Here is a 57,101-nt window from a genome sequence, read left to right as displayed (position 1 = left end):
GCGGCGACAGCGGCGGGGATCGGGAGGCGCCGGCCGCGCCCAGCTACTACCTGTCCCTGGGCGACTCGCTGACCGTGGGCGTGCAGCCCGACGAGAACGGCGAGCCCCGGGAGACCTCCGAGGGCTACACCGACGTCCTCTACCGCACCCTGTACGACTCCGACTCCACGCTGCGGCACGAGCGGATGGGGTGCGGGGGCGAGGACACCACCACGTTCCTGGAGGGCGGGCTCCCCCGGTGCGAGGAGCGCTACGACGGCGCCTCCCAGCTGGAGGCGGCCGAGGCCTTCCTGGCCGAGCACGAGGGCGCGGTGGAGCTGGTGACCCTCACCATCGGCGGGAACAACTTCACCCGGTGCGTGACGGGGGCGGCCGGCGGCGGGGCCGGGATCGACGAGGGGTGCGTGGCCGACGGCCTGGACCGGCTCGGAGCGGAGGTCCCGGTGATCGCCGAGCGGCTGCGCGAGGCCGCCGGACCCGACACCCAGATCGTCGGCATGACCTACTACAACCCCTTCCTGGCGCTCCTGCTGCTGGAGGGCGGCCCCGCCGAGGAGGCCGCCGGGGAGGGCTCCGGGGGGACCGGCGCCGAGCCGACCGGCGGCGCCGCCCTGGCGGCGCGGTCGGCGGAGGTCCTCACCCAGCTCAACGAGTCGCTCGTGGCCGCCTACTCCGCGGCGGGGATCGACGTGGCCGACGTGGACGCCGTCTTCGAGCCGGCCAACGACCAGGTCCCCGCCGACAGCGGGACGGGGACGCCGGTGAACGTGCAGAGGGTCTGCGCCCTGACGTGGATGTGCGACCTCACCCGGGGGCCGGACATCCACACCAACGCGGCCGGGGCGCGGGAGATCGCCGGGGTCTTCGCCGACCAGGTGCGCTGACCGGAGGGCGGCGGTCCCGCGGGTCCCGGCTCACCCCTCCGCGACGGGGAGCGCCTCCTCGATGAGCGCGGTGATCGCGGGGTCGTCGGGCTCCGTGGACGTGCGGAAGCGGTGGGTGGTGCCGTCGGGCAGGACGAGGAACTTCTCGAAGTTCCACCGCACCCGCCCGGCCCTGCCCCCGGCGTCGGGGACGGTGGTGAGCTCCGCGTAGAGGGGGTGGCGGCTCCCGCCGTTGACTTTGACCCTGCCCGTCATGGGAAAGGTCACCCCCCAGGTCAGGGAGCAGTACTCGGCGATCCTCTCCTCGCTGCCGAACTCCTGGAGGAACTGGTTGGTGGGCACGCCCAGGACGGTGAGGCCCCGGTCGCCGTACCGCTTCTGGAGCCGCTCCAACCGCTCGTACTGCGGCGTGTAGCCGCAGCGCGAGGCGACGTTGACCACCAGCCGCACCCTGCCGGACCACTCGCCGAAGGTGGTCTCCCGCCCGTCGATCATCGTCAGGGGAACACTGTCCAGGTCCAGGACGGTCATCTCTGCACTTCCTGCCTTCTCGGGATGCCGGCGCGCGGCGTGTCACGACGTATTCGGAGCCCGGACCGCCGCGGCCGGAGTCCTCCCCCGGGAACAGGATCCGACACCCCGGCCCCGCTCCCCCGCCGGGCTCCGCCCGGCCCGCCCCCGTTTCCCCCGCCCGCGAACGGGCAGGGCTGGGAGCGTTGCCCGGACGCCCTCCCGTACCCCCGCGGAGGGGCGCCGGCGCACGGCACCGGTATCCGGATCCGGCGGGAGGGGACAGATGAGGTTGCGGTGGGCGGCCGCGGTGGCGGCGACCGCGCTGGCCGCGGGCTGCGCGGGGGAGGGCGGAGAGGCACAGGGTTCCGGGGACGCCCCGGACTCCGGACGTGAGTACTACCTGTCGCTGGGCGACTCGCTGACCGTGGGCGTGCAGCCCGACGAGGACGGCGAGCCCCGGGAGACCTCCCAGGGGTACACCGACTTCCTGTACGAGAGCCTGCGCGAGGACCGCCCCGGGCTGCGGCACGAGCGGATGGGGTGCGGCGGCGAGGACACCACCACGTTCCTGGAGGGCGGCCTGGCGGACTGCGAGGAGCGCTACGGCGGCGCCTCCCAGCTGGAGGCGGCCGAATCCTTCCTCGCCGAGAACGACGTCGGCCTGGTGACCCTCACCATCGGCGCGAACAACTTCACCCGCTGCGTCAAGGGCGTGAACTCCCCCGAGGGCAGGGCGCCCACCTCCCAGGACGTCGACATCGACTCCGCGTGCGTGGCCGAGGGCCTGCGGCGGCTGAGGGAGGAGACCCCGGTGATCGCCGAGCGGCTGCGCGAGGCCGCCGGACCCGGCACCCAGATCGTCGGCATGACCTACTACAACCCCTACCTGGCCTTCCTGCTCCTGGACGAGGACGCCGGGCGGCAGGCGGCGGCCTCCGCGGAGGAGGCCGAGGAGGTCTTCCCCGAGTCCGAGGCCCGGGGCGGGCTCGCCGAGGAGGCGGTGGAGATCCTGACCGAGGTCAACGCGACGCTCACCAAGGCCTACGAGGCCGAGGGGATCGAGGTGGCCGACGTGGACACCGTCTTCGAGCCGGCCAACGGGGAGGTCCCCGAGGGCAGCGACACGGGAATGCCCGTCAACCTCCAGCGGATCTGCGACCTCACGTGGATGTGCGACGGCGACCGGGGGCCGGACATCCACCCCAACGAGGAGGGCGCGCGCCGGATCGCCGGCGTCTTCGCCGAGCGGGTGCGCTGACCGGACCGGGGGCGGGCCGCGCCCGCCCCCGGGGATCAGTCCCCGGCGATCTCGGCCTGCTCCAGCCAGACCTCCTCCAAGCCCTCGCGCTCGGCGGCGAGGGCCTTGGCCTCGGCGTCGAGTTCGGCGAGCCTGGCGTAGTCGTCCGCGGCGGCGGCCATGAGCTCGTGCAGTTCCGTCTCGCGCCTGGTGATACGGTCCATGCGCCGCTCGACCCGCTGCATCTCCTTCTGGGCGGCACGCCGCTCGGCCGCCGAGACGGCGGGCCGTTCCTCCGGCGCCGCCTCGGCAGCGGCCGCCTCGGAGGCGCCCAGCGGCACGGTGGCCTCGCCCAGGCTCCGCACGCGGCGCTCCAGGTACTCGTCCACGCCGCCGGGCAGGAACGCCAGGCTTCCGTCACCCATCAGGGCGAGCACGCGGTCGGTGATGCGCTCCAGGAAGTAGCGGTCGTGGCTGACCAGGACCAGGGACCCGGGCCAGCCGTCGAGGAGGTCCTCCAGCTCGGTGAGGGTCTCGATGTCCAGGTCGTTGGTGGGCTCGTCCAGCAGCAGCACGTTGGGCTCGTCCATGAGCAGGCGCAGCAGCTGGAGGCGTCGGCGCTCGCCGCCGGACAGGTCGCCGATCGGGGTCCACTGGCGCTCGCCTCGGAAGCCGAACCGCTCCAGCATCTGGCTGGCGGTGTAGTCGCGCTTGCCGATGGTGACGTGCTCGCGCACGTCCATGACCGCCTGGAGGGGGCGGGCGGTGGGGTCCAGCTCGGCGATGTTCTGGGACAGGTGGGCGAGTCTGACCGTCCGGCCGGTGCGCACGCTGCCCTCGTCGGGCTCGCGCTCGTGGGCGAGGACCTTGAGCAGGGTGGACTTGCCCGCGCCGTTCACGCCGACCAGGCCGACCCGGTCGCCGGGGCCCAGCTGCCAGGTGAGGTGGTCGAGCAGGACCCGGTCGGGGACGGAGACCGTCACGTTCTTGAGGTCGATGACGGTCTTGCCGAGCCGCGAGCTGGCGAACTTGACGAGTTCGACGGTGTCCCGGGGCGGCGGCTCGTCGGCGATGAGCTGGTTGGCCGCCTCGATCCGGAACTTGGGCTTGGAGGTGCGGGCCGGGGCGCCGCGGCGCAGCCAGGCCAGCTCCTTGCGCATGAGGTTCTGGCGGCGCTCCTCGGCCGCGGCGGCCTGGCGCTCGCGCTCGGCCTTGGCCAGGACGTAGGCGGCGTAACCGCCCTCGTAGCGCTCGACGGCACCGCGCCCGACCTCCCAGGTGCGGGTGGTGACGGCGTCCAGGAACCAGCGGTCGTGGGTGACGACCACGAGCGCCTCGGAGCGGGCGCGCAGGTGCTCGGCGAGCCAGGCGATGCCCTCGATGTCCAGGTGGTTGGTGGGCTCGTCCAGGACGATCAGGTCGTGGTCGCCGATCAGCAGCCGGGCCAGGCCGGAGCGGCGGCGCTCCCCGCCGGAGAGGCCGCTCATGGGGCTGTCCAGGTCCCAGCCGCCGAGCAGGCCGCGCAGGACGTCGCGGATGCGGGCGTCGCCCGCCCACTCGTGCTCGGCGCGGTCGCCCAGGACGAACTCCCCGACGCTGGTGTCGGGGAAGGTGTCGCGCTGGTGCAGGAAGCCGACGCGCAGCCCGCGGTTGTGCACGACCCGGCCGGAGTCGGGCTCGGTGATGCCGGAGAGCACGGAGATCAGAGTCGACTTGCCGCCGCCGTTGCGGCCGACGACGCCGATGCGTTCGCCCTCCTCGACGCCGAGCGACACCTTGTCGAGGAGCACGAGCGGCCCGTAGGCCAGGGACACGTCCTGAAGATTCACCAGATTCATCGTCATCCATTGTCGCCGCAGTGCCGTGGTGCGCGAACCGTTCCCGGCCTCAGGACCGCGGCAGCCCGCCGACGGTCCGGGCGTACCGCTCGGCCTCCTCGTCGGTGCGGGCGTACATGACGGGGCTGTCCGCGCCCTTGGGGAAGATCTTCCAGATGGCGCCGTGCCCGTGCTCACCGGGCACCAGACGGACGAAACGGACGTCGGGATGGCGCGCCGCGAGGTTCCGCTGAGTGGTCATGGGGGTCACCGTAGCCGTCCGTGTCCGGACGCACACGCGGTTCGGGGCCATCGGGGCCCGCCGGAGCGCGCCGCTCCCGGGGCCGGGCTCCGAGCAGCGGCGAAAGGAAACGGACAGGGCCGCTACAGGGCGCCGGGGCAGCATCTGTCCGGCACCGGACGGTGGCCGGCACACGCCTGCCGGTCCTCCCGGGCCTCCCCGTCCCCTCCCCGAAGGGAAACCCCTTGTACAACGCCATCAGACGCTCCGCGGCTGCTCTGCTGCTGTCAACGGCCGCGTGGTGCGCGGCCGTCTCCCCGGCCTCGGCCCACACCTCCTCCGACCTGGGGTCGATCGCCTTCTCCTCCGACGGGTGCGGGTGGACCAGCGGCGGCCACAGCGTCCTGGACTCCCAGCCCGTCCGCACCTCCGGCGGAACCACGGTCGGCAGGGTCTACCTCCTGTGGAACGGCGCCAACGGCCACAACTGCGTGGTCACGCTCAAGGGGTCGGGAACCCACGGCTCCCCCCACTACACCCAGGCCATCCTCGACGTCCAGGGCAGGGGCACCTACACCGACGCGGACCACTACTCCCACTTCGCGGCCGTGTCCGCCTACGCCCGCGACCGCTGCGTGTCCTTCGTCGGCAGCATCCAGCACCCGACCGGCGGGTTCGCCGGAGGCGGCCGCGAGGCCTACGGGTTCTGCGGCGGATGACCTCCTCCGACCGTCTCCCCCGCCCTTCCACCGAACAGGAAAACCCCGTGAAGACCGCCCCCGCGCACAAGATCAGACAAGCCGCCCTGACCCTGGTCCTGGCCCTGGCGGCCCTGACCGCCACCGTCTCCCCCGCGTCGGCCCACACCTCCTCCGACCTGGGGTCGATCGCCGCCGCGTCGGGGGGCTGCGGCTGGTCCAGCGGCGGCTACAGCGTCCTCGACAGCCGCGCCGTCCGGCTCTTCGGCAGCGGGGGGTACAACAGCACCCAGGTCGGCACGGTGTACCTGCTGTGGAGCGGTACCTACGGCGAGAACTGCGTGGTCACGCTCAAGGGCTCCTCCAGCCACGGGACCTCGACGCAGACGGAGGCGATCCTCTACGTCCAGACCTCCGGCGGTGAGACCGCCTACTGGGACAAGGACGAGTACGCCCACTACGCGGCCGTCTCGCGCTACACGAGCGGCAGGTGCGTCGCCTTCTACGGCAACGTGCGGACCCGGGACGGCGAGTGGGGCCACGGGGGCCGCGACGCGTGGGGCAACTGCGGCTGACCCCCTCCGGAGGCCGCCCTCGGCGGCCTCCGGGCCCGCGGCCCCGGCGCCCGCGCCTCCCCGGCCGGACGCGCACCGGGGCCGCCCGCCAGAAAGACTTGTCATGATGGGCGGCTCTTGCCCGATTCTGCGGTTTTCGCGGCGCTATGAGGCTACTGTTGTGCCCCGTCCGCGACACCCCCGCTTCCGAGCCCTTCCCGGGGCTCGCATCGCAGGACGCCGATGCGATCCCGAAAGGGGAGCCATGCGCTCCACGCGCGCCCTCCTGGCCTCCGTGTTCCTCGCCGCCCTGCTCGTTCCGGCCCCCGCCCAGGCGGCCTCCACCACCGGGGCCCTGATGGTCACCCACGTGCGGCCCAACGCCTCCGGCGCCGACGTCAAGGACAACAGGCAGGTCAACCTCAACGGCGAGTACTTCATCATCCGCAACGTCACCACCAGGACCGTCAACACCCAGGGCTACGTCCCCGACATCACGTCCAACACCTACGGACGGGCCCTGCCCGCCTACAACCTCCCGGCGGGGGCCGTCGCCTACGTGCACACCGGGAGCGGCACCAACCGCCGGGACAGCCAGGGCAGGCACCACGTCTACCGGGGCTACGGCCGACACGTCCTGCCCAACGACGGCGGCGCCCGCAACCCGGACCTGCGGCTGAAGAAGCCCGGCAGCCCGGACGACAACACCTCCACGGGCAGCATCAGCGTCTGCAACTGGGGGAAGGCCGCCGACGGCACGACCTACCGCTGCTGAGCCGCGCGGGCGCCGCCGGGGCGTCCCGGCGGCGCCCACCGGGGGGAGGCCCGGGGCCGCACCACGCGAGGTCCCGGGCGCGTCCTCCCCTACACCAGGAAGAAGTCCCTGGCGGCCTTGGCGATTCCCTCGGTGTCCAGTCCGTGCGCCCGCGCGTGGTCGGCCGGAGTCCCGTAGGCCCGCACCTCCCGGTCCCGGGCCACGCCCAGCCCCAGCTGCCGGTGGCGGCGGTCGGCCAGCGCCGCGGCCACCTCGTGCGCGGAGGTCCCCCGCAGGTACGGCTCCACCACGAGCACGTCCGCGTTGCCCGCCGCACCGACCAGGGCGCTCAGCCCCTCGCGGTCGAAGGGCCGCACGGAGGCGGTGTAGGCCACGGTCACGTCCAGGTCGGAGGTGGCCTCCAGCACCCGGTCCAGCATCGGCCCCACGGCCAGCACCACCCCGGCCGAGCGCGGCGAGCCCGTCCGCAGCACGCTGAGGCGCCCGGTGACGGGCAGCGCGACCCGGTTCGCGGTCTCCGACAGCCGCACGTACACGAGGTCGTCCCCGGCGATCGCGGTCCGCAGCGCCTCGCGCGCCTCGTCGGGGTGGCCGGGCACGTACACCGCGCACCCCGGCAGGGTGTCCAGCAGCGCCACGTCCCCGGGCGCCTGGTGGGTGCGCCCCTCCGCGGCGGCGTCGTAGGAGCCCCCGATGCTCACCAGGACCGCCCCCACGCCCTGGTGGGCCAGGTCCAGCTTGACCTGCTCGAAGGGCCGCTCCACCAGGAACGGCGCGTAGGTGTGCACGACGGGCCGCATCCCGGTCAGGGCCAGCCCCCCGGCTACCCCGATCACGGCCTGCTCGCGGATGCCCACGTCGATCACCCGGCCCGGGTGGCGGGCCGCGGCGGCGCGGAACATCCCCGCGGAGATGACGGCCAGCACGACGGCGACCCGCGGGTCCTCGTCCATGGCCTGGCTGACGGTGGCGGCGAAGGTCTCACGCATGGTGCTCTCCTAGGAGCGGACGCGGGCGACGACGGCCAGCGGCCGCCCCGCGTGGGGCCGGGTGAAGGAGGCGTACAGGGCCTCGTGGTCGCGCCCGGGGGCCTCGCGGACCTCCCAGCCCTCGGTCAGGAAGCGGGAGCCGATCCCGCCGGGCCATCCGAGGCTGGAGGAGGCGTTGTCCACGACGACGACCGTCAGACCGTCCACCCCGAGGCGGCCCGCGACCGCGATGGCCTCGTGGTTGCTGCCCTCGTCCAGCTCGCCGTCGCCGACGAGCACCACGACGCGGGGAGCGGCCCCGTCCGGGCGGCGCACGCCCTGGGCGCGCAGGCCGAGCGCGGTCCCCAGCCCCAGCGGCAGTCCGTGCCCCAGGGAGCCGCTTCCGATCTCCACGCCGGGCACGAGCACCCGGTCGGGGTGGTGGCCCAGCGGCGAGTCGAACGAGGCCCACCCCCGCAGCGCGGGCACCTCCAGGAAGCCCTTGGCGGCGAGCACCGCGTAGAAGGCGGCGGGGCCGTGGCCCTTGGAGAGCAGGAACCGGTCGCGGGCGGGGTCCCCGGCGGTCTCGGGGGCGACGGCGAGTACGCGGTCGTAGAGCACCCACACCACGTCGAGGGTGCCGTGGGCGGCTCCCCGGTGCTTGTCGTCACCCTCCATCAGTCCGATGAGGGCCGGCAGGTCCGCGTAGCGCGAGAGGGGGGCTGTGGCGGTCATGCGCCCAGTGTTGTACCTCAACCAAAGTTGAGGTCAACCAGGAGGCGCCACCACGGAGGCGGCGAAACCGAAGTGATTTACGTCACACGACAGCGGCCCCGGGGACCTCGCCCCACGCCGCCACGACCCGCTCGCACAGCCCGCTCGCCTCCAGCGCGGCCGTGACCGCCGCCTCGCGCCGGGCCACCGCCGCGGTGTCCTCGTCCCCTCCGCCGACCAGGAAGGCACAGGTCGGTCCCGACCCCGAGACCAGCGCGCCCAGGGCGCCCGCGCCGCTGCCCGTCTTCAGCGTCCGCTCCAGTTCCGGGAGCAGGGACAGCGCCGCCGCCTGGAGGTCGTTGGCCAGCGCCGCCCCCAGCGCCGCCGGATCGCCGCTGGCGAGCGCGTCGGCCAGCGCCGGGTCCAGCCGCGGCTCGGGCGCGTCCGGACGCATCCGGTCGTACTCGCCGAACACCCGCGCCGTGGACAGCCCGTGCGGGGAAAGGGCGAAGATCCAGCGGAAACGCCCCGGGCTGGCGACCGGCCGCAGGACCTCCCCGCGCCCCTCGCCCACCGCCGTGGCGCCCACCAGCGCGAAGGGCACGTCGCTGCCCAGCTCGGCGGCGTACTCCAGCAGGGCCTCCAGCGGCAGGCCGCAGCCCCACAGCCGGTCGCAGGCCAGCAGGGCCGCCGCGGCGTCCGCGCTCCCCCCGGCCATGCCGCCCGCGACCGGGATGTGCTTGTCGATGTGGACCGTGACGGGGGTGCCCCGGCCGGTCCGCTCGGCCAGCAGCTCCACGGCGCGCGCGGCCAGGTTGGAGGCGTCCAGGGGAACGCGGGACAGGTGGGCGCCCAGTCCGCCCCCGGCCGTCAGCCCGGCGAGGAGGGGAGGTCCGGCCCCCGCGCCGTCCGGGTCCGTTCCGGTTCGCCGACACGACGGGGCCCGCTTGACGGTAACCTCATCGAACAGCGAGACGGCGTGGAACACGTTGACGAGGTCGTGGAACCCGTCCTCACGTCTGGGCCCCACCGCCAACTGGAGGTTCACCTTCGCGGGGACCCGCACGGTTACGGTGGTATCAACGGTCACGAGTCCCCAATCGTAAAGGACCCCCACCTTGCGTGAACACGTACCCCGCGCCGGGCGCCGGTGTGTTCACCACCCCCCGCCGACACCGGTGTCGCCGGGGGCAACCGGGAACCGGGACCGCGGTCCGGGGATCGTCACCACTGTCATGTCAGTCACCGCCCGCCCCCAGAACGGCCGAAACAGGTCTGTGAGTGGGAATCCGGGCACAAACACCGCTACCTTGGGGCAAGGCGGAGTTTGGACACCGTCGGGGAGGGTCGCTTGCCGTCGGATGGGCTCCCGAAGAACCTGGAACCGCTGGCCGCCGGGGATCCGGCCACCATCGGCCCCTATGTGCTGTCCGGGAAGCTGGGGAGTGGCGGTATGGGAACCGTCTACCTCGGCAGCGCGCCGAACCGCGGCAACCAGGTAGCGATCAAGGTCATCCGCCCGGAACTGGCCTTCGACGAGGCCACCCGGGCGCGCTTCCGCGACGAGATGGAGAACGCCCGCAAGGTCGCCTCCTTCTGCACGGCCAAGGTGCTCGACCACGGGACCTTCGAGAACCGTCCCTACATGGTCACCGAGTACATCGCGGGCACCGCGCTGGCCGAGCACATCGCCGAGAACGGCCCGCTCGACTCCTCGACCCTGCACGGCTTCGCGCTGGGCGTGGCCGCGGCCCTGGCCGCGATCCACCGCACCGGGCTGGTCCACCGCGACCTCAAGCCCGCCAACGTGCTGCTGTCGCTCTCGGGTCCCCGCGTGATCGACTTCGGCATCGCCCGTGCGATGAACACCGCCACGAACCACACCCAGACCGGCATCGTCATGGGCAGCCCGGGCTGGATGGCCCCGGAGCAGCTGCTGGAGGAAAAGGTCACCACCGCGGCGGACATCTTCGCCTGGGGGTGCCTGGTGGCCTTCGCCGGGAACGGCACCCACCCCTTCGGCAACGGCGACGCCATGACCCTGGGCAAGCGCGTGCTCTTCGCCGAACCGCAGATCGGCAACCTGGTCAGCCCGCTGGACCGCCTGGTCACGCGCGCGCTGGCCAAGGAGCCGAGCCTGCGCCCCACCGCCCAGGACCTGCTGCTGGAGCTGGCGGGCGGTGAGGAGAGCACCAACCCCAACGACATGGTCTCGCACGCGCTGCACCAGTCCTGGCGGCCCAACCTGCCCCCGGTCCCGCCCGGGATGCCGCACCCGCAGCAGGCCCCGCCCGGCCACCAGACCATGTCCGGTATGCGCCGCCCGGGACCCGGCCAGTACCAGTCCGCGCCCCCCGCGCCCATGTCGCCGCCCGCCCACCAGACGGGGAACTTCCAGCACCCGCAGGGACCGCCCCAGGGCCGTCCGGCCGCCGCCCGCCCGGGCGGGCAGGCGCGGCGGCCCCGGCCCTCCGGGCCGCCCGCCCCGGGCCAGCACCCGGCCTCGACCGGTCCCATCCCCATGGTCCCGCCGCCCGATCAGCAGGCCAACCGCCCGGGGCCGCAGCCGTACGTGCCGCCGGTGCCGCCGCCCCCGCACCGGCCCGCGGCCCCGAACCGGCGCAGGGGCCTCGTCCTCGTCGTCGTGTTCGGCGCACTGGCGCTGCTGGTGGTGCTCACGATCATTCTGAGCATCCTGGTGAACAACACGCCGCTCTTCGGCGGCGACACCCGGCAGAGCACCTCCGGGGACCAGCAGCCCGACACCGCGCCCGAGGACGACGGCGCCCCGGCGGAGCCCGAGGACCCGGGCGACACGCCGACCGATGAACCGGCCGGGGAGGCGGTGGCGATGTCCCCCGACCGGATGGTCGAGTACCGCGTGGACGACGTGACCTGCGGCCTGGCCAAGTACAACATCCGCTCGGAGCTGCAGTCGAGCGCCGGGTACTGCGTGGTGGCGCTGTCGCTGTCCAACGTCAGCGACGAACTCCTGGGCTTCGCCTTCTCCTCGCAGCGGATGACCACCGACCCCGGCGGCATCGTCGAGGCCCAGCGGCCGTCCGCTGACGAGGCCGAGGCGGCGCTGTGGGACACGGCCGGGATCGGCCCCGGCGCCACGGCCACGGGCGAGCTGGTGTTCATCCTGCGCGACGACCAGGAGCCGGACACCCTCCTGCTGAGCCACCGCCCGGACGCCGACCCCACCGAGATCAGCGTCCAGCACCTGGTGGACTGAGCCCGGCCCGGCGGCCTCCGCGCCCGCGGTCAGCCGGTCAGGCACCCGCCGTGACGGCGGGGTCCCCCGAGGACGCGACGGGCCCGGCACGCGCGCCGGGGCGGCGCGTGCCGGGCCCGTCAGGGGCCGGGGAGGGCTACTCCCACTCGATGGTGCCCGGGGGCTTGCTGGTCACGTCCAGCGCCACCCGGTTGATCTCGCGCACCTCGTTGGTGATCCGGTTGGAGATCCTGGCCAGGACGTCGTAGGGCAGACGCGACCAGTCCGCGGTCATCGCGTCCTCGCTGCTGACCGGGCGCAGCACCACGGGGTGGCCGTAGGTGCGGCCGTCGCCCTGCACGCCCACCGAGCGCACGTCGGCGAGCAGCACCACCGGGCACTGCCAGATGTCGCGGTCCAGCCCGGCGCGGGAGAGCTCCTCGCGGGCGATCGCGTCGGCCTCGCGCAGGACCTCCAGGCGCTCGTGGGTCACCTCGCCGATGATGCGGATGCCCAGGCCCGGGCCGGGGAAGGGCTGGCGCCACACCATCTCGGGCGGCAGGCCCAGTTCCTCGCCGACCCTGCGCACCTCGTCCTTGAAGAGCTCGCGCAGCGGCTCGACCAGGGTGAACTGGAGGTCGTCGGGCAGGCCGCCCACATTGTGGTGCGACTTGATGTTGGCGGTGCCGGTGCCCCCGCCGGACTCCACCACGTCCGGGTACAGGGTGCCCTGGACGAGGAACTCGACCTCGGCGCCCTCCTCGCCGCTCTCGGCGACGACCTCGCGGGCCGCCTGCTCGAACACGCGGATGAACTCGCGGCCGATGATCTTGCGCTTGCCCTCGGGGTCGGTGACGCCCGCCAGCGCGGACAGGAAGCGCTCCTGGGCGTCCACGACCTTGAGCTTGGCGCCCGTGACCGCGACGAAGTCCTTCTCCACCTGCTCGGCCTCGCCCTTGCGCAGCAGGCCGTGGTCGACGAACACGCAGGTGAGCTGGTCGCCGACCGCGCGCTGTACCAGGGCGCCGGCCACGGCCGAGTCCACGCCGCCGCTGAGGCCGCAGATGACGCGCTTGTCGCCGATCTGCTCGCGGATCCGCTCCACCTGCTCCTCGACGATGTTGACCATCGTCCAGGTGGGGCGGCAGCCCGCGCCCTCGTACAGGAAGCGGCGCAGTACCTCCTGGCCGTGCTCGGTGTGCAGGACCTCGGGGTGGAACTGGACGCCGAAGAGGCGGCGGTCGGTGTCCTCGAAGGCGGCGACCGGGGCGCCCGCGGTGCTGGCGGTGGTGGTGAAGCCCTCGGGGGCGGCGGTGACCGAGTCGCCGTGCGACATCCACACCAGCTGCTCGGCGGGCATGCCCGCGAACAGCAGGGACTCGGTGACCGCGGACAGCTCGGTGCGGCCGAACTCGCTGAGGTCCGTCCTGGCCACGGTGCCGCCCAGGGCCCGGGTCATCGCCTGGAAGCCGTAGCAGATGCCGAAGGTGGGCACCCCGGTCTCGAACAGTTCGGGACCGAGGTTGGGCGCGCCCTCGGCGTAGACCGAGGACGGCCCGCCGGAGAGGATGATGGCCTTGGGGTTCTTGGCGAGCATCTCCTCGACGGGCATGGTCGAGGGCACGATCTCACTGTGCACGTGGCATTCGCGGACGCGCCGTGCGATCAGCTGCGCGTACTGCGCGCCGAAGTCGACGACGAGAACGGTGTCGAACGTGCTCTCAGCACCAACGGACACGACGGAGGACCTTCCGCAGGAAGTACAGGGATGTCCGCCCAGTCTAGGCCGTTCCCCGTGCTCGGGCGCGCGCCGGAGGGTGTGCGCTCCCGCTCAGCCCGCGGACCCCGGGGGTCGGCCGACTGCCGGCGCCAGGCGCCGCGGCAGGCCTCCACCGTGTGCACGGCCCTCCAGCCCAGGCCGCGGGCGGCCGGGTCCCGGAGGGGACCCGGCCGGGCGGGGTCAGGGGCGTCCCGGCGGGGTGCCGCGGCGCACGTCCAGCCACAGCACCTGCGGGTCGTGGTCGCTGGCCTGGTCGTGGTACTCGGAGTTGATCCGGGAGATCCCGTAGTCGACCCGGTCCGCGACGGCGGCGTTGACCAGGATGTGGTCCAGCGCCTGGGAGTTGCCGTCGAAGACGTAGTTGTAGCGCTCCTCCTCGGGCAGGTCCTCCATCGGGTTGTACATCGGACCGTCCGCGGTGAGGATGTCCAGGGTCCGGGAGAACTGGAAGTCGTTGAGGTCGCCCATGACCACCAGGTTCGCCTCCGGGTCCACGGCCAGCAGCTCCTCGGCGAACTCGCGGACGAGCTCGGCCTGGGCGGCCCGCTGGGGCTCGCTGGTGCGGTTCGGCGGCTGGTTGACCCCGTGCAGCGGCTGGTCGCCGCCCTTGGAGTTGAAGTGGTTGGTGACCACGTAGATGTCCCGGTTCAGGGAGCGGAAGTGGCCGACCAGAGGCTTGCGGCTGGACGCCCAGGCCTCGTCCTTGGGGCTGATCCGGCCCGGGGAGACCGACAGCTCGGCGCCGCGCCGGCCCTCCACGACCTCCACGGCGGTGGTGGCGTCGCCGCCGGGGCGGTCGACGAACTGCACGGTCTTGGGGTTGAAGAGGAAGGCGTTGCGGATGTTGCCGCCCGGCTGTCCGCCGTCCTGCTTGTCCTCGGGGCTGATCTGGCGCCACTCGTAGGAGGGGCCGCCCTGCGCCTCGACCGCCGCGACGAGCCTGTCCAGGGTGAGGTCGGCGTCCACGGTGCCGTCGTCGACGGGGCCGTTGTTGTCCTGGATCTCCTCCAGGCCGATGATGTCGGGCGAGCTCAGGTACCGGACGATGCCCGTGGCCAGCTCGTCGAACTTGCCCTGGTCGTCCAGGGCGTCGAGGTTCTCCACGTTGTACGTGGCGATGCTGACCTCGTAGCGCTTGCCGTCGCGCAGGCCGGTGCGCTCCAGGTCGCCGGACACGTGCTCGCCCAGGGTGGTGGCGCGGACGAGGTAGCCGCCGTAGCGGCTGTAGTAGACGGGGCCCTCGGTGACCCCGGCCAGGGTGTCGCCCACGTTGGCCTGGGGGAAGGGGTGCCGGGACAGGTCCAGCAGCGACTCGATCTTGACCCGGCCGGAGTTCTGGTCCTGGTAGGAGGCGTACCGGGTCCCGCCGTTGGCGGTGGGGTTCTGCCCGGGCTTGGTGGTCACCCACAGGGCGGAGTAGGGGTCGCTGGCGCCGACCACGGGGGCGTCCTCCACCCGGACGAGCATGTGCTCGTGCGCGGCCCAGAAGTCCAGGGCGTAGGTGTCCGGTTCCAGGGTGAGGCCGGAGATGTCGCCGCCGTGGTCGGGGGCGTACGCCTCGGGGATGGTGTCCTCTTCCAGGAGGAGGGACTCGGGCGGGGTGTTGCCCGAGGACACGACGGTCCAGCGGGCCTGGTCCAGCTGGGTGATGGTCTGCGTGCCGGAGGCGGGGCGGTACTCGCTCACCCGCCCGGCGGCCACGACCTCGTCGCCCACGGCGACGTCGGGGGTGGTGGACCCGGTGAAGACGAACAGCGCCTCGCTGGTGCGCGGGTCGCCGTCGCCCTCGGTGTCCTGGAACCAGAAGCCCCGGGCGCCGCCGAAGGGGTTGACCGCGGTGACCACGCCGGGCAGGCCCGCGACCTGCTGTCCGGCGTAGGGGGAGGTGCGGGTGGTGCCCTGGACGTCGTGCACGCGCAGGTCGCCGGGCTCGACCGGCTCCTCGGGCTCCTCCGGGCCGCCGCCCCCGCCGGGGGTCCGGCCCGCGGAGTTGGTGGGCGTGGGGGTTCCGGCGGTGAGGTCCGCGCCGTTGTCGTCGGTGTCGGTGAACCCGGCGTCGCGCGCGGCGGAGGTGGTGTTGTCCAGCCGGGGGGCGGCCGTGCCCTCGTGGACGACGGCGGTCCCGTAGCCGACGATGTCGACGACGTCGGCGTCCTCCGCGCACTCGTCGGCGGTGCGGCAGGTGACGGGGGCGGTGCCGCTCACGAGCAGGACCGTGCCCGAGGCTGCGGCCATGTTGGCGCCGCCCGCGGCGTCGGGGTCGGGCAGTTCGACGGTGCCGCCCGCGCCCGCCGCCTGGCGGACGAGGTAGTGCCCTCCGGCCGCGATCTCACCGTTCAGGGCGGTGACCTGCGCCCGCGTGGTGGCGCCCGGGCTGGCGGGCAGGTACTGCACGCTCCAGCCGTCGAGCGAGACCGCCTCGGCGGCGGGGTTGCCCAGTTCGACGAAGTCGTGGCGCAGGTCGGCGCCGCTGTTGCCGCCTCCGCCGTAGACCTCGCTGATCACCGGGGTGGCGGTGTCGGCGAGGACGGCCGGTGCTCCCGCGAGGCTGGCGCCCAGGAGTACGGCCGCCGCGGCGGACGTGGACGCCGTCAGGCGCCCGGGTCGGTTGGGGAACACATCTTCTCCGAAAGTGACTGGGGGTTGGGGCGGTGCGCGCCCGGACCGCCGTGCGCGGGCTCTTCCGCGGGGCGTGCTCCGAGGCGTGCACATCATGGCCTTTTCGGATGTCCGAACGAAAGAGAGTGCGTGAAAAGCAGGCGAAGTAGGGCTCAGTTGGGAGGATCGGACCAATCGACCGCCGCTCCCCTCCGGGAGGATCCTCCAAGGACCTCCCGCTCCCCTCCCGGCGACGTGGCCACCGCCCCGGCCGAGGCGACCGCCACGCACACCACCGCGAGCCACTGCGGTGCTGTTCCCCACACCGGACAGTCCGCCGCCCGGTGACCGGCGCTTCGACCAGCGCCCGCTCCTGGACGAGCCGCAAAACCTGCTGGTGCCCGAGGGCCACCCCCTGGCCGGACGGGACGGGGTGCGGCTGGAGGAGGCGGCGCACGAGCACTGGATCGCCTCGCCCGAGCGCGCCGACCAGTACCGGCTCCTGCTGTCCGCCTGCGCCTCGGCGGGGTTCACGCCGCACGTCGCCCACGGCGCCAGGGAGTGGTTCGCGGTCTCCGCGCTGGTCGCGCACGGGTTCGGCGTGTGCCTGGTCCCGCGGCTGGCCCCGGTCCCGCCGGAGCACCCGGTGCGGCGGGTGCTCCCGGCGGAACGGGTGTCCGCCGGGCGCACCGCCTACAGCCGGGGGTCGACCGGCTCCGACTCCAGGGCCAGCACGGCGAACACCGGCTCGTGCACGCGCCACAGCGGTTCGCCGCGGGCGTGCCGCTCCAGGGCCTCCAGGCCCAGCTTGTGCTCGCGCATGGCCAGGCCGCCCTTGCGGCCCACGTTGCGGTCGCGCAGGACCTCCAGCCGCTCGGGGTCGGTGTAGTCGGGGCCGTAGATGATGCGCAGGTACTCCGGACCGCGCACCTTCAGCCCCGGCTGGACCAGGCCCTTGCGGCCCTCGGCGCGGGCGCCCAGGACCGGCTTGACCACCATGCCCTCACCGCCCGCGGCGACCAGGTCGCCCCACCAGTCGGCGGCGGCGGCGCACGCGGCCGGGTCGGTGGTGTCCACGACGCGGTAGCGGGTGGAGCGGACCAGGCCGCTGGCCTCGGCCAGGCGTTCGGCGGTCGCCATGTGCCACAGGTGGTCGGCGTCGCCGTACTCCCGCCCCTCGGAGGCCAGCACCATGAACGGCGCGTACAGCAGTCCGGCGGTGCCGTCGGTGTCCCAGGAGTAGCGCCGGTAGACCCGGCTGAACTCCTCCACCTGCTCGGTGCGCCGCGCCACCCGGTCCGCCAGGCCGTCCACGGGCAGTCCGCGCCCGGCCGCGGCGGCGAGCGCCGAACCGGCGGCGGGCAGGGCGGCGCGGGCCGCGGCGCCCACCGACGCGTACTGCTCGCGGATGAGCGATCGGGCCTTGGCCGACCACGGCAGCATCTCCCCGTCCAGGGCGATCCAGTCGGTGCCCAGCCGGTCCCACAGCCCGGCGTCGGTGACCGCCCGCCGCAGCTCGTCCACCACCCGCGCCCGGAGCGCGGGGTCGCCGAAGAACGGACGCCCGGTGCGGGTGTAGACGGTGCCCAGCTCACCGGGGACGAACCGGCGCTCCGCGGCGGCCTCGTCACGGCACAGCACGGCGACGGCGCGCGAGCCCATGTGCTTCTCCTCGCACACGACCTCGCCGACGCCGCTGCCCCGGAAGGACGCGAAGGCCTCCTTCGGGTGCTCCAGCACGCCGGGCTCGGCGGAGGTCGGGGCGGGCGCCATGGTCGGCGGCAGGTACAGCAGCCAGCGCGGGTCGACCGCGAAGCGGCTCATGGCCTCCAGCGCGGCCAGGGTGCTGCCGGCGTCGGTGCGCACGGTCCCGTACCGCGTATGGACGGCCAGACCGGGCCGGGGGCCTCCGACACCGACGTCGGTGGCGTCCACGGAGGCGTCGGGGCGCTCGGCCTCCGTGGACGCGCCCCCGGCCAGGGGCCGGACGGGCTCGTACCAGGTGCGGTGGGCGTCCACGTCGACCAGCTCGCGCTCCGGGTAGCGCAGCGCGGTGAGCCTGCCGCCGAACACGCAGCCGGTGTCCAGGCAGATGGTGTTGTTGAGCCACTCGGCCTTGTCCATGGGCGTGTGCCCGTAGACCACGGCGGCCCTCCCCCGGTACTCGCGCGCCCACGGCAGCCGGACCGGAAGACCGTACTCGTCGGTCTCGCCGGTGGTCTGGCCGTACAGGGCGAAGGCGCGCACCCGCCCGGAGGCGCGCCCGTGGTACTCCTCCTTGAGCCCGGCGTGCGCGACGACCAGGGCGCCGCCGTCCAGGACGAGGTGGCTGACCAGGCCGTCGCAGAAGGACAGCACGCGCTGGCGGAACTCCTCGCTCTCCCGGCCCAGCTGGTCCATGGTCTCGGCCAGGCCGTGCGTCAGCTGGGCCCTGCCGCCCTTGAGCACCCGGACCAGCTTGTTCTCGTGGTTGCCGGGCACGCACAGGGCGTCGCCGTCGGCGACCATGCCCATGACCAGGCGCAGCACGCCGGGGCTGTCGGGCCCCCGGTCCACGAGGTCTCCGACGAACACCGCGGTGCGCCCCTCGGGGTGGCGGGCGCCGACCGGGCGCCCCCGGTCGTCCCGGGAGAGCGCGTAGCCGAGCCGGCCGAGCAGTTCCTCCAGCTCCTCCCGGCACCCGTGCACGTCGCCGACGATGTCGAACGGGCCGGAGAGCTCGCGGCGGTCCGACCAGGCGCGCTCCAGTTCCACGGTGGCCGCGTCGATCTCCTCGGGCCCCGTGAGCACGTGGACCCTGCGGAAGCCCTCGCGGCTGAGCCGCCTGACCCCCTGCCTGAGGTCGCGCCGCTGGCGGCGGATGACGTGGTCGCCGAAGTCGCGGTCGGGCCGGTGGCGGTTGCGCTCCCGGGCCAGGGCCTCGGGGACGTCCAGCACGATCGCGGTGGAGAGCACGTCGTTGTCCTTGGCGATGCGCACCAGCTGGGCCCGCGCCCCGGACTGCACGTTGGTGGCGTCCACGACGGTGAGCAGCCCCCGGCGCAGCCGGATGTCCACGATGGTGTGCAGCAGCGAGAACGCGTCCGCGCTGGCGGACTGGTCGTTCTCGTCGTCGCTGACCAGGCAGCGGCAGTAGTCGGAGCTGATCACCTGGGTGGGCTTGAAGTGCCGGGCCGCGAAGGTGGACTTGCCGGAGCCGGACACCCCGACGAGCACGACGAGCCCCATCGCGGGCACGGTGAGCACGCGCGTCGCGGGGGCGGTCTTCTCGGGTGTGTTCATCGGGTGAGGACTCCCATCTGGGTCGGGGCTCCGGTCTCGGGGTGTTCGGGCCCCACCGGCACGTGGCGGACGCGGTAGCCGTAGCGGTCGGCCACCCGGTCCGCCCACAGGGTGAACTCGGCGCGGGTCCACTCGAAGCGGTGGTCGCTGTGCCGCAGGCGGCCCTCCTCCAGTCCCTCGTAGTGGACGTTGTACTCGGCGTTGGGCGTGGTGACCACGACGACCCGGGGCCGGGCGGCGCCGAACACGGTCTCCTCCATGGCGGGCAGCCTGGACGGGTCCAGGTGCTCGACCACCTCCATCAGCACGGCGGCGTCGTAGCCCTCGAAGCGCTTGTCCCGGTAGACCACCGAGCCCACGAGCAGCTCCGGACGGGCGGCCGCGTGCTCGGTCCCGCCCGCGGTGTCGGCGAACAGGGGCCGGTGGCGGCCGCGCCCGCGCGGGTCGCAGCCCGGGCAGAGCCTGCGGTGGGCGTGTTCGAGGCTGGCGACGCTGACGTCCACGCCGGTGACCCGGCCCAGGGAGGGCTCCCGGACCAGCCGCTCCAGCAGCTTGCCCGAGCCGCAGCCCAGGTCGAGGACGCTGGCGGCGTTCTCGGCGCGCAGTACCGCCATGACCGCGCCCGCGCGCTGCTCGGCGAGCGAGGGCTCGCGCTCCCCGCGGCCCGGGGCGGCGATCCGCTCCTCGGCGGCCTCCTCCACGGCGGGGTCGTCCCCGGCCTCCTCGGGCAGGTCGTCGGCCTCGGCCAGGCGGGCCAGCGCGGTCCGCACGTAGCTCTCGCGCCGGTTGAGGTAGCGGCGGGTGATCCAGGCGCGTTCGGGGTGCGCGGCGAGCCAGCCGGAGGCGTGCGCGCCGGGGTCGTCGCCGCCCTCCGCCGCCCCCTCCGAGGCCGCGTCCGCCAGTCCCCCGGCCCGCAGGAGCTTGTCGACCTCGCCGCGGTCCACCCAGTAGTGCTTCGTGCCGTCCATGGCGGGCAGCAGCACGTACAGGTGGCTGAGCGCCTCCGACAGGCGCAGGGTCCCGGTGAGGGTGAGCGAGAGGTAGTGGGAGTCGCCCCAGCCGGGCAGCCCCGGGTCCAGGGGCACCGGCTCGGCCAGCACCGACCAGCCCAGGGGCTCGAAGAGCGCCCGCGCCCGGTCGGCCCCGCCCCGGCAGGGCACCGCGGGCAGGCGCAGCTCCAGGGGGATGGGGGTGCGCGCCAGTTCGGGGCGCTGTCGGCAGGTGCCCCGGAGGGCGGACCGCAGGACCCGGCCCAACGCCACCGTGAACAGGGAGGACGTCGCGTAGGGGCGGTCGTTGACGTACTGGGCGAGGGAGAAGTCGGGGGTGCTCACCGACGTGCGCGCGCGCAGCAGCGCCTGCGCGTCCACCTCCAGCAGGAGCGCCGCGGTACAGCGCTCCTCGGTCGCCTCGGGGTAGAAGACGTAGGCGGTCCCGAAGGACTGCTCGAAGCCCTGCACGCGGTCGGGGTGCTTGTGCAGCAGGTGGCCGAGGTCGGTCGCCGGGCGGGCCGTGGTGGTGATCGTCAGTAGCACCCGTGCATTGTGACCGGGTTCGGAGCCGGGTGGCGAGTGCTTTTCGGTCCGGCGGGTCCGGGCCGGTGTCCGCCTCCGGCGGGCTAGGCGGCGGCGCGGCGGCGCAGGAACCAGGCCGTGCCGCCGAGGACGGGGGCGAGGATGAGGGTCTGGGCGGCGGCCAGGGTCCACAGCGACTCCACCAGGTCGGACAGGGGCGAGCCGGGGGGAAGCCCGCTCACGGCGGAGATCCACAGCATCCACACTCCCCCGCCCAGCAGCAGGTAGAGGGGGGCGGCGACCAGCGCGGTGGTCCGGGGGCGGGGCATGCGCAGCAACCGGACCAGGGGCCAGACCAGAAGCGCGGCCACGGGCAGGGGCAGCAGGATCAGGGCGATCCCCGCGCCGATGTTGGCGTCGGGGGTGGTGTGGCCGATGTCCAGGAGCCGGCTGGCACCCCATCCGACGAGGTGGCCCAGGGCGACGGCGGCGAGGGCGGCGGCCGCGGCGGCGAGCGGGACGCGGGGGGCGGGGGTGAGGGCTCGTTCGTTCATACACCCCAATCTGCCCGGCGCGTCCCCGGCGCGCCTGAGTAGGCGTACTCAGCCGCGGGAGGCGTACCCGCCCGCCGCAGGCCCGGCGCCGAGGCTCAGAGCGGGGGCGGGACGTCGGGCGCGCGGCCGGGGTCCACCCCCAGTTCGGTCAGGGTGCGGACCAGCTCGGCGGTGGGGTCGCCGAAGAACGACCACGGCAGGTCGCAGCGCACGGTGCCCACGGCGGTGAGGTGCCAGCGGGCGGCGTCGGTCATCCCGGCCCGGTGCAGGGCCCACCCGAACAGGTGGTGCGCCTGCGCGTCGCGCGGGTGCGGGACGGCGGCGGAGACCCAGTCGCGGGCGAAGGAGAAGAGCTCCCGGGCGGCCTCGCCGTGCAGGCGGCCCAGGGCCTGCTGCACCACGAGCTCCATGCTGCCCTCCCCGCGCAGCCGCGCGCGCTCACGGCGCAGGAACTCGGCGTGCGCCAGGGCGAGCACCGCGGGCAGCGGGCTGCCCTCGGGCGCGGTGTCGGCCACAGAGCCCGCGAAGGCGAACATCTCGTCGGCCGCCGCGGCGGCGGGGGTCCCCGCGTCGGCCACGGCGACCGAGCGGACCCGGGTCACGTGCGCGGAGAACAGGTGCGGTGCCCGGGCCACGGTCTCGCGCCAGGTCCGGTCCCGCTCCGACCGGGGGGCGCGCAGGGCCAGCTCGACCCTCTGCAGCCCCTCCCAGGCCACCGCGTCGTCGGAGCGCAGCGCCACCGCGGCCTGCAACGTCTCCCTGGCCTCGTGCAGCGCGGCGGAGGCCGCCTTGGTCTCGGCCGTGGAGACGGCCGCGGGCCGGTCCAGCGCCCGCGCCAGGAGGGCGTAGCCCAGCCACAGCACGGCGTCGGCCCGGTCGGCGCCGTGCTCGACGAGCACGGCGACCTCCTCGGGGCGTTCGGCGGCGGCCCGGCCCAGCTCGGCCGCCCGCAGCGTGCGCAGCTCGGGGTCCTCCCGGCTCTCCACCAGCAGGGGCACCCCGGCCTCGGCGTCGCCCTCGCGCACCGCCTCGCACACGGTCCGCAGCCCGGGGTCGGCGGCGAAGGGTTCCGGCAGCAGGAGTGCCCCGATGTCGTCGCTGCGTGCCGCCCTGCCCGGTCTGCGTCCGAAGTGCCACATGTCAGCTGAGCGTAGCGGGCGCGGGGCCGGCGCCCGACCTCCGCCGGTGGTTGACCACCTGCAGGGTGATCAGGGCGGTGCCCAGGACCGAACCGGCCAGGACGAACCAGCCGGGGGCCGCCGGCGCCGACAGCACGAGCCCGAACAGGGCGCTCCACTCGGGGGCGACCATGACCAGCGCGGCGGCCAGGGCCAGGGCGAGCCGCTCCCCCACCGGGGTGCGGCGCAGGAAGTGGCCCTCGATCGCGATCGCCGCCGCCGCGAGCGCGACGCAGCCGCTGAGCACCGCGAGGACGAGGTCCGGGACCGGGCCGTCGAGGACCATGAGCGCGGAGTAGGCCATCAGCAGGGGGATGAGGTAGAGGCCCTTGGCGAACTTCCACGCCGACAGGCCCGCGCGCATCGGGGTGGCGTTGGCGATGCCGGCGGCGGCGAAGGCGGCGAAGGCCACGGGCGGCGTCACGTTGGAGTCCTGGCTGTACCAGTACACGATCATGTGCGCGACGATCACCGCCAGCCCCAGCTCCTCCAGGGCGGGGACGGCCAGGACCGCGAGCACCACGTAGGCGGCGGTGACCGGCAGGCCGATGCCCATGATGAGGGAGGTGAGGGCGACCATGAGCAGGGTGAGCAGCAGGCTGCCCGCGAACGCGGTGACCAGCACGTTGGACAGCACCAGGCCGAGCCCGGTCAGCCCCACCATGCCGACGATGACGCCCGCCACCGCGCAGGCCACCGACACCGGCAGGGTGTTGCGCGCGGCCAGCACGAAGACCTCCAGGAAGTCCCGTGGTGAGAGCCTGCTCCCGGCGCGCAGCATCGCCACCAGCAGCAGGGCGCCGCACGCGTACAGGCCCGCCCGGGTCGGCGGCACGTAGTTGAGCAGCAGCACGATCAGCAGTACGAGCGGGGCGAGGAAGTGCCATCCCGCGCCCATCACCGCGCGCGGCGTGGGCAGGTCCGCGTCCCTGGTGAGCCCGACGCCGTGCTTGCGCGCCAGGATGTCCACGAACAGGAACATGACGCCGAAGTACATGAGCGCCGGGATGATCGCGACCTTGACGATGTCGGCGTAGGGGATGCCGGTGCGCTCGGCCATGATGAACGCGCCCGCGCCCATGATGGGCGGCAGGATCTGGCCGCCGGTGGAGGCCGCCGCCTCCACCCCCGCCGCGTCGTGCCGGCGGTAGCCGACCTTGCGCATCAGGGGGATGGTGAACGGCCCGGTGCTGACCACGTTGGCGATGGCGCTGCCGGAGACCGAGCCCATCAGGGCGCTGCCCAGGACCGCGCCCTTGGCGGGGCCGCCGACCATGCGCCCGGTGAGCACGTAGGCCAGGCCCACGAAGAAGTTGCCGCCCCCGGTCTTGGACAGCAGCGCGCCGAACAGGATGAAGACGAACACGAAGGTGACGACCACGCCGAGGGTGAGGCCGTAGATGCCGTCGCCCAGGTAGCTGTGGGTGGCGATGCGCTGGATGGTGGCGCCGGAGTGCCCGAACTGGCCGGGGATGAGCGGGCCGATCCACGCGTAGAAGACGAACCCGGCCACCATGGCGACCATGACCAGGCCCACCGCGCGGCGGGTCGCCTCCAGCAGCAGGACCATCGCGGTCAGGCCCATGATCCAGTCGGTGTCGGTGTAGGCGCCGGCGCGGGAGGCCAGTTCGGCCTGGAACACCATCGGGTAGCAGCTGACCGCCACGGTGGCCGCGATGAGCACGAGGTCGAGCACCAGCGCGGGGACCGAGCGCCCCGCCCGGCCGGGCAGGGCCGGTTTGACGAGGAACACCAGCACCAGGACGAACATCAGGTGGATGAGCCGCTGCTGGCGGGCGTCGAACCCGGCGCGGAGCGCGATGTAGAGCTGGAAGAGGGTCAGCGCGGCGGCCAGGAGCACGACCGCGGCGCCGACGACGGAGGCGAGGCGGCCCTCGCCCCAGCGCTCGGTGGCGAGCCGCCTCCAGACGGGGTCGCTGTTCTCCCGCTCGCCCTCCACGTCGGGCAGGGGTTCGGCGGAGGTCACGGCCCCGGCGCCTCCGGTCCGGGGGTCGGTTTCGGGTGCGTCGGAGGTGTCGCCCCGCGCCTGGGACGTGTTCTCAGCCATGTCTCTTCCTCGGTGGTGTCGGTGGGGCCGGACGGCGGCGGCCGCGGAGGGCGGCGCGCGGGGGGGCGGGGGGTCAGCACTCCGGTTCGGGGGACCCGCCCCACAGCAGTTGGAGGGCGGAGGCCCGGACCGGTGCGACGGCCACCGGGCGGGCGGCCAGGCACGGGGAGAGCCGCACCTCCTCGCGGGGGGTGCGGAGGCGGTGGTCGACGGCCGGGGCGCCGACCCTGATGACCAGTTCGGGGCCGATGTCGCGGTCGATCCCCTCGACCACCCACCACCGGCCGTCGGCGCGCCCGGTCCCCTCCCCGGGGATGTGGCCCATGCCCGCGCCGAACTGGCGGACCCGGGTGGCCTCGACCACGAGGCGCCCGTCGCGGACGCGCAGGTCCTCCTCGATGGGCAGGCCGTCGATGGAGTGGACGTAGGCGATGGTGAGGCGCTCCCCCTCGGCCAGGGAGAGGTGGCCGATCGTCTCGCCCGCGTCGCTGATCCGCAGGGCGGGCCAGAGGGGGAGCAGCAGGGCGGCGAGGACCGCGGCCAGGGCCGCGCCGCCCGACCACGGCGCGGCGGCCCGCGGACGCCGGGGGGCGGCCCCGGCCTCCGCGGGTCCGCGGACGCTCACGGCGGGCGTCGTGTCCATCGGCCGGGTCCCTAGGGACGCAGGTCCTCGGGGATCTCGACGCCCTGCTCCTCGTAGAAGCGCAGGGCGCCGGGGTGCACCGGGACGGGGCTGTTGACGATGGTCTCGGGGACGAGGTACTCCTCGGCGGGCGCGTACACGTCGACGATCGTGTTGACGTGCTCGAACATCGCGGCGGTGATGTCGTAGGCCTGGTCCTCGTTGAACTCGCCCGGCACGACCAGGGCGTTCCACACGGCGATGGTGGGCACGTCCTCGTCCACGCCCGGGTAGGTCCCGGCCTCGATGACGTGCTCGGTGTAGCCGCCGTAGCCGTTGACCACCGCGGCGCGCTCGTCGTCGCACAGCGGGATGAGCGCGACGTCGTCGGTGGTGCCGAGCTCGGTGATCCCGGCGTGGCCCTCGCCGACCACCCAGGAGCCCGCGTCCAGCTGGTTGTTCTGCAGGGCGCTGGCGGTCTCCGCGTAGCCGAGCTGGTCCAGCTCGATCTCGGTGCTGGCGATCTCCAGGGACTCGAAGACCTGCCGGGTCGTGGCCTCGTTGCCGCTGCCGACGTCGCCGACGGAGTAGCGGGTGCCGACCACGTCGGAGAAGCACTCGAAGCCCTTGTCCTCGGCGATGGAGTCCAGGGTCACCGCGTGGAAGACGTTGGGGTAGAGCACGGCCAGCGCGTAGGTCTGGATCGGGGCGCCCTCGAAGTCGGCCGTGCCCGTGGCGGCCTGGTCGGCGGCGTCGCCCTGGACGATGGCCAGGTGGCCGCTGCCGGAGCCGAGCAGGCGCAGGTTCTCCACCGAGGCCCCGGTGGCCTCCACCGAACCGGTCTGGCCCTCCAGGTTGTCGCCGATGATGGTGCTCAGCGCGCCGCCGATCGGGTAGTACACGCCCGCGGTGCCGCCGGTGACGATGCTGAGCTGGTTCTGGACGGGACCGCCGCCGATCCCGGCCTCCTCGCCGCCGCCGGACTCCGCCGGCTGGGCGCAGCCTGCGAGCAGCAGCGCGCTGAGGGGGACGGCGGCCAGGGAGGGTGTCGGGCGTCGCATGGGGGTCCTCTCGGGTGCTTCGGGGGTGGGGCGGGAACGGCGCTCGGGCGCCCCGGACGGGGGGTGTGACAGGCGCCACTCCGCTGACCAGCAACGTAGCGGCCGTCCCCGCGAAACCCGTAGGATCCGGCGGCGGATTTGAGCCTCCCCTGAGGTTTCGTCCGCGTTGCTAGGCTGTGGCCATGGTGCGGTCCCCCACCCGACGGCTCGGTACGGCCGCCGGAGCCCTCCTCGCCCTCCTGGCCGCCGCCGCCCTGCTCACGTGGTCGCAGCCGCGGGCCGCCGAGCCGCTCCGCCTGTCCGTGGGCACCGGTGGCACGGGCGGGGTCTACCACGTCTACGGCGCGGGCCTGGCCCGGGCCGCCGAGGCCCGTCCCGGCACCGAGATCGTCGCCCTCACCACGGCCGCGAGCGTGGAGAACAACCGCGTGGTCGCGGCCGGGGGCATGGACGCCGCCTTCACCCTCGCCGACGTGGCCGCCCTGGCGGTCGCGGGCGAGGAGCCCTTCGAGGAGCCGCTGCCCATCGCGGCCGTCGCGCGCCTGTACGACAACCACACGCACCTGGTGGTGCGCGCGGACTCCCGCTACCAGACGGTCGCCGACCTGGCGGGGAGCACCGTGTCCGTGGGCGCGCGGGGCTCGGGCACCGAGATGATGGCCGAGCGCCTCCTGGCCCTGGTCGGCCTGGACGCCGGGGGCGGCGGGGCCGCGGAGGGCGGGGTGACCCGGGTGCAGCTGTCCATCGGCGCCTCGGCCCGCGCACTGGAGGCGGGCCGGATCGACGCGTTCTTCTGGTCCGGGGGACTGCCCACCCAGGCGGTCTCCGACCTGGCCGGGCGCACCCCGGTCCGGCTGCTGGACCTGACCGAGCACGTCCCGGCACTGATCCGCGAGTACGGCGAGTACTTCTCGGACCTGCCGGTGCCCGCGGGCACCTACCCCGGGGTGCCCGCCGTGCGCACCATCGGCGTGCCGAGCCTGCTGGTGGTCAACACCGCCATGCCCGACGCCACGGCCCGGGAGCTGACCCGGCTGCTGTTCGACTCTCGCCCGGAGCTGGTGCGGTTCCACCCGGTGGCGCTGCACCTGCACCCCCGTTCGGCGATCGCCACCCTGCCCGTTCCGCTGCACCCGGGCGCGGCCGCCTACTACCGGGAGGTCAAGTACGCCAACGACCCCGGAGCCGGCGGCGGGGGCTGAGGCCCCGGGCTCACAGCGGCAGGCGGATCCGGGCGTCGATCCCGTGCGGCTCGGCGGGCCGCAGCGACAGGTCGGCGCCCTGGAGCTCCAGCAGGGTGACGACGATGGACAGGCCCAGCCCGGAACCGCCCACCCCGTCGTGCCCGTCCCGCCAGAAGGGGCGGGCGGCCTGGTCCAACTGGGCCGCGGGCAGACCGGGGCCGTCGTCCACCACGTGCACGTCCACGTGGCCCGGCCCGTCGGGGCCCCCGGGCACCCGGTGCGTGCGCACGGTGATCCGCACGCCCGGTCCGCCGAACTTCAGGGCGTTGTCGATGAGCGCGTCCAGGGCCTGGTCCAGGGTGCCCTCCACACAGCGGACGCGCACGCCCTCCTCCCCCTCCCGCACCAGGACGGCCCCGGCGCGCTCGGCGATCGGCGCCCAGGACACCACGCGCTCCTCGACGACCTCCGCGACGTCCTCCCAGACCACGGAGTGCTCGGCGTCCTCGGTGCGGGCCAGGGTGAGCAGGCTGTCGCAGATCCGGCTGAGGCGGTCCACCTCGTCCAGGGCCAGCCGGTGCTCCGGCGCTCCCGCGGGGGTGAGGTGGCGGGACAGGGAGTCCACGCGCAGGCGCAGGGCCGCCAGCGGGTTGCGCACCTGGTGGCCCGCGTAGGCGACGAAGGTGCGCTGGCTCTCCAGCATCGAGGCGATGGTGTCGGCCATCTGGTTGAAGGACTCCCCCAGGCGGCGCAGCTCGGCCGGACCGGCCGCCGTGCGCACCCGGGTGCCCAGGCTGCCGCCGCTGACCGCCCGGGTGGCCTCGTCGAGGTCGTCGATGGGGCGCAGCACCCAGCGCGTGAGGGGGCCCGCGGCGGCGATGCCCGCCACCATCAGGGCGGCCACGGCGGCCCAGGCCACGCACCACTGGGCCAGGGTGGCGCGGCGCAGCGCACCGGTGGGCGAGGCGGTGACGGCCGCGCCCACGACCTCGCCGGAGCGGCCGATGGGCTCGGCCACGATCAGCGGGCCGTCCTGCCAGGGGTAGACCACCGTGTCCGAGCCCATCCGGTTGCCCGCCAGCGCGGTCCGGACGGCCTCGGGGAGCTCCCCGCCGGAGTCCTGGGCGGGGTCCAGGGTCGCGAGGGTGGCGCCCTCCCGGGAGGCGGCCACGACCCGGCCGTCCCGGTCGACGATGACGACGGGGATGCCGTACAGCTGGTCGTAGGCGGTCAGCTCGCCGGACAGGGTGCCCGCCGCGCCGGTGAGCACGCTGGGTTCGGCGAGTCCGGCGAAGCGCGCGGTGTCGTTGATCCGGTCCAGCAGCATGTCCGAGGTGCCGCGGGCGGCGATGCTCCCGCACAGGGGCAGGGCCAGGCCCAGGCAGGCCGCGACCAGCAGGGTGACGTACACGGTCAGCACTCGTTGGCGCATCGCGGTGCTCCGGGGCGGGGTCAGGGGCGCCGGACGGCCGCGGCCGGGGAACCCCCCGGAGCGGCCGCCGGAGCCGCGCCGGGGGCGTCCTCCACCGCGGTCAGCCGGTAGCCGACCCCGCGCACGGTCTCGATGAGCCCGGGGACGTCGAGTTTGGAGCGCAGGGTGCCGATGTGCACCTCCAGGGTGCGCAGGGTCCCCGGCCAGGAGGTCCGCCACACCCGCAGCAGCAGCTGTTCGCGGGGGACCACGGTCCCGGCCTCGCGCAGCAGCGCGACGAGCAGGTCGAACTCCTTGCGGGTGAGATCGACCGGCCGGCCCGCGCGGGTGACGGCGCGGGTGGCGAGGTCCACCCGCAGGGGCCCGGCGACCAGGGGCGCGTCGGCGCGCTTGCGGGTGCGGCGCAGGACCGCCTCCATCCGCGCGCACAGCTCCTCGATGGCCAGCGGTTTGACCACGTAGTCGTCGGCGCCCGAACGCAGGCCGCGGACCCGTTCGCGCTGCTGGCCGCGGGCGGTGACCATGATGACGGCCGTGTCGCCGACCCCGTTGCGCTCGCGCAGGCGGGCGCACAGTTCGACGCCGTCCATGTCGGGCAGGCCGAGGTCGAGCAGGACGATGTCGGCGGGCGCGGCGGCGAGCGCCCCCTCGGCGGTGCGCACCTGGTCGACCGCGTAGCCGTGGGCCTCCAGGGCGCCCGCGAGGGCGTCGGCGAGTCGGACGTCGTCCTCGACGAGCAGCACCTTGATCATGGGTTCGCGTCCTCGGTGTCCGTGCGGGGGGCTGGTACCGCACCCTAACCGGACACTGTGCCGCGAACCACACCCGCGTGGCCCCGTGCAGCACGGCCCGCCGCGCCGGCGGGGTGCCCTCCGGGGCCTCAGGCGCGGATGACGCGCGCCTCCGGGACGATCTCCGGCGCGCCGTGCTGGGCGGCGTCCGCCTCCTGGTCGGTGTCCTGCTCCTGGGCGGCCCGCTCGGCCTCGATGCCCTTGCGGTAGTACTCCACCTCCCGCCGGACCTGCTCCTCGGTCCACTCCAGGGGGCCCGCGAGCAGCTCGGCGGCCTCCTGCGCCGCGGCGATGCCGCGGTCCCAGGTCTCGAAGGAGATCCGGGTGCGCCGGGACAGCACGTCCTCCAGGTGGCGGGCTCCCTCGGCCTCGGCCGCGTAGACGACCTCGGCCCGCAGGTAGTCCTCGGCGTGCGCGAGGGGACGCCCGAGGTCGGGGCGCTCGGCGACCAGGTCGAGCAGGTCGTGCACGGAGGAGCCGTAGCGGCGCAGCAGGTGGCTGATCCGTGAGACGTGCAGCCCCGAGTCGCGGGCCAGCCGGTGGCGCTGGTTGCGCAGCGCCCAGTAGCCGTCGGCTCCCACCAGGGGCAGGCGCTCGGTGACCGAGCCCGGGATCGCGCCGCCCAGCCCGTGCGCGACGGCGTCGACCGCGTCCTTGGCCATGACCCGGTAGGTGGTGTACTTGCCCCCGGCGATGAGGACCAGGCCGGGCACGGGGTGGGCCACCGTGTGCTCCCGGGAGAGCTTGGAGGTCTCCTCCGACTCCCCCGACAGCAGCGGGCGCAGGCCCGCGTACACGCCCTCGACGTCGTCCCTGCCCAGGGGCGTGCGCAGGACCTGGTTGACGTGGTCCAGGACGTAGTCGATGTCGGCGCGGCTGGCGGCCGGGTTCTCCTTGTCCAGGTCCCAGGCGGTGTCGGTGGTGCCGATGATCCAGTGCCGCCCCCAGGGGATGACGAACAGGACGCTCTTCTCCGTGCGCAGGATCATGCCGGAGGAGGCCTGGATGCGGTCGCGCGGCACGACCAGGTGGACGCCCTTGGAGGCGCTGACGTGGATCTGGCCCCGGCCGCCGACCATCTCCTGGATGTCGTCGGTCCACACCCCGGCGGCGTTGACCACCTGGCGGGCCCGGATCCGCAGCTCGTGCCCGGTCTCCAGGTCGGAGACGGTGGCGCCGACGACGTGCTCGCCCTCGCGCAGGAACCCGACCGCCTGGACCCGGGAGGCGATGTGGGCGCCCAGCCCGGCCGCGGTGCGCAGGACGGTGGTGACCAGGCGGGCGTCGTCGACCTGGCAGTCCCAGTACTGGATGGCCCCGGCCAGGGCGCTGCGCTTGAGCGCGGGGAAGATCCGCAGGGCGCCGGAGCGGGTCAGGTGGCGGTGGGAGGGCAGGCCGCGGTTGTTGCGCGAGCTCAGGGCCAGGGTGTCGTAGAGGGTGACGCCCGCGCCGATGTAGGCGCGCTCCCAGTGGTGGGCGAAGGGGAACAGGAAGGGCACCGGGCGGACCAGGTGGGGGGCGATGGTGGTGAGCAGCAGACCGCGTTCCCGGAGGGCCTCGCGGACCAGCGCGATGTCGAACTGCTCCAGGTAGCGCAGTCCGCCGTGGATGAGCTTGCTGGAGCGGCTGGAGGTGCCCGAGGCGAAGTCGCGGGCCTCGACCAGGCCGGTGGACAGTCCGCGCGAGACCGCGTCCAGGGCGATGCCCGCGCCGACGATGCCTCCCCCGACCACGAGGACGTCGAGTTCCCTGTCGGCCATCGACGCGAGCGCCTCGGCGCGCCCCTTGGGTCCCAGCCAGGTGGTAGCCATCCGTCTCCTCCGTCTCGATGGGGGCTCTCCCGGGCCATACCCGCCCCGCGCCCGTGTCCATCCGGGAGGGCCCCAGGCTAACCGTGCGGCGGCGGGCCGGGGGTCCGCCGCCGCGGCGTGTCCCGGGGTCACCTTCCGCGCGGGGCCAGGGCGAGGAGTGCGGCGGCCGGGGTGAGGGCGCCTCCGGCCAGGGAGGCGCCGGCCAGCCCCGCGCCGGAGGCCGCGACGGCCAGCAGCGCGGCCAGCCCGACCGCCGCACCGGTCTGCTGGGAGGCGGAGACCATCGCCGAGCCCACGCCCTGCTCGGCCTCGGGGACCCCGGCCACCGCGAACACGGCCGGGTAGACGGTTCCGGCGGTGGCCCCGAGCAGGACCACCGCGGGCAGCACCGCCCAGTAGGAGTCGGCCGCGACCGCGGCGGCGAAGGCCAGCCCGGTCAGGCCCACCCCCGCGGTACCGGCGAACAGGGTGCCGCGGGTGCCCTGGCGGTCGAGCAGCGGGGGCAGCAGCAGCGAGGAGCCGAGCATGGCCGCCGCTCCCTGGGGCAGGAAGCCCAGCCCGGCCGCGAGCGGGCTCAGCCCCAGGGTGGTCTGCACGTGCGTGGTGTACACGTAGTGCAGGGTGTTGACCGCGCCCATGAGCACGAAGATCAGCGCCATGGTGACCATCAGCGGCCGGTTGGCGAGCAGGCGCGGCGGGCGCCGAGGCGGTCCACGGCCCGACCGCCCAGGAGCAGGAAGCCGCCGTAGCCGAGGGCGAAGGCGTTGACCGCCCACTGGAGCGCGGCGGGGGCCAGGCCGAAGGCGGCGCCGATCTCGGGCAGCGCGATGTAGACGATGTTGAAGTCCACCGGGAGCGCGAAGTGCGCCAGGACCAGGACGGCCAGCGCCAGCCGGGCGCGGCGCGGTGAGGGTTTCTGGGGCGGCGGCCCGGTGGCCCGGGACGGGTTCTGCGGGGACGCGGTGTCGGACATGGGGGCGGGCGCTTCCGCAGCGGCCGAACCTTTTAGTTCAACACTGGAATATTCAGCACGAGAGTAGATGAAACTACTTCAATGCGCAACATTCCAGCGTGGTAGCATCTCGGCATGAGCGAACACGAGTGCCTCGACTCCGCCGAGGAGCGCACCTGGGACGCCGCCACGCTGGCCTTTCGACTGCTGGACCAGCGCGTGGAGCAGGACCTCCAGGAGGAGACCGACCTGCCGCTGACCTACTACGAGCTGCTCGTGCTGCTCTCCAAGGCGCACCACAAGTCACTGCGGATGAGCGACCTGGCCGCGCTCACCCACACCCGGCCCAGCCGTGTCTCCCACGCGGTCAAGAAGCTCGCCGAGGCGGGGCTGGTCAGGCGGGTGCACTGCGAGCACGACCGCCGCAGCTGGTTCGCCGCGCTCACCGACACCGGGCAGGGGGTCCTGGACCGGGCGGGCGCGCGGCACGTGCGGAGCATGCGGGAGAACCTGTTCGACGTGCTCAGCCCGGAGCAGCGGGACCAGCTGCTCGACATCAGCCGGACCCTGCTCGCCCGTCTGGCCCCCGACAGCGCCCTCGCCCGGAGCCGGCCCCCCGCCCGGGAGGAGCGGGCCTCCGCACCGGGAGAGCTGGCCGCGCGCGGCTGACCGGCCGTTCCCTCAGGGGGCCGCGGAGACCTTCCCGGCCGGGGGGACCTTCTCGGGGGCGCCGGGTGTGTCCAGGGCCTCCGGCCGCCGGATCATCCGGTACACGATGAGCAGCGGGACGATCCCGAACACCCCGAAGGACGTGTCAACGAGCTGCCACGGCAGCGGCCCGAGAACCGCCCCGTACGGGGGCGCGGGCGGCCCCGCCCTGGGGGCTCAGGCGGCGTCGGCGTAGGCGTGCGCGTAGGCCAGCACGTCGGTGACGTAGGCGCTGGAGCGGTTGTAGGTCAGGATCGCCGACTCCCAGTCGAGGGCCGAGGTCAGGTCGCGGCCGTCCGCGCACAGGTAGCGGCCCGCCGCCAGCGCGGCGTCGTCGATGTTGTGCGGGTCGGGGTCGTCCCCGCTGACGGAGGCGCCCCAGATCGCCCAGGTTTCGGGGATGAACTGCATGGGGCCGATCGCCCGGTCCCACTCGGTGTCGCCGTCGTAGCGGCCCCCGTCGGTGTCGGGGATGGCCCGGGTGCGGTTGGTGCCGTCCAGCGGGATGCCGATGACGTCGACGGTGGTGGCCCCGTCCGGGCCGATCTCGCCCCCGGCGAAGGTGCCGTGGTGCGACTCCACGTACCCGATCCCGGCCAGGGTGGGCCAGGACAGCTGGCAGCCGGGGAGTTCCTCGGCCAGTACCAGCTGGGCGCCGGCGTACCCCTCCAGGGCGCGGCGCGGGATGCCGGTCGACTCCGCCACCCGGTCCAGCCACTCCGCGCTCGGGCGCGGGAGGGCGGGGGCGGACCGCTCGTCGGCGCCCGCCCGCTCGGGCTCCTCGTCGGCGGGGGTCACCTCGGCGCGCTCCGGCGGGCCGGTGAGCTCGTCGTGCGGCGGGGTCTGGATGGAACCCCGGGGCGACTCCACTCCGGAGGCCCCGGACGCCGACCACTCGTTGAACGCGCTGGTCACCCGGTTCACCAGGACGATCACACCCCCGGTCACCAGCAGGCACACCACGAGCGTCACACACACGGCGACCGCCGGGCCACGCCTTCGGCTCCGGTCGGCACCGGACGCACGCCGCTCACCCATAGGCTCCCCACATCTTCAAGGAAACGTCAACGCCACATCAGGCCGGAACCAAGGTACGCGACGGCCGACGGTGCGTGTCCAGTGCCTGGGGACCCGAAATCGGGCGCCTGCCGCGGATCCGGGAAGGACCGGTCCGCGGCTCTTCGGATCGGCCCAGGTCGGCGGGGTGCGGTGGCACGCGGCGGGGGCCGCGCCGGTGTGACCGGCACGACCCCCGTCGCAGAACCCGTGGGGACCGCCTCGCTAGCGGTGCGGGTTGACCACGACCTCGACCCGCTGGAACTCCTTGAGGTCGGTGTAGCCGGAGGTGGCCATCGTGCGGCGCAGCGCGCCCATGAGGTTCATGGAGCCGTCGCTGGTGGAGGCCGGGCCGTGCAGGATCGACTTCAGGTCGCCGATCGTGCCCACCTTGACCCGCTCGCCGCGCGGCAGCTCGCCGTGGTGGGCCTCGCTGCCCCAGTGGTAGCCGCCGCCGGGCGCCTCGACGGCGCGCGCCAGCGGGGAGCCCACCATGACGGCGTCGGCACCGCAGGCCAGCGCCTTGGCGATGTCGCCGCTGCTGGTCATGCCGCCGTCCGCGATGACGTGCACGTACCGGCCGCCGGACTCGTCCAGGTAGTCGCGGCGGGCCGCGGCCACGTCGCCGATCGCGCTGGCCATCGGCACGGCCACGCCCAGCACGGAGCGGGTGGTGTGTCCGGAGCCGCCGCCGAAGCCGACCAGCACACCGGCGGCGCCGGTGCGCATGAGGTGCAGGGCGGCGGTGTAGGTGGCGCAGCCGCCGACCACGACCGGCACGTCCAGTTCGTAGATGAACTGCTTGAGGTTGAGCGGTTCGGCGCGGCCGGACACGTGCTCGGCGGACACCGTGGTGCCGCGGATCACGAAGATGTCCACGCCCGCGTCGACGACCGCCTTGTGGTACTGGGCAGTACGCTGCGGCGACAGCCGGGCCGCGGTGACCAGGCCCGCGTCGCGGATCTCCTCGATCCGGCGGCCGATCAGCTCCTCCTGGATGGGCGCGGCGTAGATCTCCTGGAGCCGCTGGGTGGCGGCCACGTCGTCGAGCTCGCGGATCTCCTCCAGCAGCGGCTCGGGGTTCTCGTAGCGGGTCCAGAGCCCCTCGAGGTCGAGCACGCCCAGGCCGCCCTGCTGCCCCACGGCTACGACCGTGCGGGGGGAGGCGACACTGTCCATGGGGCTGACCACCAGCGGCGTCTCGAACCGGTAGGCGTCGATCTGCCAGGCGATGGACACCTCCTCCGGGTCCCGCGTCCGCCGGGCAGGCACGATCCCGATCTCGTCGAGCTCATAGGCCCGGCGCCCGTTCTTGCCCAGCCCGATCTCCACCTGAGCCAACGTTTCGATCCCCTCTGACGTGCGTCACCGGATGGTCTACCGGCGCGTTCCTGCCGCCGAGAGTCTATCGACCCGACGCGCGGACGCCGATTCCGCGTCGGAGGGGGTGGCGCGGGAACGGCGCGGGCCGCCCGGCAGAACCCCGGACGGCCCGTGGCGTCGGCGCGCGGGCGCGGCGCCCGCGCGGTCAGCGCATGTTGTAGTTGGGCGCCTCGACGGTCATCTTGATGTCGTGCGGGTGGCTCTCGCGCAGTCCGGCGCTGGTGATGCGCATGAGCTGGCCGCGCTCGCGCAGCTCGGCCACGGTGCGCGTCCCGGCGTACCACATGGACTGGTGCAGGCCGCCGACGAGCTGGTGGGCGACCGCCCGGAGCGGCCCGCGGAAGGGCACCTGGCCCTCGATGCCCTCGGGGATCAGCTTGTCCTCGGAGGCCACCTCGGCCTGGGCGTAGCGGTCCTTGGAGAAGGAGCGGCCGCGCATGGCGCCCAGTGAGCCCATGCCCCGGTAGGCCTTGAACTGCTTGCCGTTGATGAAGATGAGCTCGCCGGGGCTCTCCTCCACGCCCGCCAGGAGGCTGCCGAGCATCACGCTGCTGGCACCGGCGGCGATGGCCTTGGCGATCTCGCCGGAGTACTGGAGCCCGCCGTCGGCGATGAGCGGGATGTCGGCCGGGCCGCAGGCCTTGGCGGCCTCCAGGACCGCGGTGAGCTGAGGGGCGCCCACACCGGCCACGACGCGGGTGGTGCAGATCGAGCCCGGGCCCACGCCCACCTTGACGGCGTCGGCGCCGGCGTCCACGAGCAGCTGGGCCCCGGCGCGGGTGGCGACGTTGCCCGCCACGACGTCGGCGCGGGAGTTGGCCTTGAGCTTGGCGATCATGTCCGCGAGCCCGGCGGAGTGGCCGTGGGCGGTGTCCACGACGATGAAGTCGGCCCCGGCCTCCACGAGCAGCCTGGCCCGCTCCTCGGCCTCGGCGCCCACGCCCACCGCGCCGCCGACGACGAGGCGGCCGTCGGCGTCCTTGGTGGCGTCGGGGAACTGCTCGCTCTTGATGAAGTCCTTGACGGTGATCAGGCCGCGCAGGCGGTTGCCCCGGTCGATCAGGGGCAGCTTCTCGACCTTGTGCTTGCGCAGGAGCTCGAAGGCGTCCTCGCGGCTGACGCCGACGGGGGCGGTGACCAGGTTCTCCGTGGTCATGACGTCGCGGACCAGGCGGCCGCGGTCGCTCTCGAAGCGCATGTCCCGGTTGGTGACGATGCCGACCAGGACGCCGGAGGCGTCGGTGACGGGGACGCCGGAGATCCGGTAGTGGGCGCACAGGCGCTCGACCTCGGCGAGGGTGTCCTCGGGGCGACAGGTGACCGGGTCGGTGACCATCCCCGCCTCGGAGCGCTTGACCAGGTCGACCTGGCTGGCCTGCTCCTCGGCCGAGAGGTTGCGGTGCAGCACGCCCGCGCCGCCCTGACGGGCCATGGCCACGGCCATGCGCGCCTCGGTGACGGTGTCCATCGCCGCGGACAGCAGCGGGATGCGCAGGGTGATGTTGCGGGACAGGCGGGTGGTGGTGTCCACCTCGCCGGGCTGGAGGTCGGAGTAGGCCGGTACGAGGAGCACGTCGTCGTAGGTCAGCCCCGGCGGCAGCAGTTTGCCCCCGTAGTCGTTGAACTCCTGGCCCATGACACAACCTCCGCTTCGCCGGCACACCTGCGCGGTTTCGCCCCCGCGTGTCGTCTCATCCTAGGTCGTGGCCTCGGGCGCCCCCGGTGGAACGGGCTGTTTGACCCGTCACCCGGACGCCAAAGTGAGCAGTCTCACGGTTTGGCCCACGCCCCCGGACACGCGCTCCGGGACCCGTGCCTCTCCCAACGGCGGGCCGGTGTCCGCTTCTTCCCGATCGGGGCCCGTGGGGCGGGTGGGATCAGCCGCACGCCCGGCCACGGCTCCGCCCCGGCGACGGGGGCGCCCCGGGGGGACGGCGTGCCTCAGCCCCGGAACGTGCGGTGCCCCGCCGGGCCCAGGGCGCGGCAGTACCCCCGCACGCGCGGGCGGTCGGGACAGCGGCGGCGGCCGGGCCGGGGGCGGCCCCGGTGCTCAGGGGAGGAGGCGGTTCGCCACGGCCACCTGCCGAAGCCGAGCAATAGCTCTGTGCTGGGCAACCCGTACCGCTCCCGCCGACATTCCAAGGACATGTCCCGTCTCATCCGCTGTCAGTCCGACGATCACCCTCATGAACAGCAGTCTGCGCTGCTGTTCGGGCAGCTCGTCGAGAAGCTCTCTGGCGCGCTGGGCCTCGATGACCCGCACCGCCGACTCCTCCGGGCCCGGACCCTCGTCCGGGCGCTCGGGAACCGTGTCGGTGGGCACCACCTCCACCCTGCCAGCCACACGCAGGGTGTCGGCCACCTTGTGGGCCGCGATCCCGAACACGAAGGCCGCGAAGGGCCGCCCCCGGTCCTGGTAGCGCGGTATCGCCGAGAGCAGGGCGATGCACACCTCCTGGGCCACGTCGTCGGAGTAGTGGGCCAGTCCTGAGACACGGGCGAGGCGGGCACGGCAGTACCTCACCACCATGGGCCGGACCTCGCGCAGCAGCGAGTCCATGGCTCCGTCCTCGCCCCGGACGGCGAGCGAACCCAGGTGGTTCAAACCCCTGTCGCGCGCAGCGGGGTCGCTCTCCCCGTGCGTTTCCGGCCGCTGCGCGGTAACGCCCCCCCGGGCGCCTGCATCCGTCACGTTACGAATGATGCCCCCACCGCGGGACCCAACCGCTCCGATCGACAACTACGGAATGGTCACGTTTTGGGAAATTAGTCCGAAAACGTCCCGTGCCTCGCGGACGCGCGTCGGAGCCGCGTGGTAGTGCGATGGGGCGGGACATCCTGCTGTCCCGCCCCGGGCCCGGGCCCCGACCAGGGCCCGGGCACCGCGCCGGACGCGGTGCCGCGGCCGGGTCAGGGGCCGCGACGACCGTGTCGGCGCTCGTGGCCGTGCTAGTGCGCGTGGCCGTGGCCGTCGTCGTCGGAGTCCTCCTCGGGCTTGTCCGCGACCAGCACCTCGGTGGTCAGCAGCATGCCCGCGATGGAGGCGGCGTTCTGCACGGCGGAGCGGGAGACCTTGACCGGGTCCAGGATGCCCTGGGCGGTCAGGTCGCCGTAGGTGTCGGTGGCGGCGTTGTAGCCGTGGCCGACCTCCATCTCCGACACGCGGTGGGTGACGACGTAGCCCTCGGCGCCGGCGTTCTCGGCGATCCAGCGGGCGGGCTCGACCAGGGCGCGGCGGACGATCGCCACACCGGTGGCCTCGTCGCCGGACAGGCCGAGGTCGCCCAGGGCGGTGGAGGCGTGCACCAGGGAGGCGCCGCCGCCGGCGACGATGCCCTCCTCGATGGCCGCGCGGGTCGCCGAGATGGCGTCCTCCAAACGGTGCTTCTTCTCCTTGAGCTCGACCTCGGTGGCCGCGCCCACGCGCAGGACGGACACGCCGCCCGCGAGCTTGGCCAGGCGCTCCTGGAGCTTCTCGCGGTCCCAGTCGGAGTCGCTGGCCTCGATCTCCTTGCGGATCTGCTGGATCCGGTCGTCGACCTCGGACTGCTCACCGCCGCCGTCGACGATGGTGGTGTCGTCCTTGGTGACGGTGATGCGTCGGGCGCTGCCCAGCGTGTCGACGTCGGCGTTCTCCAGGGTCAGGCCGACCTCCTCGGCGATGACCTGGCCGCCGGTGAGCACCGCGATGTCCTGGAGCATGGCCTTGCGGCGCTCGCCGAAGCCGGGCGCCTTGACCGCGGCGACGTTGAGCGTGCCGCGGATCTTGTTGAGCACCAGCGCGCCCAGGGCGTCGCCGTCGATGTCCTCGGCGATGATGAGCAGCGGCTTCTTGCTCTGGAGGACCTTCTCCAGCAGCGGCAGCAGCTCGTTGAGGTTGCTGATCTTGCCCTGGTTGATCAGGATCAGCGCGTCCTCCAGCACCGCCTCCTGACGGTCTCCGTCGGTGACGAAGTAGGGGGAGATGTAGCCCTTGTCGAACTGCATGCCCTCGGTGAAGTCCAGGTCCAGACCGAAGGTCGGGGCCTCCTCCACCGTGATGACGCCGTCCTTGCCGACCTTGTCGAAGGCCTCGGCGATCAGGTCGCCGATCTGCGCGTCCTGCGCGGAGTTGGTGGCGACGTAGGCGATGTCCTCGCGCTCCTCGACCGGGCGGGCGCGCTCCAGCAGGATCTCGGACACCTTGGCGGCGGCGGCGTCGATGCCCTTCTTGAGCGCCATCGGGGAGGCGCCGGCGGCCACGCTGCGCAGCCCCTCGCGCACGAGGGCCTGGGCCAGCACGGTCGCGGTGGTGGTGCCGTCGCCGGCGGCGTCGTTGGTCTTGGTGGCGACCTCCTTGACCAGCTGGGCGCCCAGGTTCTCGTAGGGCTCGTCCAGCTCGATCTCACGCGCGACGGTCACACCGTCGTTGGTGATGGTGGGGGCGCCGAACTTCTTGTCGATGACGACGTTGCGGCCGCGCGGGCCGAGCGTCACCTTGACGGCGTTGGCGAGGCGGTCCACGCCCCGCTCGAGGGCGCGGCGGGCGTCGTCCTCGAACTCCAGGATCTTCGGCATGTGGGTGCTTCCTCTTCAGGGTGGTCGAAAGCGGGCATCCCGCCCGCCCGGCGATACGCCGACCGGTGCGGGATGCGGTTGGTTCCGAGCCCGGCTGACCGGGCCCCGTCGGGACCTACTTCTCGACGACCGCGAGGAGGTCGCGGGCGGAGAGCACCAGGTACTCCTCGCCGTCGTACTTGACCTCGGTGCCGCCGTACTTGCTGTAGAGGACGACGTCCCCGACCTTCACGTCCAGCGGGATGCGCTTGTCGCCCTCGTCGTCCCAGCGGCCCGGGCCCACGGCCAGGACCTCGCCCTCCTGGGGCTTCTCCTTGGCGGTGTCCGGGATGACCAGACCGGAGGCGGTGGTCTGCTCGGCCTCCAGGGTCCGGACCACGACGCGGTCCTCAAGCGGCTTCAGCACGGTCTTGGTGGCGGTCGACACGGTGTGACCTCCCCCTTCAAGGTTTCGGTGGCCTGTCTTCGGTCCGCACTGGTGCACGGACCGGATGCGAAAAAGGGGCGACCGCGGCGGTCTGTCGTCGCGGGTGCCAGACCGGCCTCGTCGCGATTAGCACTCTACCCCCGAGAGTGCCAGAATGGAAATGTGGCCGTGACTTCCGGACCCGGACCGCACGGGGGCGTCCGGGCGGCGGCCGCGCGCCCGCCCCGCCCCTGAGAGCACCACGACCCCTGAGAGGGAACCCATGCGCGTGCCCGCCTTCGAGGCCCTGCTCACCGACGCGGGCCGGGAGGTGCTGGCGGGGATCGACCCGGAGGCCGCCGCGCGGGACCGGCTGGCCGCGGCCTCACGGTTGCGCGAGGACCCGCGCGTGGCGGCCCTCGACCCCGGTCTACCCGTCTCCGAGCTGGTAAACGCGCTGCTGACCCAGGTCGTCCTGCGCGAGCGCGGCCGGGCCAAGTTCGGCGACCGCGCACGGCGGATGTTCTTCACCCCGAACGGCCTGGAGCAGTCCACGCGGCGCTCGGTGGCCGAGTACCGCGCGGAGCGCACGGCGCGGGCCGCCGGGGGCTCCACCGCGGGCGACCTGTGCTGCGGGATCGGCGCCGACCTGCTGGCGCTGGCCGGGCGCGGGGTTCCGGTGGAGGGCGTGGACGCCGACCCCCTGGCGGTGGCCGTGGCCCGGGCCAACATCGAGGCCCTGGGGCTGTCCGACCTGGCGCGGGTCCGCAGGGGCGACGCCGCCGCGACCGCCCCGGGAGCCCACCCCCTGCTGTTCTGCGACCCCGCGCGGCGGGGCGGGCGCGGCCGGGTGTTCGACCCGGCGGCCTACTCCCCGCCCTGGGACACGGCGGTGGCGCTGGCCGAGGGCGCGGACGCGGCCTGCCTCAAGGCCGCGCCGGGCCTTCCGCACGAGGCGCTGCCCGCCGGGGCCGCGGCCGAGTGGATCTCGGTGGACGGCGAGCTCAAGGAGACCGCGCTGTGGTTCGGCGCGCTGGCCGAGGGACCCCGGCGCCGGGCGACCGTCCTGCACGAACGCGAGGGGCTGCTGGCCCGCGAGGGCGCGGTCGCGCACCTGGACGCCGAACCCGGCCTGGGCCCGGCGCCGGTGGCGGAGGCGCGGCGCTACCTGTACGACCCCGACCCCGCCGTGGTGCGCTCGCACCTGGTGGCCGAGGCGGCGGCGCGGGTGGACGGCGCGCTGCTGGACGAGCGGATCGCCTACTTCACCGCGGACACCGCCGTGGCCTCGCCGCTGTGGCGGGTGTTGGAGGTCGTGGACGTGCTGCCCTTCTCACTCAAGCGGCTGCGCTCGGCGGTGCGCGCCCTGGGCGCGGGGACGGTGACCGTCAAGAAGCGGGGGTCGGCGGTGGACACCGAGAAGCTGCGCCGGGACCTGCGGGCCTCGGGACCGGAGTCGGTGACGGTCGTCCTCACCCGGGTCGGCGAGCGGCCCCTCAGCCTGCTGTGCCGGGAGGCCGCCTTTCCCGTATGAGCGCCGGGATGCGCATGAGGCGGGTGTGACGGGTTCCACTCCCGGCCGAAGCGCCGCGAACCCTCCTGCAACCCTTCGGAACGGCCCAGATCGTTACCTTCCGCACCCAGATCTTTGGCTGTCCCCTGGGGTGGGAGGGACCCGTGTCGTTAGACTGACCACCACTGAGTTCTTTCCCTTCTCATGGATCCACCCGGAAGGCCATGGTTGTTTGATCCGCCCGGCGGTTCAGCCAGAGCATGGTCCTCGCCTCAAATGCACACAAAGAGCCACAATCTCGTCACGATGAGGCAGTGCTGATGCGGGAGAGCCGCCCGCCCGGGGACCATCGAGAACCCGACCCGTCCGGCAACCACCGTCCGTTCCCCCCGGACGGGTACGGGAGCGCCAGAGAAATAAGGAGCACCTCGGTGGAACAGAATCACAACTTCCTCAACGGGGGAGGTCAGGCCGGGATCTCCGACCGGATGCGCGACCTGCTCTCCCAGGCCGCCCAGGAGCACGTCTCCGAGCAGAAGTCCCAGGGTGCCGTCAACGAGGAGATGCGCCAGCGCCTCGAAGGCATGGAGTGGCTGCTCCGCGAACTGCGCGAGCGCGAGCTCACCGCCCTGTCCGAGTCGGTCGCCACGGTCAGCGGTCGCGTCGACGAGTTCCTGGCCCGTCCCCCGGAATGGGCCGAGACCCTCGCCGAGCACATCGAGGTCGTCGGCCAGCAGGTCAAGCCGCTGTCGGACCTGCCCTCCCTGCGCGCCGACACCCACCGCATCGCCGGTCACCTGGACACCGCCCTGACCCGCCTGCAGCGGATGGCCGAGACCGGCACCCGCACCGCCGAGCAGGTCAGCGAGCTGGGCGAACGCCTCACCGGGCTGAGCGAGACCTTCGGGGAGCGCCTGGACGCTCTGGACTCCGCACTCGCCACGCTCAACGCCAGGTCCGAGGCGCTGGAGGCGTCGCTGTCGGCGCTGGCGGAGGCCTCCGAGAGCCGCCACGAGACCCTGACCGCCACTCTGGCCGAGGGCCGCACCGAGCTGTCCGAGGCCCTGGCCAGCGGCAGGGCGGAGATCTCCGAGGCCCTCGCCGAGAGCCGGACCGAGCTGTCCGAGGCCGTGGCCGCCAGCCGCGAGAGCCTCACCGCCGCCGTCCAGGAGAGCCGCGAGGCGCTCGCCGAGGCCGACGCCCGGCTGGGCGAGAGCGTCACCGCCAAGGTGGCGGAGACCACCTCCGAGCTGCGCACCCTCGTGGAGGAGCGCACCGAGAAGCTGCGCGTCTCCGTCGAGGAGCGCACCGCCGAACAGCACGAGTCCCTGCTGTCCCGCCTGCAGGAGAACACCGGCGAGCTGGGCGAGCGCACCGCCGCCCTGGCCTCGGACCTGGCCGCGCTGGCCACCGCCTCTGGTGAGCGCCACGATGCCCTGGCCGCCAAGCTCGCCGAGAGCGTCACCTACCTCAGCACCCAGGCCGAGGAGAACAACGCCGAGACCACGGCCGCCGTCGCCGACGTCACCGGTTTCCTCACCAAGCTGAGCGAGAACCACGAGTCCTCGCTCACCGACCTGCGCGCCCACCTGCGCCAGCGCCTGGCCGAGCTCAACGAGCAGATGGAGCTGGGCCGCACCGAGACCCGGGAGCACGCCGAGGCCACCTCCGAGCGGCTGCGCGAGGCGCTGACCGAGCGCACCGACGCCCTGGGTACCCGGATCGCCGAGGACGCCGAGCGCGTCACCGCCGACTTCGCCGAGCTGCGCTCGTTCGTCCGCGAGACCAGCGACAGGATCTCGACCGAGGCCGAGGAGCGCGTCCAGACCCTGGGCGAGACGCTCACCGAGCAGGCCGAGGCGCACCGCACGGCGCTGGACGAGCGGCTGGAGCGCCACCGCGAGTCGCTCACCGGCAAGGTCGACAACCACCTGTCGCAGATCACCGGCAAGGTCGACCACGAGCTGGGCCGGCTCACCGACCGCTTCGACACCTTCGAGGGCCACTTCGAGGGGAGCTTCGAAAGCGTCGAGGGCAAGATCGACCGCATCGACGGACGCCTGGACGGGGTCAACGGCCGCCTGGACGGCCTGGACGGCCGGGTCAACGGGGTCGAGGGCCAGTTCGACGGCGTCAGCGGGCACTTCGAGGGCGTGGACGGGCGCATGGAGGCCCTGGACGACCGCCTGGAGGCGCTCAACCAGCGGCTCAACCAGCTGCCGCAGACCATGGAGGTCAGCGAGCTGCACCGCCGCCTGGCCGAGCTGGTGGACCGCCCGCAGCTGGACCACACCGGCAAGCTGGAGGAGATCGACGAGCACGTCACCTCCGCCGTGACCCCGGTGCTGCGCGAGATCAAGCAGCGCCCGGACCGCCAGGAGATGGAGGAGACCGTCACCGAGGCGGTCGAGAACTCGCACGACGACATCACCAAGCGCTTCGCCTCCCTGGAGGAGACGGTGCTGGCCCTGGCCGAGGCGCTGCTGCGCCCGGGCCGGGACGGCAAGAAGAAGCGCCGTCGCGACGACGACGAGGACGACGAGTAGGTCCGCGCCCGCCCGGAAGGCCCCGGGCGGACCGCGCCTCCGGGGCCGGGACACCCGCTGGTGTCCCGGTCCCTCCGCGTCCCGCGGAAGCCCCCGGGCGGCGAAGCCGTCAGACGGTGAAGACGATCTTGCCGAACTGCTCGCCCTCGGCCATCGCCCGGAAGCCCTCCTCGGCCCGCGCCAGCGGCAGCACCCGGTCGATCTCGGGGCGCACGCCCGTGCGCACGCACATCTCGGCCAGCGCGGCCAGCTCCTGCCTGGTGCCCATGGTCGAGCCGATCACCCGCAGCTGGAGGAAGAAGACCCGGTTGAGTTCGGCCGGGGGCGCGTCCCCGGTGGTGGCGCCGCAGGTGACCACCGCGCCGCCCGGCTTCAGGGAGCGCAGGGAGTGCGCCCAGGTGGCCTGGCCGACCGAGTCGAAGACGGCGTCCACCCGCTCGGGCAGGCGCTCTCCGGTGGGCAGCGCCCGGTAGGCGCCCAGGGTCAGGGCGCGGACGCGCTTGTCCTCGCTGCGGCTGGTGGCGTAGACGCGGTGGCCCACCTTCGAGGCGAGTTGGATGAGCGCCGCGGCCACGCCGCCCCCGGCGCCCTGGACCAGGATCGTGGACCCGGGCCGCAGGCCGGCCTTGCCGAAGAGCATGCTGTAGGCGGTCAGCCAGGCGGTGGGCAGGCAGGCGGCCTCCTCGAAGCTCAGCTCCGGCGGCTTGGGCACCAGGTTGCCGCGCGGCACGAGGACCCTCTCGGCGAAGGTGCCGTCGTGGACCTCCGAGAGCAGCGAGCGGCGGGGGTCGCGGGTCTCGTCGCCGCCCCCGGCGGACGGGTCCCCGACCACCCCGTGCACGATGACCTCGTTGCCGTCCTCGTCCACCCCGGCGGCGTCGCAGCCCAGGATCATGGGCAGGCGCTCCTCGCTGAGCCCGACGCCGCGCAGGCTCCACAGGTCGTGGTGGTTGAGGGAGGCGGCCCGGACGTCGACCGCGGTCCAGCCCTCGCGGGGCCCGGGGTCGGGGCGCTCGCCCGCCTCCAGCCCGGACAGGGGGTCGTCGGGTGCGATGCGTGCTGCGGTGATAGCGAACATACCCCGAAGCCAACCACGGGGGCCGAACCCGGTTCTACCCCCGGGACGGTGAAACGCCGCTCGCTAGGAGTCGTTGGGGCCCCGACCCGCGTCGAAGCGCTCCCGGTACCGCTCCAGGGCCTCCTCCATGACGTTCTCGGAGAGGTAGGCGACCGGGCGCACCCGGTCCAGGAGGGGTTCGTGGTCGGGGCCGTGGGCGACGGTGCGCCCTTCGAGCACCCATCCGCACCGCTCGGGGTCCTCCTCCACGAGTGAGGCGTACTTGCGCACCTGGCGGGCCAGCCAGTCCTCCAGGGGGCGGGTCCACCACCCCTCCGGGGTGAGGACGGTGACCGAGAGCCCGGGGAGTTCGAGCCCGCTCTCGTAGTCCTTGCTCACCGGGCGGCGGTCCTGCTCGGGGCCGTGGGAGTAGCGCAGGTAGAGGCGGTCGCGGGCGCGAACGAGCCCCGCCAGCTCGGCGAGGCCGCCGACGGTCGGCAGCGGCGTGCGGGCACCGTCGCCTCGGGAGGTCGTGTCCATACCGCCCGACTACCCCGAGCGGGCCGAACACACCATCGCTACGCGCCGCCGACCGGAACCGCCTCCCGCGTGCGGCCGGCGACCTCGCCGGAGCGCAGCAGCGGCGGGTACAGGTCACGTGCCCCGCCGAACCGGTACAGGGCCGCGGGCCGCCCGGCCTCGGCGGCGCGGCGCTCCCCTGTGGGTTCGACGAACCCCGCTGTCTTGAGGACCTTGCGCCGGAAGTTGCTGGGGTCCAGGGCGATGCCCCAGATCACCTCGTAGACCCGGCGCAGGTCGCTGATGGCGAAGGGCTCCCGGCAGAAACTCACCGCCACGGTGGTGTACTCCAGCCGCTCCCGTGCCTTCTCGACCGCGTCGGCCAGGATCGCGCCGTGGTCGAAGGCCAGGCCGAAACCGGGGCCGAGCGCCCGGCGGACCGGTACCCAGACGGCGTCGGCGGCGTCGGTGCCCGCGACGGGCACGGGTAGGTCGGGGCCCAAGGCCAGGTAGGCCACGGTGATCACGCGCCCCCGGGGGTCGCGGCCCGGGTCGCCGTAGGCGCCCAGCTGCTCCAGGTGCAGCGCGCGCCCGTCCAGGCCGGTCTCCTCGCGCAGTTCGCGCAGGGCGGCCCCGTCCAGGCTCTCGCGCGGGCGCACGTACCCGCCGGGCAGTGCGCTGGCGCCCCGGTAGGGCTCGTTGCCCCGCTCGATGAGCAGCACGTGCAGGTCGTCCTCCCGGAGGGTGAAGATGACGAGGTCGACCGTCACGGAGGCCGGGTACCGGGGCAGATCGGACGCTACTGCGGAGTTCATCCCCCCAACCTACTAAAAGTCCACTTGACCAAAATCCCCCGGCGCCATTATGGTCAAGAAGACTAGAAAAAGTCCCTGGAACACCACGGACCTACCTCACGCCGGGAGGGCGCCGTGACGGAGTTCGCACTCGGAGTCACCAGCTCACTGGTCGCGACCACCGCCACCGTCGGGCTCGGCTGGCTGCTGTCCCGGCGGGTGCGCTGGTGGCTCCTGGCCGTGGTCTCCGCCCTCAGCGGACTCGGCGTCCTGCGGGTCCACCAGCACCAGGACGACGCGAAGCCCGCGCTGGCCGAGGAGGTCGGCCGGGCGCGCTGGCTGCGCGTCATGGTCGGGCGGGGCAACGAACTCACCCGGGACGGCTTCACGCCCCTGTGGACCGGTGGCGGACGGACACCGGAGTCCGTCCGGGTGCTCCTGCCCGACCCCGGCTCCCCCGCGCCGGACGGCTCCCCCCGCACCGGGGGGAACTGGCTGGCGCGGCGGGAGCTCGAACTCCGCCAGACCGACCCCGGGTTCGGGCCCGGACTGCTCTCCGAGCAGGTGCGCGCCAACCTGCACTACCTGAACGAGGCGACCCGGAACGCGGACGGCGCCGAGGTCCGCCTCTACGACCTGCCGAACCTGTACCGGATCATCGCCACCGACAACATCGCCTTCATCACGCTCTATGAAAGCGCCGCGCACGGGCGCAACTCCCCCTGCATCGTCACGCACCGGTCGGGCAGGCTCTACGACTTCGCCCTGCACGTCTTCGACACCGCCTGGGACTCCGCCCGGGTCCCCGACGGCACCGCCTCCCTGGACTCCTGAGGGCCCAGCGCCCCAGCCCGTCACCGGGGACCGTGCGGCACGGACACCGCGTCCGTCCGCCCCCTCTTCCAGCCGCTCCGCGGCCCAAGCGCCCCGGAGATCCGACACGACCGGCAGACGGCCTGACCCCTGTCTGTTCCCGCACGGAACCGTCCGCTTTCGCTCACCGCGCACCGCGGCGAGCAACATCCGAAAGATGAAGTCATGTCCGTTACCAGGGACACAGGTCCGAAGTCCCGCACACAGACACCGATCACCAGCGTCGAGGACGCGGTCGGTCTCTCCGAGTACGATCCGACCGCACGGCTGTCCGGTGCGGCTTGGGCCAACTCCGGCTTCCGTGCCCAGGCCCTCCGGCGCTGGAAGAGTAACCAGCACCGGACCAAGGCGCGCGAACCCGGCCTGGACGCCGACGAGGTCATCCGCGAGTGCAAGAAGGCGCACAGCGTCCACGTCGGGGCCGGCGGTTACACCCTGGTCGCGGTGCTCGTCGCCTGCCTCCTCAACGTCGGCGCGGGCGGCATCGTGCTCCTGACGGCCCTCACCCTGGCGGCGTGGGGACGATTCCGCGACTCCGGGGACGGCATGGGCCTGCGCCGCGTAGTGTCCATCGTGGTGGCCGGGTTCCTCGCCTACGTGCTGGTCGTCATGGTCCTCCCGTGGGCGGCCTCACTGTTCCTCTTCTCCGCAGGAGGTGACGAGTACGGGGGGACCGGTACCACGGTCGACCGGGGGTACTTCGGCCCCGGCCTCCTCCTGCCCTTCTGGGTGGTGTTGCCGCTCCTGCTTATCGTCACCGTCGGTATCGGCTACTGGGCTCGCTGGGAGAAGGCCATCGCCCTCGAAGCCATCAGGACCAAGGCGCGGGCCCGGGTCGCGAAGGGCTCCCTGGTCGACAGCGGCGTGGGAGCCGTGCCGGTGGCGTTCTACAGCGACTTCTCACCCTTCACCGGCGCCGGTGTGCCCTACGAGTCCTGGCCGTTCACCCTCAAACTGACCGTTCCCCGGTCGACCCCCTCCGCCTCCGCTCGGGTCGGCTCCAACGGCGACACGCCCGAGGCACGGACCACCGCCCTGCTCGACGGCCACCCGGCGAAAGGGAACGCGGCGGACACCGCTGGAAGTACCCCACCGGTCGCGGGCGACGAACTGCTGAAGCGCGCCTACGACCGGCTCCGTAAGCAACTGCCCCAGCTCGGCGCGACAGGCGAGGACGGGAGCGGCCCCGCACACGAGATGGAGGTGGCAGACTGCGTCTTCCTTCCGGGGATGCGCCAGGACGACCCCAAGAAGGTCCTCAACACCCTGGTCGAGGAGGACGCGGGCAAGCTCCGCGAGCGGTGGGTGAACCGCTTCGTCAAGGCGAACCACGAGCGGGCCCGGCACTTCCTGGAGATCGGGGTCAGCATGTGGGAGAACCAGGTCGTCGTGACGGTCTTCGTCCGGCTGACCACCCGGGGAGGGCTGCTGCACATCGAGGGGGAGACCTTGGTCATGCCGCCCCTCTCCCCCGCCTACCAGGTGCCGCCCGGCGGCTCCGCGGATGAGACACCGCTGCTCAGGGACTCCATCACCGGGCTCGTCCAGGACCTGGGAACCCACCTGTCCGAGGTCATGACCTCACTCGAACTCCTGCGCGTGTCGTCTCAGGAGAACCGTGAGTACTCCGAGGCGTGGGAGAACGAGGGGTACTACGACTTCGCCCCGCGCTCCGGCCTGCGTGAGCTGACCGCCACACAGAGCCTCCGCCAGCTCTTCCAGGCACACGACGTCCGCCGCGTCACCCATGCCATCCCGGAGAAGGTGCTGATCTGCCTCCGGGACGTGCTGAAGGACGCGGGCTACGACACCGAACAGGTCGCGCAGGTCATCCAGAACATCAACAACCAGTACAACCAGACCTTCGAGGAGGGCAGCATCCGGGGAAGGAACGTGGGCGTCAACGAGCCGACGTTCGACCAGCGCACGATGTCCTCCAGCCTGGGTCCGGCCAAGGCCGACAAGTGACGTGGAGGCACGTGTGAGCAAGTACCACCAGACGTTCCAGCCGGGCAGTATCCGGGGCCACAACGTGGGTGTGAACGACGCGACCTTCGACCAGCGCGTCTGCATCACCGACCCGTCCGCCGGGACACGGGGACGGCCGTCGTCCGCCCCCGCCGCGGACGCGGTGGTGGTCACGGCGATCGCCAGCGAGTACGCGGCCGTGGCCGCGCACCTGTCCGAGCCCTTCGAGGAACGCACCGAGGACGGCACCCTGTACCGGATCGGCGAACTGAAGGGGTCCCTGCGCTCCCGCCGGGTCGCCCTGGTCCAGGTCGGTCCGGGCCAAGTGGACGCGGGCGTGTCCCTGGAGCGGGCGCGCACGGCCTTCTCCCCCGAGGTCGTGCTGTTCGTCGGGGTGGCCGGAGGTGTCAAGGACGTGCGGCTCGGCGACGTGGTGGTGGCCGACGCCGTCTACGACTACGAGACGGGCAAGGAGGACGCCGAGGGCTTCCGGTCCCGGGCCAAGACGGCCGCACCGTCGCACGCGGCGGTGCAGCGGGCCATGGACGTGGTCTTCCGTCAGGAGTGGACGAAGCGGATCCTGACCCCGCCTGTGACCGAGCCGCCCCGGGCCTTCGTCAAGCCGGTGGCCGCCGGGAACAAGGTCGTCGCGGACAAGGAGGCGCTCACCGCCGAGCGGCTGCGCCAGTACTGCGGGGACGCGGTGGCGGTGGAGATGGAGGGCTACGGCTTCCTGCGCAGCGCCTACCTGACCTCGGGCGCCCACTCGCTGGTGGTCCGGGGGATCTCGGACCTGCTCAGCGGCAAGACCGAGGCGTCCGACGACCGCTGGCAGCCGGTCGCCGCCGCCCACGCGGCGGCCTTCGCCTGCGAGTTCCTGGACCTGTTCGCCCCCGAGGGATGAGAGCGGGCGGGGGCGCGCACCGGTCGGAGGGGACGGAGCGCGCCCCCGCCGTCCCGCTACGGGAAGGAGCCCTCCAGTTCCTCGGTCAGGGCCGAAACGTAGCCTGACTTCCCCGTAGTCCACTGGTGGGGGTTCTGCACGAGTTCACCGTCGATCAGCAACGAGTCGTCGATGTCGTCCTTGGCGAAGGGGGCTCCGTCGTCCTCGGCCAGCCACCGGGCCACCTGCACGACCAGACGCTCATACAAGGCACCGGGTGTGGAGGAGTAGACGACGATCTCCTCGGGCGCCGAGCGAAGGTCCTGACGAGGCACGTCCACGTAGTCGGCGATTCCAGGGGCGCTCCGCCAGGGTTCGGGATGAAGCGGTTCCGAACCCGGATCACCAGAGGCGAAGAAGAGGAAGCCTCCACTCAGTCCCTCGTCGAGCATCCGCTCAATGGGGTCATCTGGTCCTGCCGGAACCGTGTGCTCGTGCAACACGTGGATACGCGGCGCAGAGGCGTCCTCCCAGGCGTAGTCCCAGGAAACCGTCCCCGAAACCGCCGATATCCCTTCCACATGGGCCGATCCGTCATCCCTACAGACGTAGGAGACGAACAACTGTGTCTCGTTGGGCTCAAGGTTGACGTCGTCGACCCCGCCGGCGGGGCATCCTTCGGACAGGTCGCGTTCCCAGGCCACTCCGTCATCGCTGAAGGGATGAGCGGCCACAACTCCCTCAGAATCTGCTGTCACCCACACATCACGCAGTAGGAGGCCTTCGGAGGGTGCCTCACCCCAGGTGTCATGGGAATCAACCACCGAGCCGCTGCCCGCGTCCAATTTCGCGGTCCGTTGGCGGGACACGGGTCCCATATCGGCCTCGTGCCGAAGCATCACGGTCTCTCCGTCCCACGACACTGAAGCACTGTGAACCGGGCCGGAGGCCTCATAGCGCCACGCTTCCGCCACCGGGTCCACGCCGAACGAAGCCGCTCCGTCCTCGAACAGCGCCAGCACTCCGAAGCGGGTGGACAGCAATTCCGTCGCGGGCCCGCGGGAGTCATCGGCCAGGAACTCCTCGACCGCCGCCATCTCAGCCGCCGTGAGCGGCCCCCGGGCCTCGTCAACAACGTCCGGAACGGCCACGACCTCGCCAGATGCAGCACACCCCGTTCCCAAAAGCATCGCGAGAAACACGGTGAGGCCAACCCTGCGCACTCCACTCCCCACCCGTGTCCTGCAGCTTTGGGAGGAGTTCTGGAGTTCCAGTCCCATCCTCAGTCCTCTTCCATTCTTTCCCGATACAGGTCCGGACCATAGAACTCCATGAAGTCCCGAACATAGGCATCAACACGCCCGTCATTCTCGAAGGAAGTGCTCGCAATAATCTTTTCCACAGCGGACATGTACCCGCTGGCCCCCGTACTCCAATCCGCAGTCGTGGCAGGAAGACGCATGGTACCGTCCTCCTCCTGAATGAGGACCCCCTCCTCTTCCAAAGTCTCCATGTCAATCAGTTCCATGCCAACCATGACATCGAGCAACTGAAGGTTCGCATGATTGCGAATCTCCGCATCGGACTCCATGAACCTCTGCTCGAGATCCTCGATGTAATCGAATTGGATATTCTCATTCACCAGATCACCGACATAGTCTTTCATGGGCTGCTCGAGTATCTTGATAATGACCTCTGCTCCGATGCCGACCGGGTTGGAGTAACCCCCTCCAAGACCCGTTGCCACCGCTGTAAACACGTTGTATCCGGTCTGCCATTGGTTGTTAGCGGAGTTCCGCGCTTCATCAATGGTTTGCTTGCGGTCAACATACTCCTGAATGAGGGCATTATCTAGCATAGTCCTGAGATCTGCAGCGGCCTCCCCTCCGACCCGGTCTCCCACATTGGGGTGAGTCAGGAACGCCTCAATTATCCTACGCTCTTGAGATTCGGTAGCCGCAATAATGTTCGGGGACAGCTCCTCGTTGGCAACAAGGAGCTGAAGGAAGTCCTGCCTCATTTCATTGGGCAGCAAAAGCGCTTTGTCGCCATTCTCATGGAAGAGGTAGAGGTCTTCGCGATCACCACCCACCTCCTCATATCCACTATCACTAGTGTCGATGGAAAAATCATCGAGATAGGAGAGGTAAACCGAAGCGAGGCTCTCCGCCAGTGCGGGGTTGATCTCGGTTACAGCAAGTTCGTAATCACCACCCCCCTTGTTTCCGGTGTCTCGGAAAACGTTGTTCCCCTCATCGTCCTCAGCGGTGAGGATCTCAATGAGGGCATGTGCGGCAAACCCCGCGTGATCCTGCTCTTCGTCTGTACCGTGTTCCTTGTACGAGGAGATCCAGTCGGTGATTCCGCCGACCGCGGCTCCACCGTCCTCCCAGCTATGGGTGTAGAAGGTTTCCAGGATCTTTTCCGGGGTGAGGTCCCCGTGGCTCTCATGGTGCTGGAAGGCGTTCCCCTCGAAGTCCTCACCGGTGATGATGATGTGGTTCGCCTCCTCGTTGCGCGAGGCGACCTCAATGATGGTCTGGAAGTGCTCGTCACTGGGCTCGCCAGCGAAGTAGGGGATTTCGAGAGTCGCGGCGACCGCACCCATGAGCGTGGTCGAGAACTCCGTCCCTCCCTGGACTCCCGGGCCGGCACTGTCAAGAAATGTGCTCAACGTCGCGAACGGAACACCCCAGTCGCTGTAGTCATCCATGAAGCCAGGGAGGTCCGAGTCATGGTTGAGACTGTTGACGCCAGGGAAGTCAGGGATTTCCATCAGGTCCCGAACGTCCTGGGGAAGTTTCTCCATACCGCCGCCGAGGTCCTCGTCGGAGAGGAACAACATGGTGTTCGCCAGGTTGCGGTTGATGTCCCCCTTGGTCTGACCATCAATATGCTCACTGTTATTGAGGGTCTCGATGAAGGTGAGGAAATCCTGAGGCGTCGATTCTCCGTTCAGCTGGCCGACCTGGTTCTCCTCTATCTGCAGTTCGGCGAAAAGAGCCTCGAGGAACTCTATTTCATTGTCACTTAGCTCTTCGCCTTTCTGCTGTGCGGTGAGGGCCCTGAGAACCAGCGCGTTCAAGAGGGCAACCTGGCTGTCGAGGGCGTCCAGGGAACCCTCGTAGCCCTCTGCTGCGGTTTTGAAGAAGTTCGCCATAGTGATGGCGTCAGACTCTTCGTAGTAGAAGTAATCGACGTCCCCGGTGGTGTAGTAGGCGATGTCACCACCGATATAACCTGCTGCGATCAGCTCTTGGATGTTCCCCGGAGTGGGACCCTCCCGGAGTTGTTCTTCGGTGTCCTCACACTTGGTTTCGAGCTTCTGCCACGCCTCCCGGGCCTGTCCGTTGTGCTCTTCGACGATGGCCGCCTGGAGACTTGCGTCGTCATCATCGTCACCGGTGGAGGGCATGGACCCCAGAGCGACCGTCAGGGCCAGTTTGATGGCCTCGATCTCGTCCTCGTACCACTTGACGTCCTCGATGACCTTCTGGACCACGCCGTAGGCGTGGATACACGCCATCATGGCGCTGCTCCACGCTTCCTGGTTTTGAGTGGCGACAGTCTTCAGGCCTTCACCGACCAGGCCCTCGAAGTGCACAGAAACCGGCTGGGCGATAGTGCCGAACTCTCCGGACCGACCGCTGATCTTGGCGTGGAGCTCTTGGAAAGCCTCCTTGTGTCCTATGAGAGCACCTGTGTCGATCTCACACTCGGTATAGCTGAGCCTGGACATATTGCCTTCCACGGGACGGGGGATTGGAAAACCGGTATCAGATGTTGGGCGGGAAGAGCTCGGACGACTCCATATCCGTTCGCGCGCCTTCTCCGGCGCCACCCTGGATGTTTCCAGCGATGGTGTCAGCGTGGCGCTTGACCTCCTCCATGTGCTCCACATGGGCGTCAGCGAAGGCGTTCCAGCCCTTCACGCCGGGGTCGGGGTTCATCGCGCTCTGGACCGCCTGGACGGCTTCGTCGAACTCCACTGGAAGGTCTTTCAAGAGGGCAGCGGCCTGTTCGGCCGCCACACCACCGGCGTGGGCCTCCTCGGGGTTCACACCCGCTGTGTTGGATGCCATGACGCATCACCTGCCTCACTGCGCTGACCTGGGAGAAGAGCCCAGAAGGGGGAATCGGGGAAGGTAATCACACGATTACCACCTCCGACGATAGCGAGATCCGGTGACGACCGGAAAAAGAGGACCCCGCTGACCTGGGCCGAAGCACCTTTCCTGTCCGGATGTGGACACGCGTGGGGCGGGCCGCCCTCCCCACGGCCCGCCCTCCGCTCCTCCGGGATTTCCCCGCTATCCGGCCACCCGTTGCTCCGGGACGGCCGCCCTCCGAACGGGCTCCGGGACCGCGCCTCCGCGGGGGTCCACCACCGCCCACACCGTGAGCGGGCCTCCCCCGCCGCCGAACCAGCCCCACGCGTCGGCCAGACGGTCGACCAGGCGCAGACCCAACCCGGCGCCCACCTCCGGGGCGGTGGTCGGCCTCCCCGGCAGGGCGCCGTCGTCGGTCACCGCCAGCCAGAACACCCCTCGGTAGGCCTCCATCTCCATCCGGACCCGGCCGCAGAGACCGCCCGAGGCGCTGTGCCGCAGGGCGTTGGTGTGCAGCTCGGAGGCGACGGCCATGAGGGGGTGGGCCCGGGCGTAGTCGAGCCTGCTGCCGTTCCAGCACCACAGCCGCGCCGAGGCCACCTGTTCCGGCATGGAACCCCAACTCACCATCCGGACGCCCGGAATCCGGGACGGAATCCTCCTCGGCAGTTCCGCCCACCGCGCCGCACCACGACCGCCATCCATCGCTTCCCCGCCCCTTGACCTGGGTTTCTCCGTCACGGACCAGCGTGGCCGAGGGCCGGGGACTTGGCCTCCTCCAGTGGAGTTTTGGCGAAAGTCCATTAGTGCGAATGGAGTTCCCGCGAAACTCCACGCATGAAAGAAAAGAATGGTAGTACCCTTTTGCCCGTTTCTGGTATGCGAATATCAGGCATGGCGAAGGTGAGCACCGAGATCAAGGAGCGCTGGGGCAGCGTCCTCCAGCAGCGGCGCGAGGCCACGGGCATGACCCAGGAGACGCTGGGCCGGGCCCTGGGAGTGAAGGGCACGGCGGTGTCCAACCTCGAACGCGGCCGGACCACCCCGGCCCGTGACGTCCTGGCCTCACTGGACGAGGCCCTGGAAACCGGCGACGAACTCACCCGGCTGTGGGACGACCTCGTCAAGGAGGGCAAGGTCCCCTGGCTGGGCCAGATGGAGGAGCTGGAGAAGAAGGCCGCCTCCATCCTGGAGTTCCACCCCTTCCTGGTCCCCTCACTGCTCCAGACGGAGGCCTACGCCACCGCGGTCATGCGCGCGGTCACTCCGTGGGAGCCGACCGCCAAGACCGAGGCGAGCGTGGGCGAGCGCATCGCGCGCGGCGAGCGCTTCCAGAGCGCGGACACCCCGGTGATGATGGTGGTGATCGGCCGCGCGGTCCTCACCGAGCCCATCGACCGGGGCCCGGTCATGCGCGAGCAGCTGGAGCACGTCCACGCTCTCGCGAAGAGGGAGCGGATAACCTTGCAGATCACGGAGGAACCGCGGCATCCCGGTCTGGTCGGACCCTTTAAAATCCTCGACCCCCCGCCGGAGCGGGAGCTCGTCTACGCGGAGTCGGCCTACAAGGGCCAGTTCGTCCACGATCCCGACGCCGTGGGAGAGTTCAAACTGAGGTTCCATCGCCTACAGGCGGCGGCGATGCCACCGAGCCGGTCGCTGCGCCTGGTCGAAGAGACGATTGAGGGATTTGGCCATGAGTGACGTCCAGTGGCACAAGAGCAGCTACAGCGGGGGCTCACACCAGGACTGCGTGGAGGTGGCCGAGGGCCCCGAGCGCACCCTGGTCCGCGACACCCGGCACCGCGACCACGGCCACCTCGCCTTCGGCGGCTCCGCCTGGTCCGGCTTCCTCTCCTCGGTGAAGAGCGACCGCTGACCCGCTCCGCACCACGGCCCTCGTTCCGCCCCGGAACGGGGGCCTTTTCGCGTCCTACGCCCGGCTAGAGGCTTTTGTGTTTTTGGTGGGAAATATTCTTCCCGCACCCCTGAACTGGGCGGACGCGCCCATCAAGAACTTTTTCCGCACTACCTCACAGTAACGGCGCCACCACCACTCGAAATGCCCTACGCTTCTTCCCAAAACCACGAATGACCCCGCGACGGTTGCAACCGCCCGGGGTCGTGGCCAGCAACTTCCACCCTTTAACGCAAGGAATTGCCAGCATGCGCCAGTTTAGCGCTGCCGTTATCAGCCGTGTCCTGGACCCCTTCAAGTCCCTGCTCACCTCCCCGAGCGGACGCCACTCGGCCACCGCCGGACGCCGCCGACGCTCCTCCCGCG

Annotated in this window: 48 protein-coding genes and 1 pseudogene (1 of these 49 running past the window's edge); 16 read left to right on the top strand and 33 right to left on the bottom strand. The window is 72.4% G+C overall.

Annotated features, from left to right (window positions below; genetic code table 11):
• Positions 1-884: the 3' portion of a GDSL-type esterase/lipase family protein gene (locus FYW95_RS20495; protein ID WP_159943945.1), read on the top strand. 40 nt of this gene lie to the left of the window's left edge; 884 of the gene's 924 nt are visible here — the last part of the coding sequence; its start codon lies off the left edge, out of view; it ends in the stop codon at positions 882-884.
• Between the two features lie 30 nt (positions 885-914).
• Here FYW95_RS20495 and FYW95_RS20490 read toward each other — a convergent pair whose 3' ends face one another.
• A complete protein-coding gene (locus tag FYW95_RS20490) occupies positions 915-1,415 on the bottom strand; it encodes a glutathione peroxidase (RefSeq protein ID WP_159943896.1) in 501 nt (166 codons plus the stop codon).
• Between the two features lie 265 nt (positions 1,416-1,680).
• Between FYW95_RS20490 and FYW95_RS20485 the strand changes: the two genes are divergently transcribed.
• A complete protein-coding gene (locus FYW95_RS20485; RefSeq protein ID WP_159943897.1) occupies positions 1,681-2,655 on the top strand; it encodes an SGNH/GDSL hydrolase family protein in 975 nt (324 codons plus the stop codon).
• A 35-nt stretch (positions 2,656-2,690) separates the two neighbouring features.
• Here the strand turns inward: FYW95_RS20485 and FYW95_RS20480 are convergent, their stop codons facing one another.
• Positions 2,691-4,472 carry an ABC-F family ATP-binding cassette domain-containing protein gene (locus tag FYW95_RS20480; RefSeq protein ID WP_236567915.1) on the bottom strand — a complete coding sequence of 594 codons (1,782 nt, stop codon included), beginning with the start codon at positions 4,470-4,472 and terminating at the stop codon, positions 2,691-2,693.
• A gap of 49 nt (positions 4,473-4,521) precedes the next feature.
• Entirely contained in the window at positions 4,522-4,713 is a 192-nt protein-coding gene (locus tag FYW95_RS20475; RefSeq protein ID WP_159943899.1) for a hypothetical protein, read from the bottom strand.
• A gap of 224 nt (positions 4,714-4,937) precedes the next feature.
• Between FYW95_RS20475 and FYW95_RS20470 the strand changes: the two genes are divergently transcribed.
• The 3 genes from FYW95_RS20470 (at position 4,938) to FYW95_RS20460 (ending at position 6,719) form a co-directional block, all read left to right on the top strand.
• Positions 4,938-5,411 (top strand): hypothetical protein, encoded by a 474-nt coding sequence (locus FYW95_RS20470; RefSeq protein WP_159943900.1) that lies wholly within the window; start codon positions 4,938-4,940, stop codon positions 5,409-5,411.
• 47 nt (positions 5,412-5,458) lie between these two features.
• Positions 5,459-5,965 (top strand): hypothetical protein, encoded by a 507-nt coding sequence (locus tag FYW95_RS20465; protein ID WP_159943901.1) that lies wholly within the window; start codon positions 5,459-5,461, stop codon positions 5,963-5,965.
• A 244-nt stretch (positions 5,966-6,209) separates the two neighbouring features.
• Positions 6,210-6,719 carry a hypothetical protein gene (locus tag FYW95_RS20460; protein WP_159943902.1) on the top strand — a complete coding sequence of 170 codons (510 nt, stop codon included), beginning with the start codon at positions 6,210-6,212 and terminating at the stop codon, positions 6,717-6,719.
• Positions 6,720-6,808: 89 nt separating this feature from the next.
• Here the strand turns inward: FYW95_RS20460 and FYW95_RS20455 are convergent, their stop codons facing one another.
• The 3 genes from FYW95_RS20455 to FYW95_RS20445 all read right to left on the bottom strand — a co-directional run bounded on the left by FYW95_RS20455 (position 6,809) and on the right by FYW95_RS20445 (position 9,491).
• Entirely contained in the window at positions 6,809-7,708 is a 900-nt protein-coding gene (locus FYW95_RS20455) for a transketolase family protein (RefSeq protein WP_159943903.1), read from the bottom strand.
• Positions 7,709-7,717: 9 nt separating this feature from the next.
• Positions 7,718-8,422, bottom strand: coding sequence for a thiamine pyrophosphate-dependent enzyme (locus tag FYW95_RS20450; protein ID WP_159943904.1), 705 nt, complete (start codon positions 8,420-8,422; stop codon positions 7,718-7,720).
• Between the two features lie 82 nt (positions 8,423-8,504).
• Entirely contained in the window at positions 8,505-9,491 is a 987-nt protein-coding gene (locus tag FYW95_RS20445; RefSeq protein ID WP_159943905.1) for a 4-(cytidine 5'-diphospho)-2-C-methyl-D-erythritol kinase, read from the bottom strand.
• A 261-nt stretch (positions 9,492-9,752) separates the two neighbouring features.
• Here FYW95_RS20445 and FYW95_RS20440 point away from each other — a divergent pair, with 261 nt between their 5' ends.
• Complete coding sequence (locus tag FYW95_RS20440) at positions 9,753-11,639, top strand: serine/threonine-protein kinase (RefSeq protein WP_159943906.1); 1,887 nt, start codon at positions 9,753-9,755, stop codon at positions 11,637-11,639.
• A 136-nt stretch (positions 11,640-11,775) separates the two neighbouring features.
• Here FYW95_RS20440 and guaA read toward each other — a convergent pair whose 3' ends face one another.
• Complete coding sequence (guaA, locus tag FYW95_RS20435; protein WP_159943907.1) at positions 11,776-13,356, bottom strand: glutamine-hydrolyzing GMP synthase; 1,581 nt, start codon at positions 13,354-13,356, stop codon at positions 11,776-11,778.
• Positions 13,357-13,578: 222 nt separating this feature from the next.
• Positions 13,579-16,017 (bottom strand): endonuclease/exonuclease/phosphatase family protein, encoded by a 2,439-nt coding sequence (locus FYW95_RS20430; protein ID WP_160050654.1) that lies wholly within the window; start codon positions 16,015-16,017, stop codon positions 13,579-13,581.
• Positions 16,018-16,306: 289 nt separating this feature from the next.
• Here FYW95_RS20430 and FYW95_RS28660 point away from each other — a divergent pair.
• Positions 16,307-16,618 (top strand): annotated as a pseudogene (locus FYW95_RS28660) (LysR substrate-binding domain-containing protein); the annotation flags it as partial.
• 71 nt (positions 16,619-16,689) lie between these two features.
• Here FYW95_RS28660 and FYW95_RS20420 read toward each other — a convergent pair.
• The 7 genes from FYW95_RS20420 to FYW95_RS20390 all read right to left on the bottom strand — a co-directional run bounded on the left by FYW95_RS20420 (position 16,690) and on the right by FYW95_RS20390 (position 26,275).
• Positions 16,690-19,278, bottom strand: a complete 2,589-nt coding sequence (locus tag FYW95_RS20420) for a polynucleotide kinase-phosphatase (protein ID WP_159943909.1) — start codon at positions 19,276-19,278, stop codon at positions 16,690-16,692.
• Positions 19,275-20,813, bottom strand: coding sequence for a 3' terminal RNA ribose 2'-O-methyltransferase Hen1 (locus FYW95_RS20415; RefSeq protein ID WP_159943910.1), 1,539 nt, complete (start codon positions 20,811-20,813; stop codon positions 19,275-19,277). The genes FYW95_RS20420 and FYW95_RS20415 overlap by 4 nt, the downstream gene beginning before the upstream one ends.
• Before the next feature lie 83 nt (positions 20,814-20,896).
• Positions 20,897-21,346, bottom strand: a complete 450-nt coding sequence (locus FYW95_RS20410; protein ID WP_159943911.1) for a transporter — start codon at positions 21,344-21,346, stop codon at positions 20,897-20,899.
• 95 nt (positions 21,347-21,441) lie between these two features.
• On the bottom strand, positions 21,442-22,485 hold the full coding sequence (locus FYW95_RS20405) for a hypothetical protein (protein WP_159943912.1): 1,044 nt from the start codon (positions 22,483-22,485) through the stop codon (positions 21,442-21,444).
• 1 nt (position 22,486) lies between these two features.
• A complete protein-coding gene (locus tag FYW95_RS20400) occupies positions 22,487-24,592 on the bottom strand; it encodes a TRAP transporter permease (protein WP_159943913.1) in 2,106 nt (701 codons plus the stop codon).
• 73 nt (positions 24,593-24,665) lie between these two features.
• Positions 24,666-25,235, bottom strand: a complete 570-nt coding sequence (locus FYW95_RS20395; RefSeq protein WP_159943914.1) for a DUF1850 domain-containing protein — start codon at positions 25,233-25,235, stop codon at positions 24,666-24,668.
• Between the two features lie 11 nt (positions 25,236-25,246).
• On the bottom strand, positions 25,247-26,275 hold the full coding sequence (locus tag FYW95_RS20390) for a TAXI family TRAP transporter solute-binding subunit (RefSeq protein WP_159943915.1): 1,029 nt from the start codon (positions 26,273-26,275) through the stop codon (positions 25,247-25,249).
• 182 nt (positions 26,276-26,457) lie between these two features.
• Here FYW95_RS20390 and FYW95_RS20385 point away from each other — a divergent pair, with 182 nt between their 5' ends.
• Positions 26,458-27,477 (top strand): TAXI family TRAP transporter solute-binding subunit, encoded by a 1,020-nt coding sequence (locus FYW95_RS20385; protein WP_159943916.1) that lies wholly within the window; start codon positions 26,458-26,460, stop codon positions 27,475-27,477.
• Positions 27,478-27,487: 10 nt separating this feature from the next.
• Here FYW95_RS20385 and FYW95_RS20380 read toward each other — a convergent pair whose 3' ends face one another.
• From FYW95_RS20380 to FYW95_RS20360, 5 genes are all read right to left on the bottom strand, one after another.
• Positions 27,488-28,891: a sensor histidine kinase gene (locus FYW95_RS20380; RefSeq protein ID WP_159943917.1), complete on the bottom strand. Its 1,404-nt coding sequence runs from the start codon at positions 28,889-28,891 to the stop codon at positions 27,488-27,490.
• Between the two features lie 20 nt (positions 28,892-28,911).
• Positions 28,912-29,643 carry a response regulator transcription factor gene (locus FYW95_RS20375; protein WP_159943918.1) on the bottom strand — a complete coding sequence of 244 codons (732 nt, stop codon included), beginning with the start codon at positions 29,641-29,643 and terminating at the stop codon, positions 28,912-28,914.
• Between the two features lie 128 nt (positions 29,644-29,771).
• A complete protein-coding gene (locus FYW95_RS20370) occupies positions 29,772-31,493 on the bottom strand; it encodes a glycerol-3-phosphate dehydrogenase/oxidase (protein WP_159943919.1) in 1,722 nt (573 codons plus the stop codon).
• Positions 31,494-31,621: 128 nt separating this feature from the next.
• Positions 31,622-32,269, bottom strand: coding sequence for an MFS transporter (locus tag FYW95_RS20365; RefSeq protein ID WP_160050653.1), 648 nt, complete (start codon positions 32,267-32,269; stop codon positions 31,622-31,624).
• On the bottom strand, positions 32,161-32,466 hold the full coding sequence (locus FYW95_RS20360) for an MFS transporter (RefSeq protein WP_159943921.1): 306 nt from the start codon (positions 32,464-32,466) through the stop codon (positions 32,161-32,163). The genes FYW95_RS20365 and FYW95_RS20360 overlap by 109 nt, the downstream gene beginning before the upstream one ends.
• A gap of 114 nt (positions 32,467-32,580) precedes the next feature.
• Here FYW95_RS20360 and FYW95_RS20355 point away from each other — a divergent pair, with 114 nt between their 5' ends.
• Positions 32,581-33,114 (top strand): MarR family winged helix-turn-helix transcriptional regulator, encoded by a 534-nt coding sequence (locus tag FYW95_RS20355; RefSeq protein WP_159943922.1) that lies wholly within the window; start codon positions 32,581-32,583, stop codon positions 33,112-33,114.
• 216 nt (positions 33,115-33,330) lie between these two features.
• Here FYW95_RS20355 and FYW95_RS20350 read toward each other — a convergent pair whose 3' ends face one another.
• From FYW95_RS20350 to groES, 6 genes are all read right to left on the bottom strand, one after another.
• Complete coding sequence (locus tag FYW95_RS20350) at positions 33,331-34,191, bottom strand: lytic transglycosylase domain-containing protein (protein WP_159943923.1); 861 nt, start codon at positions 34,189-34,191, stop codon at positions 33,331-33,333.
• Positions 34,192-34,434: 243 nt separating this feature from the next.
• Complete coding sequence (locus FYW95_RS20345) at positions 34,435-35,541, bottom strand: GuaB3 family IMP dehydrogenase-related protein (RefSeq protein ID WP_159943946.1); 1,107 nt, start codon at positions 35,539-35,541, stop codon at positions 34,435-34,437.
• A gap of 196 nt (positions 35,542-35,737) precedes the next feature.
• The gene (gene guaB / locus FYW95_RS20340) at positions 35,738-37,228 is read right to left on the bottom strand and encodes an IMP dehydrogenase (protein ID WP_159943924.1); all 1,491 of its coding nucleotides are present in this window, start codon (positions 37,226-37,228) and stop codon (positions 35,738-35,740) included.
• A gap of 414 nt (positions 37,229-37,642) precedes the next feature.
• The gene (locus FYW95_RS20335) at positions 37,643-38,284 is read right to left on the bottom strand and encodes a sigma-70 family RNA polymerase sigma factor (RefSeq protein ID WP_370462412.1); all 642 of its coding nucleotides are present in this window, start codon (positions 38,282-38,284) and stop codon (positions 37,643-37,645) included.
• 257 nt (positions 38,285-38,541) lie between these two features.
• On the bottom strand, positions 38,542-40,149 hold the full coding sequence (groL, locus tag FYW95_RS20330; RefSeq protein WP_159943926.1) for a chaperonin GroEL: 1,608 nt from the start codon (positions 40,147-40,149) through the stop codon (positions 38,542-38,544).
• 115 nt (positions 40,150-40,264) lie between these two features.
• Complete coding sequence (gene groES / locus FYW95_RS20325) at positions 40,265-40,576, bottom strand: co-chaperone GroES (RefSeq protein WP_061079917.1); 312 nt, start codon at positions 40,574-40,576, stop codon at positions 40,265-40,267.
• Positions 40,577-40,838: 262 nt separating this feature from the next.
• Between groES and FYW95_RS20320 the strand changes: the two genes are divergently transcribed.
• Both FYW95_RS20320 and FYW95_RS20315 read left to right on the top strand, forming a co-directional pair.
• Positions 40,839-42,089, top strand: coding sequence for a class I SAM-dependent methyltransferase (locus tag FYW95_RS20320; protein WP_160050652.1), 1,251 nt, complete (start codon positions 40,839-40,841; stop codon positions 42,087-42,089).
• 410 nt (positions 42,090-42,499) lie between these two features.
• Positions 42,500-44,614, top strand: coding sequence for a coiled-coil domain-containing protein (locus FYW95_RS20315; RefSeq protein ID WP_160050651.1), 2,115 nt, complete (start codon positions 42,500-42,502; stop codon positions 44,612-44,614).
• A 109-nt stretch (positions 44,615-44,723) separates the two neighbouring features.
• On the opposite strand, the gene FYW95_RS20310 is transcribed toward FYW95_RS20315, so the two are convergent.
• The 3 genes from FYW95_RS20310 to FYW95_RS20300 all read right to left on the bottom strand — a co-directional run bounded on the left by FYW95_RS20310 (position 44,724) and on the right by FYW95_RS20300 (position 47,005).
• Complete coding sequence (locus FYW95_RS20310) at positions 44,724-45,692, bottom strand: zinc-binding dehydrogenase (protein WP_159943929.1); 969 nt, start codon at positions 45,690-45,692, stop codon at positions 44,724-44,726.
• Positions 45,693-45,755: 63 nt separating this feature from the next.
• Complete coding sequence (locus FYW95_RS20305) at positions 45,756-46,211, bottom strand: DUF6098 family protein (protein ID WP_159943930.1); 456 nt, start codon at positions 46,209-46,211, stop codon at positions 45,756-45,758.
• A gap of 38 nt (positions 46,212-46,249) precedes the next feature.
• Positions 46,250-47,005, bottom strand: a complete 756-nt coding sequence (locus tag FYW95_RS20300) for an NUDIX hydrolase (RefSeq protein WP_159943931.1) — start codon at positions 47,003-47,005, stop codon at positions 46,250-46,252.
• 114 nt (positions 47,006-47,119) lie between these two features.
• Between FYW95_RS20300 and FYW95_RS20295 the strand changes: the two genes are divergently transcribed.
• From FYW95_RS20295 to FYW95_RS20285, 3 genes are all read left to right on the top strand, one after another.
• On the top strand, positions 47,120-47,818 hold the full coding sequence (locus tag FYW95_RS20295) for a hypothetical protein (protein WP_159943932.1): 699 nt from the start codon (positions 47,120-47,122) through the stop codon (positions 47,816-47,818).
• Between the two features lie 204 nt (positions 47,819-48,022).
• On the top strand, positions 48,023-49,825 hold the full coding sequence (locus tag FYW95_RS20290; RefSeq protein WP_160050650.1) for a hypothetical protein: 1,803 nt from the start codon (positions 48,023-48,025) through the stop codon (positions 49,823-49,825).
• Between the two features lie 13 nt (positions 49,826-49,838).
• A complete protein-coding gene (locus tag FYW95_RS20285) occupies positions 49,839-50,729 on the top strand; it encodes a 5'-methylthioadenosine/S-adenosylhomocysteine nucleosidase family protein (RefSeq protein WP_236567918.1) in 891 nt (296 codons plus the stop codon).
• A 56-nt stretch (positions 50,730-50,785) separates the two neighbouring features.
• Here FYW95_RS20285 and FYW95_RS20280 read toward each other — a convergent pair whose 3' ends face one another.
• The 4 genes from FYW95_RS20280 to FYW95_RS20265 form a co-directional block, all read right to left on the bottom strand.
• Complete coding sequence (locus tag FYW95_RS20280; protein ID WP_159943935.1) at positions 50,786-51,988, bottom strand: hypothetical protein; 1,203 nt, start codon at positions 51,986-51,988, stop codon at positions 50,786-50,788.
• Positions 51,989-51,990: 2 nt separating this feature from the next.
• Positions 51,991-54,447, bottom strand: a complete 2,457-nt coding sequence (locus FYW95_RS20275) for a TPR repeat domain-containing protein (protein WP_160050649.1) — start codon at positions 54,445-54,447, stop codon at positions 51,991-51,993.
• A gap of 37 nt (positions 54,448-54,484) precedes the next feature.
• Positions 54,485-54,769: a hypothetical protein gene (locus FYW95_RS20270; RefSeq protein WP_159943947.1), complete on the bottom strand. Its 285-nt coding sequence runs from the start codon at positions 54,767-54,769 to the stop codon at positions 54,485-54,487.
• A 249-nt stretch (positions 54,770-55,018) separates the two neighbouring features.
• Complete coding sequence (locus tag FYW95_RS20265) at positions 55,019-55,429, bottom strand: ATP-binding protein (RefSeq protein ID WP_236567920.1); 411 nt, start codon at positions 55,427-55,429, stop codon at positions 55,019-55,021.
• Between the two features lie 282 nt (positions 55,430-55,711).
• Here FYW95_RS20265 and FYW95_RS20260 point away from each other — a divergent pair, with 282 nt between their 5' ends.
• Entirely contained in the window at positions 55,712-56,521 is an 810-nt protein-coding gene (locus tag FYW95_RS20260; protein WP_159943937.1) for a helix-turn-helix domain-containing protein, read from the top strand.
• Complete coding sequence (locus FYW95_RS20255) at positions 56,514-56,696, top strand: DUF397 domain-containing protein (RefSeq protein ID WP_159943938.1); 183 nt, start codon at positions 56,514-56,516, stop codon at positions 56,694-56,696. The genes FYW95_RS20260 and FYW95_RS20255 overlap by 8 nt, the downstream gene beginning before the upstream one ends.
• The last annotated feature ends 405 nt before the right edge of the window (positions 56,697-57,101 follow it).

This window comes from Nocardiopsis sp. FR4 (assembly GCF_009830945.1).
GTDB lineage: Bacteria > Actinomycetota > Actinomycetes > Streptosporangiales > Streptosporangiaceae > Nocardiopsis.
The sequence above is the reverse complement of the archived record's forward strand: the minus strand, read 5'-3'. Positions and strand labels throughout refer to the sequence as shown.

Coding starts and splice junctions, on each gene's coding strand:
- FYW95_RS20290 (WP_160050650.1), top strand. CDS start 48,023: ATGTCCGTTACCAGGGACACAGGTCCGAAGTCCCGCACACAGACACCG.
- FYW95_RS20275 (WP_160050649.1), bottom strand. CDS start 54,447: ATGTCCAGGCTCAGCTATACCGAGTGTGAGATCGACACAGGTGCTCTC.
- FYW95_RS20320 (WP_160050652.1), top strand. CDS start 40,839: ATGCGCGTGCCCGCCTTCGAGGCCCTGCTCACCGACGCGGGCCGGGAG.
- FYW95_RS20410 (WP_159943911.1), bottom strand. CDS start 21,346: ATGAACGAACGAGCCCTCACCCCCGCCCCCCGCGTCCCGCTCGCCGCC.
- FYW95_RS20405 (WP_159943912.1), bottom strand. CDS start 22,485: ATGTGGCACTTCGGACGCAGACCGGGCAGGGCGGCACGCAGCGACGAC.
- FYW95_RS20385 (WP_159943916.1), top strand. CDS start 26,458: ATGGTGCGGTCCCCCACCCGACGGCTCGGTACGGCCGCCGGAGCCCTC.
- FYW95_RS20490 (WP_159943896.1), bottom strand. CDS start 1,415: ATGACCGTCCTGGACCTGGACAGTGTTCCCCTGACGATGATCGACGGG.
- FYW95_RS20420 (WP_159943909.1), bottom strand. CDS start 19,278: ATGAACACACCCGAGAAGACCGCCCCCGCGACGCGCGTGCTCACCGTG.
- FYW95_RS20380 (WP_159943917.1), bottom strand. CDS start 28,891: ATGCGCCAACGAGTGCTGACCGTGTACGTCACCCTGCTGGTCGCGGCC.
- FYW95_RS20310 (WP_159943929.1), bottom strand. CDS start 45,692: ATGTTCGCTATCACCGCAGCACGCATCGCACCCGACGACCCCCTGTCC.
- FYW95_RS20375 (WP_159943918.1), bottom strand. CDS start 29,643: ATGATCAAGGTGCTGCTCGTCGAGGACGACGTCCGACTCGCCGACGCC.
- FYW95_RS20370 (WP_159943919.1), bottom strand. CDS start 31,493: ATGGCTACCACCTGGCTGGGACCCAAGGGGCGCGCCGAGGCGCTCGCG.
- FYW95_RS20485 (WP_159943897.1), top strand. CDS start 1,681: ATGAGGTTGCGGTGGGCGGCCGCGGTGGCGGCGACCGCGCTGGCCGCG.
- FYW95_RS20455 (WP_159943903.1), bottom strand. CDS start 7,708: ATGCGTGAGACCTTCGCCGCCACCGTCAGCCAGGCCATGGACGAGGAC.
- FYW95_RS20300 (WP_159943931.1), bottom strand. CDS start 47,005: ATGAACTCCGCAGTAGCGTCCGATCTGCCCCGGTACCCGGCCTCCGTG.
- FYW95_RS20450 (WP_159943904.1), bottom strand. CDS start 8,422: ATGACCGCCACAGCCCCCCTCTCGCGCTACGCGGACCTGCCGGCCCTC.
- FYW95_RS20360 (WP_159943921.1), bottom strand. CDS start 32,466: ATGTCCGACACCGCGTCCCCGCAGAACCCGTCCCGGGCCACCGGGCCG.
- FYW95_RS20265 (WP_236567920.1), bottom strand. CDS start 55,429: ATGCCGGAACAGGTGGCCTCGGCGCGGCTGTGGTGCTGGAACGGCAGC.
- FYW95_RS20355 (WP_159943922.1), top strand. CDS start 32,581: ATGAGCGAACACGAGTGCCTCGACTCCGCCGAGGAGCGCACCTGGGAC.
- FYW95_RS20395 (WP_159943914.1), bottom strand. CDS start 25,235: ATGGACACGACGCCCGCCGTGAGCGTCCGCGGACCCGCGGAGGCCGGG.
- FYW95_RS20400 (WP_159943913.1), bottom strand. CDS start 24,592: ATGGCTGAGAACACGTCCCAGGCGCGGGGCGACACCTCCGACGCACCC.
- FYW95_RS20255 (WP_159943938.1), top strand. CDS start 56,514: ATGAGTGACGTCCAGTGGCACAAGAGCAGCTACAGCGGGGGCTCACAC.
- FYW95_RS20390 (WP_159943915.1), bottom strand. CDS start 26,275: ATGCGACGCCCGACACCCTCCCTGGCCGCCGTCCCCCTCAGCGCGCTG.
- FYW95_RS20280 (WP_159943935.1), bottom strand. CDS start 51,988: ATGGGACTGGAACTCCAGAACTCCTCCCAAAGCTGCAGGACACGGGTG.
- FYW95_RS20305 (WP_159943930.1), bottom strand. CDS start 46,211: ATGGACACGACCTCCCGAGGCGACGGTGCCCGCACGCCGCTGCCGACC.
- FYW95_RS20350 (WP_159943923.1), bottom strand. CDS start 34,191: ATGGGTGAGCGGCGTGCGTCCGGTGCCGACCGGAGCCGAAGGCGTGGC.
- guaB (WP_159943924.1), bottom strand. CDS start 37,228: ATGGGCCAGGAGTTCAACGACTACGGGGGCAAACTGCTGCCGCCGGGG.
- groL (WP_159943926.1), bottom strand. CDS start 40,149: ATGCCGAAGATCCTGGAGTTCGAGGACGACGCCCGCCGCGCCCTCGAG.
- FYW95_RS20475 (WP_159943899.1), bottom strand. CDS start 4,713: ATGACCACTCAGCGGAACCTCGCGGCGCGCCATCCCGACGTCCGTTTC.
- FYW95_RS20460 (WP_159943902.1), top strand. CDS start 6,210: ATGCGCTCCACGCGCGCCCTCCTGGCCTCCGTGTTCCTCGCCGCCCTG.
- FYW95_RS20480 (WP_236567915.1), bottom strand. CDS start 4,472: ATGAATCTGGTGAATCTTCAGGACGTGTCCCTGGCCTACGGGCCGCTC.
- FYW95_RS20260 (WP_159943937.1), top strand. CDS start 55,712: ATGGCGAAGGTGAGCACCGAGATCAAGGAGCGCTGGGGCAGCGTCCTC.